Genomic DNA, 55,548 nt, shown 5'->3' with positions numbered 1-55,548 from the left:
AGATGAGCTTCGGCGGCGGCGAAGGCAGCAAGAAGGCCTGGAAGGACATCTGGGGCAGCGGGCAGGGCATCGGCGCCGTCACCGAGGTGACCAGCGCCGCCGACCTCATCGCCCGCCTGGGCCGCGAGTACCGCGAAGCCCGGGCTCGACTCTGCGCGGCTTGAGCCGCCCGGCCTTCACGCCCGACCCGTCACCTCGTCGCCTGCGGGCGTGGCGGGCGTGGCGGGTGGCGGCGGCAGGTAGCTCAGGGCGCTGGCGCGGCCCCAGAACACCCGGTACATGAAGGCCGAGTAGGCGATGATCGCCGGCAGCGTGATCGCCACGCCCACGAAGATGATCACCAGCGACTCGTGCGCGCTCGCTGCCTCCCACACGGTCATGCGGTCCAGCACGATGTACGGGTACAGGCTGTAGGCCAGGCCCACGAAGGCCAGCACGAAGATCAGCACCGTGCTCGCGAACACCACCCAGCCATAGCCGGCCGCCACCACGCGCGGGCGCGACAGCACATGCCAGGCCGCGAAGAAGGCGACGGCGCAGGCCACGGGAATGGGCAGCAGCGCGATCAGCGTGGGCATCTGGAACCACTTGTCGAAGACCGTGGGGCTCACCAGCGGCGTGGCGATGGAGATGGCGGCCAGGGCCAGGCCCATGGGCCACAGCGTGGCGCGGCCCCAGGCCACGGCCTTGCGCTGCAGGTCCTCACCCGTCTTCATGATCAGCCAGCCGGAGCCGAGCACCGCATAGGCGGTGGGCAGGGTCAGGGCGATCAGCAGGGAAAAGGCCAGGGGCCAGCCGCTGCCCTGGAAGCCGGTGAGGTAGCTCCCGAGCATCCAGCCCTGCGCCATCGCGGCGATCAGGGAGCCGGCCGCGAAGAGCGCATTCCACAGCCATTTGTGGGCGGCGCGCGCCTTCACGCGGAAGTCGAAGGACACGCCCCGCAGGATCAGGCCGAACAGCATCACCGCCACCGGCAGGTACAGCGCGGTGAGCACCAGCCCGTGCGCGAAGGGAAAGGCCACCAGCAGCACGCCGATGCCCAGCACCAGCCAGGTTTCGTTGGAGTCCCAGAAGGGGCCGATGCTGGCGACCATGAGGTCCTTCTCGTCGTCCTCGGCGAAGGGCAGCAGGATGCCCACGCCCAGGTCGTAGCCGTCGAGCACCACGTAGGCGAGCAGGGACAGGCCCATCACGCCCATGAAGATCAGCGGAAGCAGTTGGGGCCAGGTGAGGTCCATGCGATGACTCCAGGGTTTCAGGCCGGGCCGCCGACCGGCACGGCGGGACGCGCGGCCTGCGGCGAGGCGGGCAGGGGCATGGCCGGGTGCTGGGCCATGTACATCAGCACCAGCACGTAGGCGACCAGCAGGAAGAGATACACGGCCAGGTAGCCCACGAGCGTGGTGAGCACCATGCCCGCGGCGTGCGGCGCGACCATGTCGGCCGTGCGGAAGAGGCCATAGACCAGGAAAGGCTGGCGGCCGATCTCGGTGACGAACCAGCCCGCCAGCGTCGCGACCCAGCCCGAGAAGGTCATGGCCGCGAGCACGCGCAGCTGGGTGCGGGACAGGGGCAGGGGCCCGCTCCGATCGTTCTTCCGGGCGCGCCACAGCGACGCGGCTGCCCACCAGGAGACGGCCAGCATCAGCACGCCCATGCCCACCATCACGCGGAAGCTCCAGAACACCGGTGCCACGGGTGGGTGCGCACCCGGGAACTCGTTCAGGCCCTTGAGCTCGGCGTCCCAGTCGTGCGCGAGGATCAGGCTGGCCAGGCCCGGCACGGTGATGGCGTAGTCCGTGCGCTGCTCGGCCTCGTTGGGCAGGCCGAAGAGCGTGAGCGGCGCGCGGCGCTCGGTCTGCCAGATGCCTTCGATGGCGGCGATCTTGGCCGGCTGGTGCTCCAGCGTGTTCAGGCCATGCAGGTCGCCCGCGAAGATCTGCAGCGGGATGGCGCAGGCCGCGGCCACGACGCCGGTGGTCAGGGCGCGTCGCGTGCCCTGGTTGGTGGTGCCGCGCAGGATCTGCCAGGCCGACAGGCCCGCGAGCAGGAAGCTCACCGTGAGCGTCGAGGCGAGCAGCATGTGCACCAGGCGGTACGGGAACGAGGGGTTGAAGACGATGGCGAACCAGTCGTCCGCGTGCATCACGCCGTTCTCCATGCGAAAGCCCGCGGGCGTCTGCATCCAGGAGTTGAGGCTCAGGATCCAGAAGGCCGACAGCGTCGTGCCCACCGCCACCGCCAGCGTGGCGAAGAGGTGCACGCGGTCGGACACGCGGCCGCGGCCGAACAGCATGATCCCGAGGAACGCGGCTTCCAGGAAGAAGGCGGTGAGCACCTCGTAGCCCAGGAGCGGCCCGGCGATGTTGCCCACCTTCTCCATGAAGCCGGGCCAGTTGGTGCCGAACTGGAAGCTCATGACCACGCCCGAGACCACGCCCAGCGCGAAGCTCAGGGCGAAGACCTTGGTCCAGAGGTAGTAGGCCTCCTCCCAGCCCTGGGCCGCGGGCGTGCCCCGGGCGGCGGTGTAGCGCGCGCGGAAGTACACCAGGAACCAGCACAGCGCGATGGTGATGGTCGGGAACAGGATGTGGAAGCTGATGTTCGCGGCGAACTGGATGCGCGAAAGCAGCAGGGTGTCCATCACTTCAGGTCTCCTTTTTCTTGGCCGGCGAGCGGCCGGTCACGCGGTCCTTGAGTTCGAGCACGCGGGTCACCGTGCTGCCCATGCCCATGAGCTGCAGGGCCGTCTCCGGCGAGAGCTTCTGCACGTCGTCCAGCCATTTCAGCAGCCGGTCGATGAGGTCGTGCATCTGGCGCATGCGCTCCTGCGCGTGGCGGTCGGCCTCGCTCGCGGGCTCCTGCATCAGCGCATTGCGCAGCATGGAGAGCGTCGGCTCGATCTCCCTGCGCCGCCGCTCCTCGGCGAGCACGCGGAAGATCTCCCACACGTCCTGCGGCGCCTCGAAGTACTCGCGCCGGTCGCCCGGCAGGTGCTTCAGGCGCACCAGCCGCCACGCCTGCAGCTCCTTCAGGCCCATGCTCACGTTGGAGCGCGAGAACTCCAGCGTCTCGGCGATCTCGTCGGCGTTCACGGCAGCCGGCGAGATGAAGATCAGCGCGTAGATCTGGCCCACGGTCCGGTTGATGCCCCAGCGGCTGCCCATTTCGCCGAAGTGGGCGACGAACTCGCGGCTGAGGGGTGGCAGGCGGTCTTGCAGCGGCATGGGCGCGATCATAGGGGCCGCATCCGCAACTTTCAGGAATTACTGAAATGCCAGTAGGTTCCGTATGGCATCCGAGGTATAGGGCCGAGCTTGATCCGGTCGGCCACTCGCCGGCATACTGGATGCATGAACAGTGAATCGATTCAGCGGGTGCCGATCGCGGCCATCAAGGGCCGGGGCGCCGCGAGCTGGCTGCCGCACCGGTTCCATACCGAAGCGCGCGAGGTGTTCGACGATGGCTGGGAGCCGGAAGAGAGCGATCCCCATGTTCCCGCCACCACCGTGAGCTGGGAGGAACCGCGCAGCGCCATCGCGCACAACGACTCGCCCGACGTGTTCTTCGAGCGCTCGGTCAACCCCTACCGCGGCTGCGAGCACGGCTGCATCTACTGCTATGCCCGGCCGACCCACAGCTACCTGGGCCTCTCGCCTGGGCTGGACTTCGAGACGCGCCTGATCGCCAAGCGCAACATCGCGGGGGTCCTGAAGGCCGAACTGGCCCGCCCGCGCTACGAGGCGCGCACCCTCGCCGTGGGCACGGTCACCGACTGCTACCAGCCCGTTGAGCGCGAGCTGCGCCTCACGCGGGACATCATCCAGTTGCTGCACGACTGCGCGCATCCGCTCACGCTGGTCACCAAGTCCAGCGGCGTGGAGCGCGACATCGACCTGCTCGCGCCCATGGCCGGTCGCCGGCTTGCATCCGTCTTTATCACCCTCACCACGCTGGACGCGGGGCTCACGCGCAAGCTGGAGCCCCGCGCCGCCGCGCCCCACCGGCGGCTGCGCACCATCCGCGCGCTGGCCGACGCGGGCATTCCCGTGGGCGTGAGCCTGGCGCCGCAGATCCCCTTCCTCACCGAGGACCTGGAGCAGGTGCTGGAAGCCGCCTGGGAGGCCGGCGCGCGCAGCGCCTTCTATCACGTGCTGCGTCTGCCCTGGGAACTGAGCCCGCTGTTTCGTGAATGGCTGCAGGTCCACTACCCGCAGCGCGCCGAGCGCGTGATGGCCCGGGTGCAGGACATGCGGGGCGGCAAGGACTACGACAGTGACTTCGCCACCCGCATGAAGGGCAGCGGACCCTGGGCCGAGCTGATCGGGCAGCGGTTCCGCCGCGCCTGCGACCGATTGGGATTCAACCGCGAACGGCTGGTGCTCGATGCGAGCGCCTTCCGGCGGCCGCGGCTGGACGGGCAGCAGGCGCTCTTCGATTGAAAGCGGGTCGCACCGGCGGCGGTCGTCAGGCCTGTCCGGGGGGGGGGGCGGTCGAGCACGGGCAAACGGCTGCCCTGTGAGGGCTTGGCGTCGAGCTTTCCTGTCGCCGCAGCATCAGCAGCCGGAGTGGGTGACGCGCTGGATGTGTCGTGGCCTTGAAGCGTCTTAGGCGCTCCGGCTTGGATGCGTCCTTCGATCTGATGGAAATCGGCCAGGAGCGCGATGGGGTCGAGCGATCGCAGCGGCCCGTCGGCAGCATTGGCGTCAAGGGCGTCGAACACGGATGTCGGGTCCTGCAGCATGTCCGCCGCCAGACGCAGGAGCGCATGCGACTCTGGCCGCAGGCCGTCATCGCCGATCGGCAGGAACTCGTCCAGGCGTGCGAGGATGGCGGCATGTGTCATCGCCTGCCACGGGGCGATGCGCGCCAGCAGCGGATCGCGCGCCAGGTGGGCGCCGATCAGGCAGGCGCCCATCAGCACGCCGCGCGCGCCCTCGAAGGCGCTGGACGAGACCAACTGCTGCAGCTTCCAGTCGGTGAGGCCCACGCCCGCATCGTCGCCGGCACTCGCGTTCACGGCGAAGGCCCGGCCCAGCGTGGCGAGCTGGGGCGGTGAAAGACCCGTCGATCGGTCCCAGACGGCGGACACGTCGAGGTCCCTGACCAGCGCATCCACGGCGCCTGCGAGCAGGATGTCGAGGGGGCCGCTGTCGGCGGTGTCGCAGCAGGCCCGAAAGGCCTCGTCGGGCCCGAGCAACTCCGTGAGGGCCTGCAGGCACACGGCGCTGCTCTGCGCCGCACCGTCCTGCCAGTCGTGCAGGCGAAATGCCCGCGCCATGTCGCGCCGCTCGTCCCAGCCCCCCCGTGTGCGCAGCGCGGCCGACAGGCGATCGCGGTTCTCGGCGGCAGGTCGCGCCGTATCGAAGAGCAAGGGAAGCAGGGGCTGCAAGGTCACCGCGGAGTCGAGCGCATCCAGGGACAGTTCGTGCTGCGCCTGCCGCGCTGCACGCACGACCGCAGGCACTTCGTTCAACGAACAGGGGCGAGGCAGCTCTACGGCCGATGGCACATCGTCCTGGAGCAGCGTACGGACGGCTGGCCCGTACCCTGAAAACGAACAGTCCTTTGCCTGCTGTTTCGAGTCTGGCGCTGCGCGGGCCGGCGCAGCATCCTCTTCGTCGGAGGGCGGCGCGGTCGTGCGCGAGGTGATCGGCACGAAGGCTGGTGCTCGAACTTCGATTCGGTCCATGGAGAGAGCGCTGCTCCGGGCGCTGTCGGGCAGCGCGATTCGGACGCTCAGGCTGCCGAATGAAGCGGACTGCTGCGATGGATTTCCGTCGGGCGGCGATTCGGTGGTGGACTTGACGAGAGAAGGCGTGAGCGGGCTTGTAGGAGTCATCGGTGGCTGCGTTGAAGGATTCGGTCGCGGGCTGACGCCCGACCGAGGTAGCAACGCCCGAGCCGCGTCGGTTCCCCGCATGCACGCGCCAATCAGCGCATCTGATAGAGGAAGTACAGCCCCGCCGCGTACGCCACCAGCACCGCCGCCGAATCCACTCCCATGCGGGCCACGGTGCGGTCCTGCCGCTCGATCAGCCCGCCCATGTAGATGGCCGCCAGCAGCGCGCCCAGCAGGCTCGCGAACTGCGAGAACTTGCCGACCTCGTTGATGACCGGCCCGCCGCGCCAGGCCACGTCCACCGCGAACACCAGGCCCACGTTGAAGAGGTTGGTGCCGAAGATGTCGGAGATGGCCATTTCCAGCCGCTTGAGCTTCACCGCTGCCAGCACGGAGCTGAGTTCGGGCAGGGATGTGGAGATCGCGACCAGCACGGCGCCCACGAAGCTCTGGCCCAGCCCGGTCTGGCGCGCGATGGCGTCGCCTGTGCGGCTGAGCACGTAGCCGGCCACGAGGATGGCCAGCCCGCCCAGCGCCAGTTTCCAGGCCAGCGACTTGATCGACCCCGGTTGCGAATCGGCCATTTCCTGCTCGCGACGCTTGCGCCGCTCCTCGCGCTTGTGGCGCTGCGCGTCGGTCATGTTGACCACCCAGGCGTGGCGGTCCTGCGAATGCGAGATCTTCCAGATCGCGAACACGTACAGCCCGGCGAGCGACCATGACCACGCCCCCGCGCCCAGGAAGGCCACGTCACCGACCATGAAGGCCACCGCCAGGAGCGTGAGCAGCAGGATGTTCATCACCACCTGCAGCAGCACCACCGAGGAGCCCGCCACCACGGTGAGCGCCGCCTTGCCGAACACCGCATCGGCCACCGCCAGCAGTGCGATCTGCATGGCGATGCTGCCCAGGAGGTTGTTGACCGCCAGCGAGGGGCTGTCCGTCACTGCCGAACTCAGTGACACCGCCACCTCGGGCAGCGAGGTGATGCCCGCCAGCAGGACCAGGCCCACGGCCGCATGGCTGATGCCGGTGGCCGTGGCCAGTTCGTCCGCGTCGCGCGCGACGCGCGTGCCCGCGATCCAGACCACCACCGCCGCGATGGCGAAGATGGCTGCATTGATCCCGATCGATTGGTCCTGGAAGTCGAAGAAGCCCATGCTGCAGATGCATTGAAGACACGCTCGCCCAGCGCGAGCGCCTCCATGCTGGCGCGTCCGAGCCTGCGGCCGGCGCCTCGCTTTCAGTTCAAGGAGCTTGTTACCCGGCCTTCAGCGGCCCAGGACCCAGGCGAGCAGCAGCCCTGAGGCGACCAGCGCGCCGGCGGCCGCCATGCCGCTCAGGTTCGCCTTGAACTGCGCCGGTCCGGTGAGGCGCCGCAGCGGGGTGTGCCACAGCGCCAGTGCGGGGAGCAGGCCAAGGACGAGCAGCAGGGTGCCGACTCGCCAGTCCAGCAGGGCCGCCCAGCCGGGGAAGACCTGCTCGGGGCCGGCGGGCAGCAGGCGGCTGGGCAGGCGATGCAGCCAGGTGCTGGCGGCGGAGGCGGCGGCCAGTACGAGCAGCAGGGAGCCCGCGGGCTTGAGCGTGCGCCGCCAGCACAGCACGAAGAGCAGCGCGGCAACGCCCCCCGCCAGGGCCAGCGACTGCGCCAGCGCCAGGGCGAGCGACAGCGCATCCAGCTGGACGGCCGAGCGCCACAGACCGACGTTGCAGGCCAGCGCGATCCAGGCACTCACGGCGACCACCGCCCTTGCCGGGCGCGGCGCGAGCCGCGCCTCGCCGGGCATGAGCATGGTGGAGTAGCCCGTGCTTCGGAACAGCTTCAGGGACATGGCTTGCCTCATCAGTAGCGGATTGTTTCCGCTGCATGACGAGAGGGCAAGCCGGAAAAGACCGGTCGGCCCGGCATAAATGCGGCTTTTGTGGGGGGAATACGCCAGCCTGAGCCGCTGCGACCGCTCAGGCGCTGAAGAACCCCTTGAGCTTGTCCGCCCAGCCGCCTTCGCCGGGGGTGTGCTTGCTGCCGCCCTTCTTCAGCGACTCGTCCAGATCCTTGAGCAGCTTGCGCTGGTACTCGGAGAGCTTGACCGGCACTTCGACGCTGATGTGGCAGTACAGGTCGCCCGGGTAGCTGGAGCGCACGCCCTTGATGCCCTTGCCGCGCAGGCGGAACTGCTTGCCGTGCTGCGTGCCCTCGGGAATGTCGATGGCGGCCTTGCCCGAGAGGGTGGGCACCTCGATCTCGCCGCCCAGGGCCGCGCTGGTGACGCTCACCGGCACCACGCAGTGCAGGTCGTCGCCGTCGCGCTCGAAGATGTCGTGCTTCTTGAGGCGGATCTCGATGTACAGGTCGCCCGGCGGCCCGCCGTTCATGCCCGGTTCGCCGTTGCCGGCGCTGCGGATGCGCATGCCGTCGTCGATGCCCGCGGGAATCTTCACTTCCAGCGTCTTCTGCTTCTTCACGCGCCCCTGGCCGTGGCAGTTGGGGCAGGGCTCGGGGATGATGCGGCCCGTGCCCCGGCATTGCGGGCAGGTCTGCTGCACGCTGAAGAAGCCCTGGCGCATCTGCACCACGCCCTGGCCGTGGCAGGTCGAGCAGGTCTTGGCCTGGGTGCCGGGCCGCGCGCCGTTGCCGTGGCACACGTCGCAGGATTCCCAGGTGGGGATGCGGATCTGCGCGTCCTTGCCCGTGGACGCTTCCTCCAGCGTGACTTCCATGGCATAGGACAGGTCGCTGCCCCGAAAGACCTGCCGCCCCCCGGGGCGGCCCCCGCGGCCCTGGCCGAAGATGTCGCCGAAGATGTCGCCGAAGGCCTCGGCGAAGCCGCCGAAGCCCTCCGCGCCCGGACCGCCGCGCATGTTGGGGTCCACGCCGGCATGGCCGAACTGGTCGTACGCGGCCCGCTTGTCGGCGTCGGAAAGCATCTCGTAGGCCTCCTTGGCCTCCTTGAACTTCGCTTCCGCCTCCTTGGCTGCCTCACCCTGGTTGCGGTCAGGGTGGTGCTTCATCGCCAGCTTGCGATAGGCCTTCTTGATCTCGTCGTCGGTGGCGTTCTTGGGAACGCCGAGGACTTCGTAGTAGTCGCGTTTGCTTGCCATGTTTCGTGTTGAAGGGGCCAAAGGCTCGGGGCTGGGGCTGGGGAACAGGTCTTCGCCCCCCCGCCCGCAGCCCCTGGCCCCTGGTCCGGGATCAGCCCTTCTTGACTTCCTTCACCTCGGCGTCGACGACATTGTCATCGGCCGGGCGGGAGCCGCCCGAGGCGGACGCGCCTTCCGAACCGGCGCCGGGGCCTGCGCCACCAGCGGCGGCCTGCGCGGCCTGGCTGGCCTGCATGTCGGCGTACATCTTCTCGCCCAGTTTCTGGCTGGCGCCCATGAGCGCGTTGGTCTTCTCGTCGATCTGGGCCTTGTCCTCGGTGGTCAGGGCCTGCTCGACCTCCTTGAGGGCGGCCTCGATCTTTTCCTTCTCGCCGCCTTCGAGCTTGTCGCCGTACTCGCTGAGGCTCTTGCGCACGCTGTGCATCAGCGCCTCGGCCTGGTTGCGGGCCTGGACCAGTTCAAGCTTGCGCTTGTCCTCGGCCGCGTTCAGCTCGGCGTCCTTCACCATCTTCTGGATCTCGTCCTCGGACAGGCCCGAGTTGGCCTTGATGGTGATCTTGTTTTCCTTGCCGGTGCCCTTGTCCTTGGCGTTCACGTGCAGGATGCCGTTGGCGTCGATGTCGAAGGTGACCTCGATCTGGGGCAGGCCGCGCGGCGCCGGCGGGATGCCTTCCAGGTTGAACTCGCCCAGCAGCTTGTTGCCCGCAGCCAGTTCGCGCTCGCCCTGGAAGACCTTGATGGTCACGGCCGGCTGGTTGTCGTCGGCGGTGGAGAAGGTCTGCGCGAACTTGGTCGGGATGGTCGTGTTCTTGGCGATCATCTTGGTCATGACGCCGCCCAGGGTCTCGATGCCCAGCGACAGCGGCGTCACGTCCAGCAGCAGCACGTCCTTGCGCTCGCCGCCCAGCACCTGGCCCTGGATGGCCGCGCCCACGGCGACGGCTTCGTCCGGGTTGACGTCCTTGCGCGGCTCCTTGCCGAAGAACTCCTTGACCTTGTCCTGCACCTTGGGCATGCGGGTCATGCCGCCCACCAGGATCACGTCGTGGATGTCGGAGACCGAGACACCCGCGTCCTTGATGGCCGTGCGGCAGGGCGCGATGGTGCGCTCGATCAGCTCGTCCACCAGGCTTTCCAGCTTGGCGCGCGTGAGCTTGATGTTCAGGTGCTTGGGGCCCGAGGCATCGGCCGTGATGTAGGGCAGGTTGATGTCGGTCTGCGAGCTGTTGGACAGCTCGATCTTGGCCTTCTCGGCGGACTCCTTCAGGCGCTGCAGGGCGAGCACGTCCTTGGACAGGTCCACGCCCTGCTCCTTCTTGAACTCGCCGATGATGTAGTCGATGATCCGCTGGTCGAAGTCTTCGCCGCCCAGGAAGGTGTCGCCGTTGGTGGAGAGCACTTCGAACTGCTTTTCGCCCTCGACGTCCGCGATCTCGATGATGGAGATGTCGAAGGTGCCGCCGCCCAGGTCATAGACGGCGATCTTGCGGTCGCCCTTTTCCTGCTTGTCCAGGCCGAAGGCCAGTGCCGCGGCGGTGGGCTCGTTGATGATGCGCTTGACTTCCAGGCCGGCGATGCGGCCGGCGTCCTTGGTGGCCTGGCGCTGGGCGTCGTTGAAGTAGGCGGGCACCGTGATCACGGCCTCGGTGACCGGCTCGCCCAGGTAGTCCTCGGCGGTCTTCTTCATCTTGCGCAGCACCTCGGCGCTGACCTGCGGCGGCGCGAGCTTCTTGCCGCGCACTTCCACCCAGGCGTCACCGTTGTCGGCCTTGGTGATGGTGTACGGCATGAGGTTGATGTCCTTCTGGACTTCCTTTTCCTCGAACTTGCGCCCGATCAGCCGCTTGACCGCGTACAGCGTGTTCCGGGGGTTGGTGACCGCCTGGCGCTTGGCCGAGGCGCCCACGAGGATCTCGCCGTCCTCCTGGTAGGCGACGATGGACGGCGTGGTGCGCGCGCCTTCGCTGTTCTCGATGACCTTGGGGCTGTTGCCTTCCATGATCGACACGCACGAGTTGGTGGTGCCGAGGTCGATGCCGATGATCTTTCCCATGTGCTTCTCCTGAATGCTGGACGGCCCGAGCGGGGCCGGTTGATGTCTTGCTGTCTGGCGTCTAGCTGGTGCCGGCGCGGGTCTGTTTCAAGCCGCGGCTTACTGCGGCGCGGCCACCGTGACCAGGGCCGGGCGCAGCACGCGCTCGGCGATGGAGTAGCCCTTCTGCAGCACCGCCACGACCGTGTTGGCCTCCTGGCCGGGGGCGGGCACCATGGAGATCGCCTGGTGCTGGTGCGGATCGAATTTGCTGCCGGCCGCCGGGTTGATCTCCAGCACCTTGTTGCGCTCCAGCACCGTGCGCAGCTGGCGCAGGGTGGCCTCGGCGCCCTCCCGGATCTGCTCGGGGGTGGCGTCCTGGATGGCCAGGCCCGCTTCCAGGCTGTCGGCCACCGGCAGCAGGCTTTCGGCGAAGCTTTCGACGGCGAACTTGCGCGCCTTGGACATTTCTTCGTCGGCGCGGCGCCGCGTATTCAGGACTTCGGCCTGGGCGCGCAGGTGCTGCTCGGACAGTTCGGTGTTCCTGGCCTGCAAGGACTGCAGTTCGGCCTGCAGCTGGGCCAGCTGCTGCGCGGTTTCGGCCTGGTTGGCCGCTTCGGCCACTTCGCGCTCTTCGGCGCTCGCCCCTTCGGGCAGGCCCTGGGGATCGAAGGTCGGTTCGGTGCGGTGATCGGACATGGATTGAAGACGTTCGCGTGACTGCGCGTAATGAGCTCCGCTGGAGCTTGGGGGCGGGCCCCCAGCATTTCAAGCGGGCACGGGGAAAATTCCCGGCGGCCGTCGGCGCTCGACCGCCGGACCCGGAGGACGGGTCAGCGAACGCCCAGCAGCTCGACGTCGAACTTGAGCGTGGCGTTGGGCGGGATGACACCGCCGGCGCCGCGGGCGCCATAGCCCAGCGCGGGCGGGATGATGAGGGTGCGCTGCCCGCCGACCTTCATGCCGGCCACGCCTTCGTCCCAGCCGCGGATGACCATGCCTGCACCGAGCGAGAACTCGAAGGGGTCGTTGCGGTCACGGCTGGAGTCGAATTTGGCGCCCTGCTGGCCGTTCTCGTAGAGCCAGCCGGTGTAGTGCACGCGCACCTGCTGTCCGGCGCGGGCTTCGGCGCCCTGGCCGACGGTGGTGTCCTGGTACTGCAGGCCGGAGGGGGTGGTGTTCATCGGGTTTGTTTCCTGTTCTTGACCGGCCGGCCAGTGTAGCGACTTGCTACTTGCGCCGGGCCTGCCCCTGGGCCCAGCGCAGGGCGAAGGGCTGCAATTGCCCGAGCCGCCGTGCCAGCTCGCTGCCCGCGGGGGTGAGGTGGTAGCCCTCGCCGTCATGGTCCAGCAGGCCCGACTCGCGCAAGGCCTTGATCCGCGTGTTGAGCGTGTTGGGCGTGACGCCGCCCACGCTGTCCTGCAGCAGCCGGAAGGTCTGCGGATGCCCGTCGCGCAGCGCCCACAGCACCCGCAAGGCGTAGCGGGACTCGAGCAGGGCGAGCAGCTGGGGGACCGCGTTGTTCTCCTTGGCACTCATGCGTGGGGCAGTGTACGCATGGAATGCTATATAAACAATAGCGGGAGGCGCCTGCGCGGCGCTACAGATACACCTTCTTCAACAGCCGGATCAGCGTCTTCAGCTCAGCCGGGCTGAGCCGGCCCGCCGCATCGGATTCGAGTTCGGCGGCGGTTTTCTCGGCCGCTTCGGTCAGCGCAGCACCGGCCGGCGTGAGGTGCAGGCCCACGGCGCGGCGGTCGCGCGGGTGCGGCTGGCGCTGGATGAGTTCGCGCTTTTCCAGGTTGTTGACCAGGCCCACCAGGTTGGGCGGAAGAATGCCCAGGCTCGCGCACAGCTGGCGCGAGGTGATGCCCGGGTTGTGGCGGATCAGCGAAAGGACGGAAAAGTCGACCGGCCGCAGGCCGTAGGGCGACATGCGCTCGACGAAGACGTCGATCACGGCCAGGGCCGCCCGGCGGGCGTTGTAGCCGAGCAGGCCTTCCAGGTAGCGGGTGTCCACCTGCTCGACGGTGGGCACGTCCGGCGAGGATGCGGGCTGGGCGGCGCTCATGGGCGGGTGGGCGCCTGCAGCATGGCCAGGCGCATGTCCAGCTCGGGCCAGACCCAGCGCCAGAAGGCGTCGGCGGGAGCCTGCCAGCGCGGTCCGGTCGCGCCGGGGTGCCGCGCGATGCGCGACCAGGCCCAGCCGGCCAGGACCAGGGCCACGGCACGCAGGTAGTCGCCGGCCACCCAGTAGGCCGCCTGGGCGTCCTGCCGGGCGGCGTCCGCCACGCCGCGGGTCGCGCCCTGCAGGCGCTCAATGGCGGGCAGCAGCCGCGGGTCGCCGCCGCCGTCGTCCTGCAGCCGCGCGAGCACCGCATCCAGGGCGGCGCCGCCGTCGGGCAGCACCTTGCGCACCAGCAGGTCGATGGCCTGGATCTCGTTGGTGCCCTCGTAGATCATGGCCACGCGGGCGTCGCGCACGATCTGCTCGACGCCCCACTCGCGCACGTAGCCATGGCCGCCGAAGACCTGCAGGCAGTCGCTGGCACCATGGAAGCCCTGCTCGGTGAAGGCCGACTTGAGCACGGGCGTGAGCAGGCCGCACCACTGCTGCGCGGCCTCGCGCCGGTCGGCATCCGGGTGCGAGCGGGCCAGGTCCAGCTCGATGCCGGTCTGGTAGGCCAGCACGCGCCCGGCGTCCACCCAGCACTGCTGCGTCTCCAGGATGCGGCGCACGGCCGGGTGGCCCTCGATGAGGTCGGCGGCCTGCGAGGCGTCGCGCGGGCCGGGCACGCGCATCTGGCGCCGCTCGGCCGCGTAGGCGCGGGCGAGTTGCAGGGCGGCGTCGAGCAAGCCGATGCCCTGCAGCGCGACGTGCAGCCGCGCGGCGTTCATCATGACGAACATGGCGGCCAGGCCCCGGTGCGGCTGGCCGACCAGCCAGCCGGTCGCCTCGTCGAAGCGCATGACGCAGGTGGGGCTGCCGTGCAGGCCCATCTTCTCCTCGATGCGTTCGCAGCTCACCGTATTGCGCGTGCCGTCCGCCAGGCGCTTGGGCACCAGCAGCAGTGACAGGCCCTTGGGTCCGGGCGGCGCGTCGGGCAGGCGTGCGAGCACGAGGTGCACGATGTTCTCCGTGAGGTCGTGCTCGCCGCCGGAAATGAAGATCTTGGTGCCGCTGACGCGCAGGCTGCCGTCCGCCTGCGGCGTGGCACGCGTGCGCGCCAGGCCCAGGTCGCTGCCGGCGTGCGGCTCGGTCAGGCACATGGTGGCGAGCCATTCGCCGCTGGCCACCTGGGGCAGCCAGGCGGCCTTGAGTTCCTCGCTGCCGTGGTGGCGCAGGCACTCGTAGGCGCCGTGCAGCAGGCCCGGCGCCATGGTCCAGCCGTGGTTGGCCGCGCTCAGCCACTCGTAGAGCACGCCCTCCAGCACCCAGGGCAGACCCTGGCCGCCGTCCTCGGGCGCGCAGGCGAGGGCGGGCCAGCCGGCCTTGCAGAAGGCCTGGTAGGCATCGCGGAAGCCCGGCGGGGTCGTGACCGAGCCGCCCTCGAAGCGGCAGCCCGGCTGGTCGCCTGCCGCACGCAGCGGCGCCACCGCCCCCTTGACGAAGCGCGCCGCCTCCTCCAGCACCTGCTCGAAGAGCGCCGGGTCGGTGTGCTCATGGCCGGCCGCCGGGCGCAGCTGGCCCGGTGCGTCCAGCACCTCGAGGAGGAGGAAGCGGTTGTCCGCGAGGGGAGGGGCGTAGTCCATGCGGCGACGGCGATCAGGAGTCCGCGGTGAAGCCGATCTGCTTGACCAGCGGTCCCCAGCGGACGTTCTCCTCGCGCTGGCTCTTGTCCATCTCGGCGGGCGTCGACCCCTGGGCCACCAGCCCCATGAGGGCCAGCGAATCGACCACGCTCTTTTCCTTCAGCGCCGCGTTGATTGCGGCATTGGCATTGGCGATCACGTTGGCCGGCGTGCGGGCCGGGGCGTAGAAGCCGAACCACTCCTCCGTCGTCAGCTCGGGGAAGCCCTGCTCGGCGTAGGTGGCGACGTCCGGCGTGAAGGGCGTGCGCTTGGCGCCCGAGGTGGCAATGATCCGGATCTTGCCGGCGCGGTGGTTGGCCAGGGCGTCACCGGTGGGGGTCGAGGTGGAGGCGAGCTGGCCACCGATCATGTCGGCCACCGCTGGCAGTGAGCCGCGGTAGGGCACGTGCTTGAGATCCACCTTGTTGTTCAGGCCCAGCAGCGCGGCCAGGAAGTGCGGCGTGCTGCCCGCCGCCGGCGAGCCGTAGCTGGCGAGGTTGGGATTGGCCTTGGCCCAGGCCAGGTAGTCCTTCACCGTCTTCACGCTTGCGGGAACCATGGGCCCGACGGCCAGGGCGTGGGTCATCACCGCGGCGATGGACACGGGCGCGAGGTCCTTGAAGGGGTCGTAGCTCAGCTTCGAATAGATGTGCGGGTAGATCGCGGTGCAGGAGAAGGGCGTGAGCAGCAGGGTGGAGCCGTCCGGCGCGGCGTTCTTGACCACCTCGCAGGCGATGCGGCCGCCCGCGCCGGGCTTGTTCTCGACGACGGCGGCGTTCTTCGAGAACGCCGTGCCGCCCATCTTCTCGCCGATGCGGCGGCTGGTCGCGTCGGCGGTGCCGCCGGCAGGGAAGCCGTTGATGATCCTGACCTGCTCCAGGGCCTGGGCGAAGCCTGCGAGCGGGAAGGCCGAGAGGGCGGCGGCCGATGCGGCCCACTGGGTGAATTGACGACGGGTGGTCATGTGCTTCTTGTCTCCTCGTATCGAGAGGTGGTTGGGGGAATCGGAACGACTCAGCGCGGCGCCATGCGCAGCGCGCCGTCGAGGCGGATCACCTCGCCATTGAGGTGGCCGTTGGTGACGATGTGCGCCGCCAGCTGCGCGAACTCCTCGGGCTGGCCCAGGCGCGGTGGAAAGGGAATGGAGGCGGCCAGCGACTGCTGCACGGCCTCGGGCAGCTCCTTCATGAGCGGCGTTGCGAACAGGCCCGGTGCCACGGTGCACACGCGGATGCCGTGCTGCGCCAGGTCGCGTGCCATGGGCAGGGTCATGCCGACCAGACCGCCCTTGGAGGCGCTGTAGGCCTGCTGCCCCACCTGACCGTCGAAGGCCGCGACGGAGGCGGTGAACACCATCACGCCACGCTCGCCGCCATCCAGCGGGTCGAGCCGGGCGCAGGCGGCGGCGAAGAGGCGCGCGGCGTTGTAGCTGCCCACCAGGTTCACGTTGACCACCCGCACGAAATCCTCCAGCGGCGCGGGGCTGCCATCCTTCTGCACGATGCGCCTGGCGCTGCCGATGCCGGCCACGTTCATGAGGATGCGTGCCGGCCCCAGGGCCACGGCGGCGCGGTCCAGCGCCGCCTGCAGGCTGGCGGTGTCGGTGATGTCGCAGGCGCAAGCGATGGCGCGGCCGGCGCCGTGGGCGGCATTGATGGCATCCGCAACCGCCTGGGCCTGCGTCTCCTGGCGGTCGAGCACGGCCACGCGCGCGCCCAGGCGGGCGAGCTCGCGCGCCGTGGCCTCGCCCAGGCCCGAGGCGCCGCCGGTCACGAGCGCGGTCTGGTCCTGGATGTTCATGCCCGGGCTCCCCGGGGCTTGAGGGTGAAGGGGAGCTGGTCGTCGTGGAAGGCCTGCACCAGTGCGTCACGGTGCTTGAGGACGCTGCGCTGGTTGAGAGACCCCTTGTCGGTGACCTCGCCGCGGTCGATGGAGGGGGGCTCGTGCAGCAGGTGCAGGCGGGCGACGCGGTTGGCGCTGCCGGTGGCGGACTTGGCCAGCTCGTCGATCACGCCCTGGAAGTGCGCCTGTACCGGGGCGCTTTCCACCACGGCCTGGAGGCTCGCGTCGTCCGGCAGCCCGGCGAGGCGGCGCACCGCCGCGGTGGGGAAGACCAGCGCGCCCACTTCGTTGCGATTCAGTCCGGTGACGACGACGTCCTGCACGTAGGGGGCGCCGGCGGCGATGATCTTCGCGCGCAGCGGTCCCACGCTGACGAAGGTGCCGGTGGCGAGCTTGAAGTCCTCGGCGATGCGGCCGTCGAACTTGAGGCCCTTGTGCGGGTCGTTCTCGTCGATCCAGAGCACGGCGTCGCCGGTGCAGAAGAAGCCTTCCTCGTCGAAGGATTCGCGGGTGGCGGCTTCGTTGCGCCAGTAGCCCGGGGTGATGTTGGGGCCGCGGTAGCGCACCTCGGTCTTGCCGTCCACCGGCACCAGCTTCAGCTCCACCCCCGGCGTGGGCACGCCCAGGTAGCCGGATTTGACGTCGGGGCTGGTCACGAAGATGGCGAAGGGCGCCGATTCGGTCATGCCCAGGCCGGTGCCCATGACGATGCGCTCGCCGATCTCGCGCTCCTGCACCTCGTGCAGCGTGTCCCAGACCGGCTGCGCGAGCGCGGCGCCCGAGTAGAAGAACATGCGCACCCGCGACAGCAGCGTGCGGCGCAGGACCTCATCGGTCTTCATGGCATTGGCAATGGCCTCGAAGCCGGTGGGGACGTTGAAGTACACGGTCGGGGCGATCTCGCGCAGGTTGCGCAGGGTCTCGCCCATCAGCGCCGGGGTGGGCTTGCCGTCGTCGATGTAGAGCGTGCCGCCGTTGTAGATCGTCAGGCCGATGTTGTGGTTGCCGCCGAAGGTGTGGTTCCAGGGCAGCCAGTCCACCAGCACCGGCGGCTCCTCGGCCAGCACCGGCATGCTCTGGCACATCTGCTGCTGGTTGGCGCACCACATGCGGTGGGTGTTGACCACGCCCTTGGGCAGCTTGGTCGAGCCCGAGGTGAAGAGGAACTTGGTGATGGTGTCCGGGCCGGTGGCCTGCATGGCGGCATCGACCGCGGGCGTGGGCTCGGTGTCCAGCAGGGCCTGCAAGGGCGTGGAGGGGCGCTCCAGCGCGCCCTGTGCGAGCACGACCTCCACGTCGGCTGCAACCGCGGCCGCGATCGCCCGTCCGTATCGCTGCGAGTCGGCGGCGAACACCAGGCCGGGCGTGAGCGTGGCCAGGATGTGCCGCAGCTTCTCGTAGTCCTGGCTCACGGTGGAGTAGGCGGGCGAGACCGGGCAGAAGGGAATGCCCGCATAGAGGCAGCCCAGCGAGAGCAGGGCGTGCTCCAGGTCGTTCTCGCTCAGGATCACCACCGGCCGCTCGGCCGACAGGCCCCGATCCAGCAGGGCCTGGCCGATGCGGCGCGCGCTGTCCAGCGCCTGCGCGTAGCTGATGTGCCGCCAATCTCCGGTGCCGCCGCCCGGCAGCCGCTCGCGGCGCGCCATGAAGCTGCGCTCGGGCGCGGTGTTCGCCCAATGCACCAGCTTGTCGGTCATGCGCCGGGGGTAGGACTGCAGGTCCTGGTCGGCACGGACGTAGCGCACGCCTTGCGCGCCCTCGCGCACGACCACGCGGGTGACGCCGAAGCGCAGCGGACGGTACCGGGGAGTGGCCTGCGTTTGCATCATTCGGCCCGCTTGACCTTGTCGGCGCGCTTCTCCAGGAAGGCGCGCACGCGCTCCTTGGCCTCGGGCGCGCTCTGCGCGATGGCGGCCATGAGCGCCTCGGTGAAGAAGCCCTGGTCGGCCGGCTGCTCGGCGATGCGCGGCAGTGCGTGCATGAGGGCGTAGTTGGTCAGCGGGGCGTTCTGTGCCACGCGCTCGGCCAGCTCCAGCGCCTTGTCGAAGGCCGTGCCCTGCGGAACCAGGTACTGCGCGAAGCCGGCGCGCTCGCCGTCCTGGGCGTTGTAGACGCGGCCGGTGAGCATCATGTCGGTCATGCGCGCCGCGCCGATGAGGCGCGGGATGCGCACGCTGCCGCCGCCGCCCACGAAGATGCCGCGCGAGCCCTCGGGCAGCGCGTAGAAGGTGGACTCGTCGGCCACGCGGACGTGGCAGGCCGAGGCCAGCTCCAGGCCGCCGCCCACCACGGCGCCATGCAGCGCAGCGATGACCGGCACCGGGCCGTACTGCACGCAGTCCAGCGCCTTGTGCCACATGCGCGAATGCAGCAGGCCGGCGCCGGCGTCGCGCTCCTGCAGCTCGGACAGGTCCAGGCCGGCGCAGAAGTGTTCGCCCTCGCCGTCGAGCACGGCGGCGCGCACGCTGCCGGGCAGTCGCTCGAAGGTGTCGCGGATGGCCAGTACCAGGGCGTCGGAGATGGCGTTGCGCTTGCTGGGGCGGGTGAGGCGGACGATGGCGATGGCGCCGCGGACCTCGAGCTGGATGTCTTGCGTGGTCATATGAGGGTTTTGCCGGTGGCGGCGATTATTGTTATGTACGATAACCAAATCAAGTCCCGCGACGGCTGGGATTTACCCTAGGAACGCACCCATGGACCACCGCAACCTGATCGCCATCGACATCCACACCCACGCCGAAGTGAGCTGCTGGAATCCCTTCGACAACTACGGCGAGGAGTACGACCGCGCCGCCGACAAGTACTTCAAGAGCGCGCGCCGGCCGACCATCGCCGAGACCATCGCGTACTACCGCGAGCGCAAGCTCGGGCTCGTCATGTTCACCGTGGACAGCGAGTCCAAGCTCGGGCGCCGCCGTATCCCCAACGAGGAGATCGCCGAGGCGGCCAAGCAGAACGCGGACATGATGATGTGCTTCGCCTCCATCGACCCGCACAAGGGGAAGATGGGTGCGCGCGAGGCCGAGCGCCTGATCGCCGAACACGGGGTCAAGGGCTTCAAGTTCCACCCCACCGTGCAGGGTTACCACCCCTACGACAAGATGGCCTGGCCGATCTACGAGGTGATCAACGCGCACAAGATGCCGGCGATCTTCCACACCGGCCACAGCGGCATCGGCTCGGGCATGCGCTGCGGCGGCGGGCTGCGGCTGGAGTACAGCAACCCGATCCACCTGGACGACGTCGCCATCGATTTCCCCGACATGCAGATCATCATGGCCCACCCGAGCTGGCCGTGGCAGGACGAGGCGCTGTCGGTCGCGACGCACAAGCCCAACGTCTGGATCGACTTGTCCGGCTGGAGCCCCAAGTACTTCCCCAAGCAGCTGGTGCAGTACGCGAACACGCTGCTGAAGGACCGCGTGCTCTTCGGAAGCGACTACCCCCTCATCACGCCCGAGCGCTGGATGAAGGACTTCGAGGAGGCGGGCTTCAAGCCGGAGGTGATGCCCGGAATCCTGAAGGGGAACGCGGTGCGTCTTCTCGGCCTCGATTGAGCCTGCGCGGCGGCCTCGTTCGCGCTGCGTTTCGCGCCTGCCGCAGCGGGGCATGAACGGGTGTCGTTGCGGCGAAACGGCACGCGTGTAAAGGCCTCTTCACGGGAACCTTCGGCCCTTCTCTTTTGTCTCTCGTTCACCTACATTGATGACAGGTGCCGACTGACAGAGGTGGCGCGAGGGCAAAACGCCTGCTGCGCTAAAGTGGGACGCACCAGTGATCGCCGCAGTCCCGGTGGTCGCCGAGAGTAGGTTGAAGGAGGTTCCATGGACGTGATCCGCAACTTCCTGGCGCGTTATGAACAGACGCGCGAGGAGGAGATGTCGCTCGAGGAATACCTGGATCTGTGCAAGCGCGATCCCCTCGTCTATGCAACGGCCGCCGAACGGATGCTGGCCGCCATCGGCGAGCCCGAGGTCATCGACACCCGGCATGACCCGCGCCTGTCCCGCATCTTCGCGAACAAGATGGTGCGCATCTATCCGGCATTCAAGGATTTCTACGGGCTCGAGGAGCCCATCGAGCAGGTGGTCTCGCACTTCCGCCATGCTGCGCAGGGCCTGGAGGAGAAAAAGCAGATCCTCTACCTGCTGGGCCCCGTGGGTGGAGGCAAGTCCTCCATCGCCGAGCGCCTGAAGCAGTTGATGGAGCAGGTGCCGTTCTACGCCATCAAGGGCTCGCCGGTGAACGAGTCGCCGCTGGGTCTTTTCAGCAACGACGAGGACGGGCCGCTGCTCGAGCAGCAGTACGGTGTCGCGCGCCGCTACACGCAGAAGATCATGTCGCCCTGGGCCGTCAAGCGCCTGGAGGAATACGGCGGCGACGTGCGCAAGTTCCGCGTGGTCAAGCGCTATCCGTCCATCCTCAAGCAGATCGCCATCGCCAAGACCGAGCCGGGCGACGAGAACAACCAGGACATCTCCTCGCTGGTCGGCAAGATCGACATCCGCAAACTGGAGCAGTACGCCCAGGACGATCCGGACGCCTACAGCTACTCCGGCGGCCTGTGCCTGGCCAACCAGGGGCTGCTGGAGTTCGTGGAGATGTTCAAGGCGCCCATCAAGGTGCTGCACCCGCTGCTGACGGCCACGCAGGAAGGCAACTTCAAGGGCACCGAGGGCTTCGGCGCGATTCCGTTCGACGGCATCGTGATGGCGCACTCGAACGAGAGCGAGTGGAAGGCGTTCCGCAACAACAAGAACAACGAGGCTTTCCTGGACCGCATCTACATCGTGAAGGTGCCGTACTGCCTGCGTGCTTCCGAAGAGATCAAGATCTACGAGAAGCTGCTTCGCAACTCCTCGCTCAAGGACGCGGTGTGCGCGCCCGGGACGCTCAAGATGATGGCGCAGTTCGCCATCCTCACGCGCCTGAAGGAGCCCGAGAACTCCAGCATCTTCTCCAAGATGCAGATCTACGACGGCGACAACCTCAAGGACACCGACCCCAAGGCCAAGAGCTACCAGGAGTACCGCGACTACGCGGGCGTGGACGAGGGCATGACGGGCATCTCCACGCGCTTCGCGTTCAAGATCCTGTCCAAGGTCTTCAACTTCGACTCCAACGAAGTCGCGGCCAATCCGGTGCACCTGATGTACGTGCTGGAGCAGCAGATCGAGCGCGAGCAGTTCCCGGCCGAGACCGAGCAGAAGTACCTCTCCTTCATCAAGGAGCACCTGTCGGCGCGCTACGCGGAGTTCATCGGCAAGGAGATCCAGACCGCCTACCTGGAGTCCTACTCCGAGTACGGCCAGAACATCTTCGACCGCTACGTCACCTACGCCGACTTCTGGATCCAGGACCAGGAGTACCGGGACACCGATACCGGCGAGATCTTCGACCGTGCGGCGCTCAACGCCGAACTCGAGAAGATCGAGAAGCCCGCGGGCCTGTCCAATCCCAAGGATTTCCGCAACGAGATCGTCAACTTCGTGCTGCGCGCGCGGGCCAACAACGCCGGCAAGAATCCCCTGTGGACCAGCTACGAGAAGCTGCGCACGGTGATCGAGAAGAAGATGTTCTCCAACACGGAGGACCTGCTGCCGGTCATCAGCTTCAATGCCAAGGCCAGCGCCGACGAGCAGAAGAAGCACGAGGACTTCGTCAACCGCATGGTCGAGAAGGGCTACACGCACCGCCAGGTGCGCCTGCTGTGCGAGTGGTACCTGCGGGTGCGCAAGAGCTCATGACCGGACCCACCCCGATGCGCCATGGGCGCACTCCTTCCAGGGGCGCCGCCCGCGATCCGGCACGCCGGCTCGCGGGGTGGCCCAGAATGAACTCGCCATGTCCAAGCAGACCGAACGTGCCCAGCTTCACCAGGTGATCGACCGGCGGCTGTCGGGTAAGAACAAGTCCATCGGCAACCGCGAACGGTTCCTGCGCCGCTACCGCGAGCAGATACGGGACGCCGTGCGCAAGGCGGTCGGCGACCGCAGCATCCACAACATCGAGGAGGGTGCGGACATCACCCTTCCCAAGCGCGACGTCTCCGAGCCCGTGTTCCACCACGGGCAGGGCGGCAACCGCGAGATGGTCCACCCCGGCAACCAGGAGTACCTGCGCGGCGACCGCATCCCGCGTCCGCGCGGCGGGGGCGGTGGCAGCGGCAGCGGCGAAGCCTCGCCCGACGGCAGCGGCGAGGACGACTTCACCTTCCGCATCACGCGGGAGGAGTTCATGAACTACTTCTTCGACGACCTGGCCTTGCCGCGGCTCATCCGTACGCAGCTGCTGGCCGATGCGCCGGAGTGGAAGAGCCGGCGCGCGGGCTTCGTCTCCGAGGGCAACCCCACCAGCCTGCACGTGGTGCGGTCCATGCGCGTGGCGCTCGGGCGGCGCATCGCCATGGGCGGCGAAGCGCGCCTGGACCTGCGCCGCGCCGAGGAGCACCTGCGCGCGCTGGAAGAGCGCCCCGACACGCCGGCGGCCGAGCTCGAGCAGGTGCGCAGCGAGGTGGAGGAACTGCGCCGGCGCCTGGGCCGCGTGCCTTTCCTGGACCCCTTCGACCTGCGCTTCCGCCACCGCGTGCGCGAGCCGCTTCCCACCAGCAAGGCGGTGATGTTCTGCCTGATGGACGTCTCCGGCTCCATGGACGAGTCGCGCAAGGACCTGGCCAAGCGCTTCTTCATCCTGCTGTACCTGTTCCTCTCGCGGCACTACAAGCAGACCGACGTGGTCTTCATCCGCCACCACACGCAGGCGGCCGAGGTACCGGAGGACGAGTTCTTCCACGCCACCGAAAGCGGCGGTACGGTGGTCTCCAGCGCGCTCACGCTCATGCACCAGGTCATCCGTGAGCGCTACATGGGCAGCGAATGGAACATCTACGGCGCGCAGGCTTCGGACGGCGACAACTGGCAGCAGGACTCGTCCAAGTGCCGGGACATCCTGGAGAACAAGCTGCTGCCGCTGGTGCGCTACTTCGCCTACGTGCAGGTGGCCGACGAGGACCAGAACCTCTGGGAGGAGTACACCCGGGTGCGTGACGCCAACGTTCACTTCGCCATGCAGAAGATCGTGACGCCGGCCCAGATATTCCCGGTGTTCCGCGACCTCTTCAAGAAGACTCCCGCTGGAGCGACATTGCCATGAACGCTGTCCTGGACTCGTCCCGGCTCCCGCGCGCCGAGCGCCTGCCCAACGCCTCGGACTGGACTTTCGATCTCATCGAAACCTACTTCCAGGCGATCCGCCGCACGGCCGAGCACTACAAGCTGGACACCTACCCCACGCAGCTGGAGCTCATCTCGGCCGAGCAGATGCTGGACGCCTACGCCTCCGTGGGCATGCCGGTGAACTACCGCCACTGGTCCTTCGGCAAGCAGTTCATCTCCAGCGAGAAGAGCTACCGCCGCGGCCACATGGGCCTGGCCTACGAGATCGTGATCAATTCCGATCCGTGCATCGCCTACCTCATGGAGGAGAACACCATGCCCATGCAGGCGCTGGTGATGGCGCATGCCTGCTTCGGGCACAACTCCTTCTTCAAGGGCAATTACCTGTTCCGCATGTGGACGGACGCCAGCTCGATCATCGATTACCTGGTGTACGCCAAGGACTACATCTCCGAGTGCGAGGAACGGCACGGCATCGACGCCGTCGAGGAGGTGCTGGACGCCTGCCACGCCCTCATGAACCACGGGGTGGACCGCTACCGCCGGCCGCAGAAGATCTCCATGGTCAAGGAGGAGCAGCGCCGCAAGGAGCGCGAGGCCTACCTGCAGCAGCAGGTGAACGACCTCTGGCGCACCCTGCCGCCGGCCCCCGGCAAGCAGCAGCGCAAGGAGCTGCGCCGCTTTCCGGAAGAGCCGCAGGAGAACCTGCTGTACTTCATCGAAAAGCACGCGCCGCTGCTGGAGCCCTGGCAGCGGGAGATCGTGCGCATCGTGCGCAAGGTGGCGCAGTATTTCTACCCGCAGCGGCAGACGCAGGTCATGAACGAGGGCTGGGCCACCTTCTGGCACTACACCCTGCTCAACACCATGTACGACGCCGGCCAGCTCGCCGACGGCTTCATGATCGAATGCCTGGCCTCGCACACCAACGTGGTCTTCCAGCCGCCGGTCACCGACCGGCGCTACTCGGGCATCAACCCCTACGCGCTCGGCTTTGCCATGTTCACGGACCTGCGGCGCATCTGCGAGAAGCCCACCGCCGAGGACCGCGAGTGGTTCCCCGACATCGCCGGCAGCGACTGGGTCAAGACGCTGGACCACGCCATGCGGCACTTCAAGGACGAGAGCTTCGTCGGCCAGTTCCTCTCGCCCAACCTCATGCGCGAGTTCCGGCTGTTCTCCATCGTGGACGATTCGGCCAGGAAGGACCTCGAAGTCGCCGCCATCCACGACGAATCCGGCTACCGGCACGTGCGCGAGGCGCTCGCGCGGCAATACGACCTGAACTTCCGCGAGCCCAGCATCCAGGTCTGGAACGTCAACCTGCGTGGCGACCGCTCGCTCACCCTGCGCCACTTCCGCCAGAACGACCGCCCGCTGGACAACAGCGCCGAGGAAGTCGTCAAGCACGTGGCGCGCCTGTGGGGTTTCCGCGTGCGTCTGGAGAGCGTGGACAACCACGAGCGCGTGTTGCAGCACTGGGAAGTCGCGCCGACGCCGCACGGCTGATCTCCCGCTGCAGCGGGGCCGTCGCGCGTCGAGCGCTGAACGCATCCACGAAGGCCCCCGCGCGAGGCCTTTCTGTCGTGGGCGAGGGCGGCCTGCGTACGGTTGGCAAACTTTCTACTCGTCAGCCAACTTCCATTCCGCATGCGCCCTGCGTCTGACGGCTGTAGTCGGCGGCCGCCGACCAGTCGCGCTAACCCCCAAGCACAACACTAGAGGCTGGTCACACAGCACGAGCAGTGCACGCACACAGGGAGGTCCGCTTTGCCCATCGATCATCACGCGCCCATGGGCGCACACATCTGAGGAGTGCGCGCATGCAGGTCGTGATCCTCGCCGGCGGCTACGGCACCCGCATCAGCGAAGAAAGCGCCATTCGACCCAAGCCCATGGTCGAAATCGGCGGCCGGCCCATCCTGTGGCACATCATGAAGATCTACCTGGCCCACGGCCTGAACGACTTCGTGATCTGCTGCGGCTACAAGGGCCACGTCATCAAGCAGTTCTTTCGCGACTACGCGCTTGATGGCGCGGACGTGCGCTTCGACATGCGCGAGAACACGACCACGCTGCTGCGCACCTCCAACGAGCCCTGGCGCGTCACGCTGGTGGACACGGGCCTGGAGACCATGACCGGCGGGCGCCTGAAGCGCGCCGCGCCCTACCTCAATGAAGGGCCGTTCTGCTGCACCTACGGCGACGGTGTGGGCGACGTGGACATCACGCGCCTGATCGCCTTCCACCGCGAGCAGGGCGTGAACGCCACGGTGACCGCGGTGCAGCCGCCTGGCCGCTTCGGCGCCTTCACGCTGCCGTCCAGCGGCAACCGCATCGCCAGCTTCAAGGAAAAGCCCGGTGGCGACGGCGCCTGGATCAACGGCGGCTTCTTCGTGCTGGATCGCAGTGTCCTGGACCTGGTCGATGGTGACCAGTCCGTCTGGGAGCGCGAGCCCATGGAGAAGCTCGCCGCCTCGGGCCAGCTCGCGGCTTTCCGCCACGAGGGCTTCTGGCAGCCCATGGACACGCTGCGCGACAAGCAGACCCTGGAAGGGCTGTGGAACGCCGGCCGTGCCCCCTGGAAAGTCTGGTGATAGGGAGGCCCGCATGATCTTCACGCCCGTCTATCTTTCCGGCGCGACGCTGGTCGAACCCGAGCGGCGCCAGGACGCGCGCGGCTGGTTCGCCCGCGTGTACTGCGAGCGCGAGTTCGCCGCCCGCGGCCTGCCCACGCGCATGGTGCAGACCAACCTGTCGCTCACGCGCCGCGCCGGCACCGTCCGGGGCATGCACTTCCAGCACGCGCCCAACGCCGAGGACAAGCTGGTGCGCTGCGCGCGCGGCGCCATCTGGGACTGCATCGTCGATCTGCGGCCGCAGTCCCCCACCTATTGCCAGTGGTTCGGCGCCGAGCTGAGCGAGGACAACGGCCGCATGCTGCTGGTGCCCAAGGGCTTCGCGCACGGCTTCGTGTCGCTCACCGACGATGCCGCCGTCACCTACCAGGTCTCGGCCTTCTACGCCCCCGAATCCGAAGGCGGCGCCCGCTGGGACGACCCGGCCTTCGGCATCGAGTGGCCGGTGCCGGTGATCGACATGTCCGACAAGGACCGCAACTGGCCGGACTACCAGCGGGAGGCCCAGTGATCCTGGTCGACAAGGCATTGGAACGACGCGCCCAGGAAGGGCGCCCCATCCGCATCGGCCTGGTCGGCGCGGGCTTCATGGCGCGTGGCATCGTGCTGCAGGTCGCGCTCTCGGTGCCCGGCATGCGGGTGGCCGCCATCGCCAACCGCACGCTGGAGACCGCGGCGCGCGCCTACCGGGAGGCGGATATCGCCGGGGTGCGCACGGTGGATTCGGTGGCGGCGCTGGAGCAGTGCGTCGCTGCCGGCACGCCGGCCATCACCGACGACCCGCTGCTCCTGTGCCGGGCCGAGGGCATCGACGCCATCGTCGAAGTCACCGGCACCATCGAGCGGGCCGCTGCCGTCGCGCTGGAGGCGATCCGCCACGGCAAGCACGTCATCCTGATGAACGCGGAGGTGGACGGGACCATCGGCCCCATCCTCAAGACCTACGCCGACCGCGCCGGCGTGGTGCTCACCAGCGCCGACGGCGACCAGCCCGGCGTCATGATGAACCTGTACCGCTTCGTCAAGGGCATCGGCGTCAGGCCGGTCCTGTGCGGCAACATCAAGGGCCTGCACGACCCCTACCGCAATCCCACCACGCAGGCGGGCTTCGCCAAGCAGTGGGGACAGAACCCGGCGATGGTGACCTCCTTCGCGGATGGCACCAAGATCTCCTTCGAGAACGCCATCGTCGCCAACGGCACCGGCATGCGCGTGGCGCGGCGCGGCATGCACGGCCCCACGGTGCCTGCCGGAACCCCCATCCAGCAGGCGGTGGAGCTGTACCCGCTCGAGGACCTGCTCGAAGGCCCGGGCATCGTGGACTACGTGGTCGGCGCCATGCCCGGCCCGGGGGTCTATGTGCTGGGCACGCACGACCATCCGCAGCAGCGCCACTACCTGGACCTGTACAAGCTCGGCAAGGGGCCGCTCTACTGCTTCTACACGCCCTACCACCTGTGCCACTTCGAGGCGCCCAACACGGTGGCGCGCGCGGTGCTGTTCGGCGATGCGGCGCTCGCACCGCTGGCGGGGCCCCTGGTGGAGGTGGTCGCCACCGCCAAGACGGCGCTGGAAGCCGGCGCGGTGCTGGACGGCCTGGGCGAGTACATGACCTACGGCCTGGCCGAGAACGCGGACACCGCGCGTCGCCAAAACCTGCTGCCCATCGGCCTGGCCGAGGGCTGCCGCCTCAAGCGCGCCGTCGCGCGCGACGAGGTGCTCAGCTTCGACGACGTCGAGCTGCCGCCCGGGCGCCTGTGCGACCAGCTCTGGCGCGAGCAGATCGAGCGCTTCTTCCCGCAGTACGCACACCACCAAGAATCGAGGACTTCATGAAACTGCTCGTCACCGGCGTCGAGGGCTACATCGGCTGCCTGCTCGCTCCCTACCTGATGGCACGAGGGCACGAGGTGGTCGGCCTGGACACCGGCTATTACCGTGACGGGTGGCTGTTCAGCGACCGCAGCCTGGTGCCCCAGTTCCCGCGCCTGATCATCCGTGACATCCGGCAGGTCACGCCGGAAGACCTGCAGGGCGTGGACGCGGTGCTGCACCTGGCGGAGCTGTCCAACGACCCCTTGGGCGAGAACGTGCCGGAGCTCACCTACGAGATCAACCACAAGGCCTCGGTCCGCCTGGCCGAGATGGCCCGCGCCTCGGGCATCTCGCGCTTCATCTATACCTCTTCGTGCAGCGTCTATGGCGTGGCCGACGGCGGCGCGCCCATGACCGAGACCTCGGCCACCAACCCGCAGACGGCCTATGCCAAATGCAAGACGCTGGTCGAGCGCGACGTGGGGGCCATGGCGGGCGATCATTTCTCGCCCACCTTCCTGCGCAATGCGACCGCCTACGGCGCCTCGCCGCGCATGCGCTTCGACATCGTGCTGAACAACCTGTGCGGCATCGCCGCCACCAGCGGCAAGATCGCCATGACCAGCGACGGCACGCCCTGGCGCCCGCTGGTGCACGTGCTGGACATCTGCGAGGCCCTTGCCTGCGCGGTGGAGGCGCCGCGCGATGCCATCCACAACCAGGTCTTCAACGTCGGCCATGACGCCGACAACTACCAGGTGCGCGAAATCGCGGAGATCGTGGCCGAGGTCTTCCCCAGCTGCGAGCTGAGCTTCGGAGCCTCCGGTGCGGACAACCGCAGCTACCGCGTGAGCTTCGCCAAGATCCACGCGCAGCTGCCCGGCTTCCGCTGTGCCTGGGACGCGCGGCGCGGCGCCCGCCAGCTGCACGAGGTGTTCAGCCGCATCCAGCTCGACGAGTCCGGCTTCAATGCCCGCCCCTTCACCCGCCTGAAGCAGCTGCGCTACCTGTCCAGCACCGGCCAGATCGACGACCGCTTCTTCTGGACCCACTGACCGACGACGGAGACCACGTGGAGCCCAGTTCGCGTCCGGACGACGAGCGCCGTCGCCCGCGCATCGTGTTTGCCCTCATGTCCGCGGTGGCGCCCGTCGCCGCGGTCGATGAGCTCGCGATGGCGCTGGCGCCGCACACCGTGCTCGTCCATCACGACTTCTCGCAGCAGCCCGACTTTCCCCTGTCGGCGCCCAACGTGGTCTTCGTGCCGGAGCCGATGCGCACGGGCTGGGCGGTGTTCGGCTTCGTGGAGGGCATCTTCCACACGCTGCGCCACGCCTGCCGCGAACTTGAGTTCGACTACCTGCAGCTGCTCAGCCCGAGCTGCCTGCCGATCAAGTCGATGGCGCACTTCGAGGCCCACGTGGGCGGGCCCGAGGAGGCGCACTTCGACTGCATCGACCTGCTGGCCGACCGGGATGCCCTCATGTCGGTGGGCTACCGCGCCTTCACGCCCGAAGCCAGCCTGCGCCACCGGGTCGCGCGGCGCCTGAGCATGGAGTACTTCGGGCCCGAGCACGACCGGCGTGACGAGGCCGGCATCTGGCTGCGAAGCGGCGGCCGCGCAGGCGTGCTGCCCTTGGCCGCCCGGGGCCTGGTGCACGCCCTGAGCCATCCGGCCATTGGCCGCCATCCCTTCGGCGAGGACCTGCGCCCCTACTACGGCTCGGCCTGGTTCGGCGCGCGCCGCCGCGTCGTGGAGGCGCTGGTGGATGAATTCGCGAAGCCGCAGCTGCGCGATTACTTCAGCCGACTGCGCATCGCCGAGGAGTTCCTGCTGCCCACGCTGCTGATGCAGGCGGCGGGCCGCAGCAGGGGCCCGAGCAACCATTACGTGCACCGCTTCGATGAAGCCCACGCGGGGCTCCTGCAGGAGCAGGATCTGAACCTGCTGCGCGAGCAGCCGGCCTTTTTCGCGCGCAAGTTCCCGGTGGACGTGGAGGCGCCCGTGCGTCGCCGCGTGATCCAGGCGCTGTGCCAGGACGACGCGCGTGCTGCGGCACCGCCTGCCTCGACGCGCGCCGCTTCGCCGCGGCCGCTCGATGTCCACCCCGGCGAGCGCGCGCTGCACGCCGCCACCCTGGGCGTCAAGCGCGCCTGAGGCGTCTCAGCGGGTTGCGCCCCGCGGCGCCGGCCCCTGCAGCCAGGCGACGAAGAGCGCCAGGGCTGCCGCCAGGAACACCATGCCGCCCGGCACCCACATGATCAGGCCGCCCAGCTGCTGGTCTTCCACGGCGCTGAAGCCCCAGGCCGGGGCGGTCTGCGCGTACAGCGGGTACCAGGCCTGGCGCGAGAACGTCATCAGCGCCCCCAGGGCCGAGGTGTGCAGCAGCGTGGTGAAGAGGTAGAACACCGCCACCCCCTGGCGTTGCCGGCCGCCATGGCTCTGGAACAGCGCCCACCAGAAGACCAGCGAGGCGATGAGAAAGCTGGCGTGCTGCAGGTCGTGCACCCAGGCGCGGCGCAGGGCCGCCTGGAACAGGACGGGCGCATGCCAGGCCCACAGCACCAGCGCGTGCACCCACCAGGCCGTCGCGGGCCGGGTCAGCACGCGCATGGCCCAGGCCAGGCCCAGTCCGCGTGCCAGGCCGGCCGCGCCCGGTCGCCATGCCGCGGGCAGGCCCCAGACCAGCGGTCCCAGGGGCCGCGAGAGCACCAGCAGCGGCGCGACCACCAGCAGCACCACTTCGTGCTGCACCATGTGGACCCAGAAGAGTTCTTCGCCCACGGCGTCGAGCGGCGAGAGGATGGACAGGCCCAGTGCGATCCAGCCGGCCAGGAAGCAGGCGGCCTGCGTACGGCTCATCCCCGCGCCGATGCCGGCATTGCGCCACAGGCGGGCGATGCCGGCGATCACCAGCAGGCCGGGAAGCCACCAGAGCGCCCAGAGCCAGGCCTCCTGGCTCCAGGCCTGCCACCAGTGATGCGGCGCGAGGCCGGGGACTTCGTGCCCATAAGCAGCCCCGCTGGCGATGGCCAGCGCGGCGGCGCGCAAGGCGCGCAAGCTCAGGCGGCGCCCCACATCTCCTGCGCCGTCTCGATCACCAGCCGCAGCTTGGTGCGCTGCGCTTCGACGGCAATGTTGTTGCCGTGCACGGTGCTGGAGAAGCCGCACTGCGGCGACAGCGCCAGCTGCTCCATGGGCGCGTACTTCGCGGCCTCGTCGATGCGGCGCTTGAGGGCGTCCTTGTCCTCCAGCTCGCCGAACTTGGTGGTCACCAGGCCCAGCACCACGGTCTTGCCGGGCTTGAGGTAGCGCAGCGGCCGGAAGTCGCCGGAGCGCTCGTCGTCGTACTCGAGGAAGAAGGCGTCGATGTTCATCTCCGACAGCAGCGCCTCGGCCACCGGCTCGTAGTTGCCGGCCGCCGCGTGCGTGCTCTTGAAGTTGCCGCGGCACAGGTGCATGGCCAGCAGCATGCCCTCGGGCTTGCGGGCCACGACCTTGTTGATGAACTGCGCGTAGCGGTGCGGCAGCTCGTTGGGATCATCGCCGCGCTGGCGGGCCGCCTCGCGCATCTTCTCGTCGCACAGGTAGGCCAGGTTGGTGTCGTCCATCTGCACGTAGCGGCAGCCGGCGTCGTAGAGCGACTTCAGCTCGTCGCCATAGGCCTGGGCCACGTCGTCGTAGAAGGCCGGGTCCAGCTCGGGATAGGCCTCCTTGCTGATGCCGGCGCGCCCGCCCCGGAAGTGCAGCATGGTCGGCGAGGGAATGGTCACCTTGGGCGTGCAGCCGGCGGCCACCTGCGACTTGAGGTATTCGAAGTCGGCCTTCTGGATGTCCTTGGCATGCCGCACCTTGCCCGTGACGCGGATCACCGGCGGGGCCAGTTCCTCGGTGCCGTCGGCCTTCCGGATGGTGACCGGGATGTCGGTCTTGACGCCGCCCAGCTGCTCCAGGAAGTCGATGTGGAAATAGGTGCGGCGGAATTCCCCGTCCGTGATGCTTTTCAGGCCCACGTCCTGCTGGAACTTCACGATCTCCGCGATCGCCTTGTCCTCGACCTCGCGCAGCTGCTCGGGCGAGATCTCGCCCCGGGCCTTGCGCTCGCGCGCGTCGAGCAGGTACTTGGGGCGAAGGAAGCTGCCGACATGGTCGTAGCGGGCGGGCAGGTGCATCATGGTTTGTCGTCCTCGGTTGTTGTGGTTGAAGGGCATCCGTTTGCCCTGAGCGTGTATCCACCGTGGCCGAAGCCGCGAAGAAAGACATGCCGGGTCAAACACATCCGTTCGCCCTGAGCCTGTCGAAGGGCTCGCGTGGTGGTCTCGCGCAGGGGCTTCGACAGGCCTGTCCTGAGCATAGTCGAAGGGCTCAGCCCGAACGGTTTGGGATGTGGTGCTTGCTCCAGGAAGCGCCTTAGAGATCCAGCACCAGCACCTTGCTCTTGGCCCGCGAGCAGCAGGGCGTGAACTGGTCGTTGGCAGCCTTCTCCTCGTCGGTGAAGTAGAGGTCGCGATGGTCGCATTCGCCCTCGAGCACGCGCGTGATGCAGGTCCCGCACACGCCCTGTTCGCAGGACACCAGGATCTCCACCCCCTGCTCGTGCAGGGCCTCGGTCACGCTCTTGTCGGCGGGGATGGTGTAGGCCTTGCCCGTGCTGGCCAGGCGCACCTCGAAGGCCTGGTCGCCGGTGGTGTCCTGCGGCGCGGCGCCGAAGTACTCCAGGTGGATTCGGTCGGCCGGCCAGCCGCGCTCCTTGGCCGTCTTGACGACGAAGTCGATGAAACCGGTCGGGCCGCAGACGTACAGGCGGGCGCCGGCCGGCTGCGCCGCCAGGACCGCGGGCAGGTCCAGCTTCTGGGCCGCGTCGCCGTCGTCGTAGTGCAGGTGGGCGCGCTCGCCGAAGGCGGCGACCTCGTCCCGGAAAGCCGTCCGCGCCGGGGAGCGTGTGCAGTAGTGCAGCTCGAAGCTGCCGCCCGAGGTGCCCAGGCGCTGGGCCATGCACAGCAGGGGCGTGATGCCGATGCCGCCGGCCAGCAGCAGGGTGTGGGGGGCGTGTTCCAGCGCGAAGTGGTTGCGCGGCTCGCTGATGGTGACGAGGTCGCCTTCCTTGATGTGCTCGTGCATGGCGACGCTGCCGCCGCGGGACGCCGGGTCGCGCAGCACGGCGATGCGGTAGCGGTGCGTCTCGCCCTGGTCGTTGCACAGCGAGTACTGCCGGATCAGGTTGCCCGGCAGGTGGATGTCGATATGGGAGCCGGCGCTGAAGGCGGGCAGGGGGGCGCCGTCCTCGCGGCCGAGTTCGAAGCTGTCGATCCCTTCGGCCTGCATCTGCCGGCGCAGGACTTTCACTTGCATGGTGGTCATGGATTCATCAGGCGGCTTGTTTCATCGAAGGCTGATTTTGCTGCTGCTCCTGGGCGATCAGCCGGTCGATGATGCGCCGGGACTGCACGCCACCGGCGTCGATGTTGAGCATCAGCAGGCGCCGGTCCGGGTATTTGAGCAGATTGCGCTGCTGCGCCTCCAGCACGGCGGTGTCCTCGGCGAACACCTTGCCCTGTCCCTCGCGGATCTGGGCCGTGAGGTTGCGGTCCTTGACGTTGAAGTTGCGCGCCATGCCCCAGAAGTACCACATGGAGGTTTCGGTCTCGGGCGTGATGAAGTCCACCACGATGCTGGAGGCCTTGTACTTCGGGTCGGCGTCGTAGCCGCCATGGCCAGCCAGGGCCACGCCGACCTCGATCATGATGTGCGTGGGCGGGTAGAAGTGGCACACCTGCCAGCGGTCCACCGGCTGGTCGTCGGGCAGGCCGTTGCCGCGCAGGTTGGCGCGCCAGAAGGGCGGGGCCATGACGCCATCCATGAAGCGGCTGGTGATGACGTGTTCGCCCTCCGAGCGGGTGCTCACCGGGGTCTCGTCGATTTCCTTCTGGCCGATGCTGGTGGTGTGCACGTAGGTCTCGTGCGTGAGGTCCATCAGGTTGTCGATCATCAGGCGGTAGTCGCAGTTGACGTGGTAGAGGCCGCCGCCGTAGGCCCAGTCCGGGTTCTCGGCCCACTCCAGGTGGTGGATCTTCGCCGGGTCGGCCTGGGCCGCGTCGCCGGGCCAGACCCAGATGAAGCCGTAGCGCTCGACCACCGGGTAGGACTTGATGGCCGGAAAGCCTCCCACGCGCTGGCCGGGCATGGAGACGGTCTTGCCATCGCAGCCCATCACCAGGCCGTGGTAGCCGCACACCAGCTTGCCCTCGCACACCTGGCCCAGGGACAGTTGCGCGCCGCGGTGCGGGCAGAAGTCCTCCAGCGCGGCGACCCGACCCTCCTCGGCGCGGTAGAAGACGATCTGCTCGCCGCAGACCATGCGGCCCAGGGGCTTGCTGTCGATTTCGTCGGGGGTGCAGGCGACGTACCAGGCGTTCTTGGGAAACATGATGTCGGTCCAGTCGAGAGTCGGGGAATGCGCCGGATTATCCGCGGCGGCATACGCGCTGTATACATGGAGCTAGGGAATTCCCTAGGTTTGACCGAATTTGAGGGGCTTGAACGTCTTTTTGGGCTTTGTGTGCGGCTATATTGCATACATGTCAGCCCAGCTTGAACGCGCCGATCCCCGTGCTGCGGATGGCGAGCCCTCTGGCTCGCAAGCCGTCAAGGCCCTCCTGCGACTGCGGGAGCTGGTGCTGGCCGGCGAGCTGGCGCCGGGTGCGCGGATCGCCGAACTGGCCATCGTCGAACGCCTGGGCATGTCGCGCACGCCGATCCGCGCGGCCCTCATGCGCCTGGAACAGGAGGGGCTGCTCGAATCGCTTCCGAACGGCGGCTACGCGGTGCGGACCTTCTCGGAACGCGACGTGATCGACGCCATCGAGCTGCGCGGCACCGTCGAAGGGCTGGCCGCGCGCATGGCCGCCGAGCGCGGCGTGCCGTCGGTGGTGCTGGCCGAGGCGCGCGCCTGCATCGAAGGCATCGACACGCTGCTGCGCGGTGCGGTGCTGGACGACGAAGCCTTCCACCGCTACGTGGCGCTCAATGCCCGCTTCCATCAGCTGCTGGCGGAGATGGCCGGCAGCGGCACCCTGGCGCGCGAGCTCGAGCGCGTGGTGCGCCTGCCCTTCGCCTCGCCCTCGGCCTTCGTGGTCCTGCAGGCCGACTCGCCCCAGGCGCGCGACATGCTCGTGGTCGCCCAGGACCAGCACCGGCAGGTGCTGGAGGCGATCGAGCAGCGCGCGGGCAGCCGCGCCGAGGCCATCATGCGAGAGCACTCGCGCCTGGCCCAGCGCAACCTGCGCGACGCCGTGCGCAGCCACAACCTGGACCAGATGCCCGGCGTGCGTCTGATCCGCAAGAACGCCTGATGCCGATCGGTCGATCCGTGCAAGGCATCCGTTCGGACTTGGAGCACAATCCGCTCCCGTTGCAGTGGGCCTTGCGCCTGTGGCGGGGCCTGCGGGACCGCTTTTCCCACAACCTGGAGACACCATGAAGAAGCAATCCCTCGTGAAAGCATCGGCCGCCGCGGCCTTCGCGCTGCTGGCCGGCTCGGCCGCTGCGCAGGAGGTGGTCCTGAAGTTCCACCACATCTGGCCCACGGCCGCCATGGCGCCGCAGAAGGTGATCGGCCCCTGGTGCGACAAGATCGCCGCCGAGTCCAACAACCGCATGCGCTGCCAGCTGCTGCCCGCCATGTCCGGCGGCGGCACCCCGCCCCAGCTGGTGGACCGCGTGAAGGACGGCGTCGATGACCTGGTGGTCACGCTGCCTGGCTACACCGCGGGCCGTTTCCCCAAGATGGAAGTGTTCGAGCTGCCCTTCATGGTGAGCTCGGCCGAGCAGGGCGCGCAGGCGTCCTGGGACTTCTACCAGAAGCACGCCAAGGACGAATTCCCCGGCACCAAGATCCTGGCCACCTGGGTGCATGACCCCGGCTTCGTCCACACCTCCTCCAAGCCGGTCAACAAGCTCGAGGACTTCCGCGGCCTGAAGATGCGCGCGCCCACGCGCCAGACCAACAAGCTGCTCGGCAAGCTGGGCGCCACGCCCGTGGGCATGCCGGTGACCGGCGTGGCCGACGCCCTGTCCAAGGGCACCATCGACGGCTATGTGCTGCCCTGGGAGGTGATCCCCGCCTTCAAGCTGCACGAGATGAGCAAGTACCACACCGAGACGGACCCGGGCCATCCCGCGCTCTACACCGCCGGCTTCATCTTTGCGATGAACCAGGCCAAGTACGACAGCCTGCCCGCGGACCTGAAGAAGGTGATCGACAACAACTCGGGCGCGCAGCTGTCGCGCCAGATCGGCAAGGTCTGGGACGAGAGCCGTCCGATGGCGCGCAAGCTGGCGGTGGACCGCGGCAACAACTTCATCCAGCTCTCGCCGGCCGAGACCGACCGCTGGCAGAAGGCCAGCGCCAGCCTCAACGAGGAATGGGTCAAGGACCTGGAGCGCCGCAACCTGCCCGGCAAGGAGATGCTCAAGGACGCGCAGGACCTGCTGGCCAAGTACAAGGGTGAAGGCAACGCCAAGAAGTAAGGTGGTGCAGGCGCAAAGGCGCTGACCGCATGCCGGCCGCAGGGCCGGCTTTTTCATGTCCGCGAGGAGTTTCGAGAAGATGTTCAGAGCATTGAGGGCCTTGACGCTGTGGTTCGCCCTGCTGGGCGCGGCCGCGGCCCTGGCCGTTGCCGTGATGGTGACCTGGAGCGTGGTGGGGCGGGCCATCTGGCTGGAGCCGATCCAGGGCGACGTGGAGCTCACGCAGATGGGGATCGCGCTGTCCATCTCGCTGTGCATTCCCTGGTGCCAGCTCAAGGGTGCCAACATCATCGTGGACTTCTTCACCCAGAAGCTTGCCACGCCGACGATCCGCCGGCTCGACGGATTCGGTGCGCTGATGCTCGCCATCATGTATGCGCTGCTGGCCTGGCGCACCAGCGTGGGCGCGGTGTCGGTGATGGAGGCCTACGAGTCGACCATGATCCTGGGCCTGCCGATGTGGTGGTCGTATGCCGCGCTGGCACCCGGCCTCGGCCTGGCGTGCCTGGTGGCACTGGTCCAGGCCTGGATGCATTTCGCGCAGCTCGATCCGACGCGGCTGGAAGGGAGCGCCGCATGAGCCCCACCGCCATCGGCCTCGTCATGTTCGCCAGCATGCTGGCGCTCATGGTCATTCGCGTGCCCATCGCCGCGGCGATGTTCATTCCCGGCGCCATCGGCTATTTCGCGCTCACCGGCGCGGACCCGCTGCTGAACCTGCTCAAGGGCAGCGCCGTGGCGCGCCTGACGGTGTATGAGCTCAGCGTGATCCCGCTCTTCCTCCTGATGGGGCAGTTCGCGACCCAGGGGGGGCTCAGCCGTGACCTGTTCCGCGCGGCGTCGGCCTTCATCGGGCACATCCGCGGCGGCCTGGCCATGGCCGCGATCATGAGCGCCGCCGCCTTCGGCGCGGTGTGCGGTTCGTCGGTGGCCACCTCGGCCACCATCACGCAGGTGGCCTACCCCGAGATGAAGCGGCACGGCTACCACGGTCGTCTGTCCACCGCCTCCCTGGCCACGGGCGGCGCGCTGGGCATCCTGATTCCGCCCTCGGTTCCGCTGGTGGTCTATGCCATCCTCACCGAGCAGAACATCGCCAAGCTCTTCGCCGCCGCCATGATCCCGGGCCTCCTGGCCATGGCGGGCTACATCGTGGTCGTGGCGCTGTACTGCCGGGTTCGGCCCGAGTTCGCCACCCCCAGCCAGGCGCAGGCATGGAGCGAGCGCTCGCGGGCGCTGGTGTCCATCTGGCCGATCGTGGCGATCTTCCTGATCGTCTTCGGCGGCATCTACGGCGGCATCTTCTCGCCCACCGAAGGCGCAGCCATCGGCGCGCTGCTCACTTTCGTGGCTGGCGCGCTGCGGCGCGAGCTGGGCCGCAAGGCGATGGTCACGGCGCTGGTCGCCACCGCCGAGACCACCGCCATGGTGTTCCTCATCTTCCTGGGCGCGGACATGATGAACACCACGCTCGCGCTCACGGAGATGCCGGCCCGCGTGGCCGACTGGGTCACGGCGCTGCCCGTTTCACCCCTGGTGGTGGTCTCGGCCGTGCTGCTGCTCTACGTGGTCCTGGGCTGCGTGATGGACGAACTGTCCATGCTGCTGCTGACCATTCCCGTGATCTTCCCGGCCGTCATGAGCCTGGACCTGTGGGGCCTGCCCCCCGACCTCAAGGCGATCTGGTTCGGTATCCTCGTCCTCATGACGGTGGGCATCGGGCTGATCGCCCCGCCCGTGGGCCTGAACGTGTACGTGGTCAACAACCTCGCACCGGACGTGCCCATGGTGGAGACCTACAAGGGTGTCTTTCCCTTCCTGGCCTGGGACGTGTTGCGGGTCATCCTGCTGCTGTTCTTCCCCTCCATTTCGCTGTACCTGATCCAGGTGTTCTTCTGAGGTAGACAACACATGACACAACGCCGCGACTTCCTTCTCCACGCCGCCGCGCTCGGTGGTGCCATCCTGCTGCCGGTTATGGCCGGCGCCCAGGGCAGCTTTCCGAGCAAGACGGTGCGCATCGTCGTGCCGCTCGCACCCGGCGGCGCGGCCGACCTCACGGCGCGCACCATCGCGCAGGCCATCTCCGGCCCGCTGGGGCAGTCCGTCATCGTGGAGAACAAGCCGGGCGCCGGCGGCGTCATCGCGGGCGAGTACGTCGCCCGCGCCGAGCCGGACGGGCACACGATGCTGCTGGTCTCCAGCGGCACGGCCGTGAGCGAAGCCCTGTTCAAGAAGCTGCCCTTCGACACGCTCAAGGATTTCGCCCCGGTCTCCGAGCTGGCCACTTTCAACCTGGCGCTGGTCGTGGCCGACAACAGCCGCTTCAAGAACCTGAACGAGCTGCTGGCCTACGCGCGCGAAAACCCGGGCAAGCTGAACATCGGCACCCCGCAGCTCGGGACCACCCAGCACCTGGCGGCGGAGCTGTTCAAGTCCACGGCCGGCATCGATGCGCAGATCGTCCCCTTCAACGGCACGCCGGCCCTGATCAATGCGCTGCGCGGCCAGCAGGTGGACGTGGGCCTGGACATCGTCGGTCCGCTCATGGGCCAGATCAGCGGCAAGGCGCTGCGTCCGCTGGCGCTGCTGGGGGACAAGACCGAGGCCAAGTTGCCCGGCGTGCCGCTGGCGCGCGAAACCGGTGGCCCGCTGGCCAACTTCAACGCCGCCTCCTGGAATGGCCTGGCCGTTCCCGCCAAGACGCCGCAGGCCGCCATCGACCGGTTGAACAAAGCCATCAACGAGGCCCTGAACCAGCCCGAGGTGAAGCAGAAGCTGACCGAGCTCACGCTGCACCCGGGCGGCAGCACCCCGCAGCAGCTCGGCCAGCGCCTGGCCAGCGACATCAAGCGCTGGGGCGGCGTGATCGAGCGGGCCAACATCCCGAAGCAGTAAGGGGGCGCGGCATGGACATCCGCCACATCGGCCTCGTCGGCTACGGCGAGGTCGGCAAGATCTTCGCCGCTGGCCTGTGCGGCCAGGCGGGTGTGGCGTCGGTCGGCGCCTGGGACCTCAAGCTCGCGGCCGGGGCGGCGCAGCGCGAGGTCGAGCGTGCGCACGCCGCCGCCGCCGGGGTCCAGGCCTGCGAGTCGCTGCAGTCGCTGTGCGAGCGCAGCGATCTGGTCATCTCGGCCGTCACCGCGTCCAACACCCTGGCCGTGGCGCAGGAGGCAGCGGCCTTCCTGCGTCCGGGCACGGTGTTCCTGGATTTGAACTCCGCCTCGCCCGGCACCAAGCAGCAGGCCGCCGCGGCAGTGGAGGCGAAGGGGGCGCACTACGTGGAAGCCGGTGTGATGACCTCCGTGCCGCCTTATGGCATCCGCGTGCCCATGCTGCTGGGAGGCGCGAAGGCGCTAGACCTGGCGCCCGTGCTGGCCGCCTGGGGACTGGACACCAAGCCCGTGTCCACGGAGCTGGGCGTGGCCAGCGCGATCAAGATGTGCCGCAGCGTGATGATCAAGGGCCTGGAGGCCCTGGTCATCGAGAGCTACACGACGGCACGGGCCTACGGCGTGGAAGACCACGTGCTCCCCACGCTGGCCGAGACCTTCCCCTCCATCGACTGGCCCAGGCAGGGCGCCTACTTCTTCAGCCGCGTGGTCCAGCACGGCCAGCGCCGCGCGGAGGAGATGCGCGAGTCCGCGAACACCGTGCGTGAAGCGGGCTTCGAGCCGCTGATGACGGCGGCCATCGCCGACAAGCAGCAGTGGGTGGCGGACCTGGCGGCGGCGGGCGTGTTCCAGGGGCTGGACAAGGATGCCGCCTGGCAGGCGTACGCGGACCGGCTCATCGCGCGCAAGGCGCGGGATTGAGCGTTCAGTCCCGCTTCTGCCTGAACCGCCACCAGGGCAACTGCGCGCTCAGGCTCAGCACCTTCCCGCTCCCCGCGGCCTCGTAGCCGGGCAGGGTGGAAAGGCGCGCCTGCCAAGCCGGCGCAGCGAGGATGTCCCGCAGCAGGCGCATCGGCGGCTCGTCCAGCGCGGACTTGAGGCACACGAGGAAGTAGTCCTCGCTCACGAGCGGCACGAAACCGAGCCCCTGTCCCTGCGCCGCGGCCTCGATGCCCAGGCCCGCATCGGCGTTGCCGGAAGCGACCGACAGGGCGACGGCCGTGTGCGAGGGCTCCACCCGGTCCCAGCCCGTCACCGCCTGCGGCGAGAGCCCGGCGTCCAGCAGCATCTGCTCCGCGAGCAGGCGCGTGCCCGTGCCCAGCGCACGGTTCACGTAGCGCAGCCCCAGGCGGGCGACCTGCTCCAGCGATTCGATCTTCAGCGGATTGCCCGCCGCCACCACCAGCCCCTGACGCCGGCGTGCGAAGCCGATGATCTTGTGCAGGCCGGGCTTGAGCAGCGGCTGGTAGTGGCGCTGCGCCAGGGTGCCGGCGGCCGGCGAGGGCGGCGTGTGGAAGCCCGCCAGCGTGCAGCGGCCCTCGTTCAGCGCGGCGATGGCATCGACGCTGCCGGTGAAGCGGATGTCCAGGTGCAGCCCGCAGCCGGCGGCGTGCTCGCGCAGGGCGGCGATGCCCTCGTCGTGGCTGGCATAGAGGGTGAGGACCTGGTGGGTGTCGTCGAAGACGACGGCGAAGGCGCGCTCCAGGTCGGCGTGCAGGGCCTCGATCTGCGGCGCGAGCCGGGCCTGCGCCTGGCGCTCTGCCCAGAGCAGCTTTTCGCCGAAGGGCGTGAGGCGCGCCGGCTGTCCCTTCTCCCAGACTACCAACCCACGCTGCAGCTCGGCCTCCCAGCGCCGCAGCTCGCCCCAGACATGGCGGTAGGACTGTCCGAGTTCGCGCGCCGCGCCGGAGATGGAGCCCTGCTGGCGCACCGCCTGCAGCAGCTCGATGAGCGGGTTGCGGATGTTGCGCCCGCCCGGCCGGGAGGCGAGCGCATAGGACAGTTCGACTTTGTGCACGGCTGGGAAGTATGCGCGCGGCTGCCGGGCTGCCGCTCAAGGTGCCTATGCAGGGCCGTTCATAACGGAAGCTACTGAGGCGGTGCAGGCCCCGGCCCGCCTAGCATCGCCGCATCATGAGCAGTTTCTGGGACAGCGCCGCCGCCGCGTGGGACCTCGTCATGGCCGGCGATGCGGCCCTGTGGTCGATCGTCGCGCGCTCGCTGGCGGTGAGCGCCAGCGCCTGCGTGCTGGCCTGCGGCCTGGGCCTGGCCCTGGGCGCCTGGCTCGGCGTGGCGCGCTTTTCGGGGCGCGGCGCGGCGTTGGCCATCCTCAACACCTTCCTGGCCGTGCCCTCGGTGGTCGTCGGGCTGGTGATCTACCTGCTGCTGTCTCGTTCGGGGCCGCTGGGCTTTCTCGGCTGGCTCTTCAGCTTCAAGGCCATGGTGCTGGCGCAGGCGGTGCTGGTGCTGCCGGTGGCAGCGGCCCTGAGCCGGCAGGTGGTGGAGGACATCGAGCGCAGCCAGGGCGAGCAGCTTCGTTCGCTGGGGGCAGGAGCGGTGCTCCGCGCGGTGCTGCTGGCGTGGCATGAGCGCTTCGCGCTGCTCACGGTGGTGATCGCCTGCTTCGGCCGCGCCATCTCCGAGGTGGGCGCGGTGATGATCGTCGGCGGCAACATCGAGGGCTTCACGCGGGTGATGACCACCGCCATCGCGCTGGAGACCAGCAAGGGCGACCTGCCGCTGGCGCTGGCGCTGGGCCTGGTGCTGCTGTCGGTGGTGCTGGCGCTGAACGTGCTGGTGGCCGGGCTGCGCCGCTGGCGCCTCGCGCGGGGCGACCGCGCCGGGCCCCCGCCCGTGCGCGCGGCCGAGGGGGTGGCATGAGGGTGATCGAGAACGAGGCGGCTGCGCTCGCATCGGCCGGTCGCGATGTGCCGCTGGTGCTGGTGTCGCTGCTGGCCGCGCAGGTTCGCTTCGGCGCCGTGACGCCGCTTGTGGACATCGACCTGCAGGTGCGCCGCGGCGAGCGCATCGCGCTGATCGGCGCCAACGGGAGTGGCAAGAGCACCTTGCTGCGCCTGCTGCACGGCCTGGTGCGCCCGACGCTCGGGCGGCGCGAACTTCATGCCTCGGTGCGCCAGGCCATGGTGTTCCAGCGGCCCTTCATGCTGCGCGCGAGCGCCCTGAACAACGTCGCGCTCGGCCTGTGGCTGCGGGGCGTGCGCTGGGCCGAGGCGCGCGAGCGCTCGGCGCAGGCCCTGGAGCGGGTGGGTTTGGGGGCCGTGGCGCAGCGCCACGCGCCGGCGCTCTCCGGTGGGCAGCAGCAGCGGCTGGCCCTGGCGCGGGCCTGGAGCCTGGGCCCCGAGCTGCTGTTCCTGGACGAGCCCACGGCCAGCCTGGACCCCCATGCCAAGCGCGAGGTGGAGTCGCTCATCGCCTCCTTCGCGGGCGCCGGCATGACGCTGGTCTTCGCCAGCCACAACCTGGGCCAGGTCAAGCGCCTGGCCACCCGCGTGGTCTACCTGGAGCAGGGGCGCATCCTCGCGGACCTGCCGGTGGACCGCTTCTTCGATCGTGCGTTCCTCGCCGCCGTCTCGCACGAGGCCGACCTGTTCGTCAAGGGAGAGACCGCATGAAGTTCCTCGCCACCCTCACGCTCGCCCTCGCGGTTTCGGTGCCCGCCTGGGCGCAGTCGCCCATCGTGATGGCGTCCACCACGTCCACCGAGCAGTCGGGGCTCTTCGGCCATCTGCTGCCCGCCTTCAAGCAAGCGACCGGCATCGAGGTGAAGGTGGTGGCCGTGGGCACGGGGCAGGCCATCGACACCGCGCGGCGCGGCGATGCTGACGTGCTGTTCGTGCACGACCAGGTGGCCGAGGAGAAATTCGTCGCCGACGGTTTCGCCACCCGCCGCCACCCGGTCATGTACAACGACTTCGTGCTGGTCGGCCCCAAGTCGGACCCGGCCCAGGTGCAGGGCAAGGATATCGTGGCGGCACTGAAGAAGGTGGTCGCGGCCAAGGCGCCCTTCGTCTCGCGCGGCGACAAGAGCGGCACGCACGCGGCCGAACTGCGCTATTGGCAGCTGGCGGGCGTCGCGAGGGGCAGCCGCTACCGGGAATGCGGATGCGGCATGGGCCCGGCGCTGAACATCGCGGCCTCGACCGGTGCCTACGTGCTGGCGGACCGGGCCACCTGGCTGAGTTTCAAGAACCCCGCGGACCTCACGGTGCTGGTCGAGGGGGACAAGCGCTTGTTCAACCAATACGGCGTGATGGCCGTGAACCCGGCGAAGCACCCGCACGTGGAGTCCGCCGAGGCGAACAGGTTCGTGGAGTGGGTGACTTCGCCGGCCGGGCAGCAGGCCATCGCCGCCTACAAGATCAAGGGCCAGCAGCTGTTCTTTCCGAACGCGAATCAGTAGGCACCCGCGCTCCTATCCGACCAGCGCGGCGGCCTTGACCTGGGCCCACACGCGCAGGCCGGCCGCCAGGCCGAGCTGGTGCGTGGCGCGTGCAGTGATGCGGGCCAGCAGCGCCGCACCGCCTTCGGCCACCTGGCCGCAGCGCAAGTGGACGAGCACCTGGGCGGCCTGGTACGCGACAGGCTCGATGCGCTCGACCACGGCCGGCAGCAGGTTCTGCACACTCGTGCCCTCAGGCGCCGAAAGCGCGATGCTCACGTCGCGTGCCAGCACGCGCACGCGCACGGCCTGTCCGGGCGGGCGGCCGGGGTCCGGCAGCCACAGCTGCCCGCCGCCGAAGCGGATGCAGGCCAGGTGCCAGGCCGCATCGACCGATTCCACCTGGCCATGGAGGAGCACGCCGGCATCTTCGCGCAGGGCGTCCGAGGCGTGCTCCAGCACCCGTGCCACCGGCCCGCAGGCGTGCACGCGGCCGTCCTCCACCAGCGCCAGCGTGTCGGCCAGGCGCGCCACTTCGTCGCTGGAGTGGCTCACGTAGAGCATGGGGATGCGGGCCTGGTCGCGCAGGCGCTCCAGCCAGGGCAGGACCTCCTGCCGGCGGGCGGCATCCAGGGCCGAGAGGGGTTCGTCCAGCAGGAGGAGGCGCGGCTGCGTGGCCAGGGCGCGTGCGATCGCCACGCGCTGGCGCTCGCCACCGGAGAGCGACTCGATCCGGCGTGGCAGCAGCGGGCCGATGCCCAGGAGGTCCACGGCCTCGTCCAGCGCCTGCGCCGAGCCGCCGCGTCGTCGCATTCCGTACGTGAGGTTGCGCTGCACGTCCAGGTGCGGGAAAAGGCTGGACTCCTGGAAGACGTAGCCCAGGGGGCGCTGCCAGGTCGGCATGAAGTGCCCTCGGGTGCTGTCCTGCCAGCACTGCCCGGCGATCTCGACATGCGCCTCCCGGGCGCGCTCCAGCCCGGCGACGCAGCGCAGCACCGTGGTCTTGCCGCAGCCCGAAGGGCCGAAGAGCGCGGTGATGCCGGTGGCCGGCAGGTCCAGCGCGATGTCCAGCCGAAAGCCACCGGCCCGCTCGAGTTTCAGGTGCACGCGCTGGCCGCTCACGGCATCACCCGCGGTGCCCGCCGCCTGAACAGGGACACCGCCACCAGCACCGCAAAGGAGAAAACCACCATGGTCGCCGACAGGCCATGCGCCTGGCCATAGTCCAGCGCCTCGACGTGGCCGTAGATCTGGGTGGAGACCACGCGGGTCTCCTGCGGGATGTTGCCGCCGATCATGAGCACCACGCCGAACTCGCCGACGGTGTGCGCAAAGCTCAGGATGGCGGCCGTGACCAGCCCCGGCCGCGCCAGCGGCAGGGCCACGGTGAAGAACGCGTCCAGCGGTCGTGCGCCCAGGCTCGCCGCCACTTCCATGGGGCGCGTTCCGCTGGCCTCGAAGGCATGCTGAAGCGGCTGGACCGCGAAGGGCAGCGAATAGATCACCGAGGCGACCACGAGGCCGCCGAAGGTGAAGGGCAGCAGCCCCAGTCCCAGGGCCTGCGTGAGCTGGCCGCCCCAGCCCTGGGGGCCCAGCACCAGCAGCAGGTAGAAGCCCAGCACGGTGGGTGGCAGGACCAGCGGCAAGGCGACCACGGCACCGACCAGCGCCGCCCAGCGCCCCTTCGCATGCGCGAGCCACCACGCCAGGGGCGTGGCCAGAACCAGCAGCAGCGCGGTGCTGACGCTGGCGAGCTGGAAGGTCAGCCAGATGGCCTGCAGGTCGCTGGTGGAAAGGAACATGCGCGGCGTCGGGTCAGAAGGCGTAGCCCTGCGCGCCGATGATGGCGCGGGCCTCGTCGCTGCGCAGGAAGCGCATGAGCGCCTGCGCGGCGGGGTTGTCGCGCCCGGCTTCGAGGACGACCGCATCCTGGCGCAAGGGTTCGTGCAGCGCCTCGGGGACCACCCAGTGCGAGCCGCCTGCGGGCGCGGCGCCGGCCCGCAACTGGGACAGCGCCACGAAGCCGACCGGCACATTGCCGCTGGCCACGAACTGAAAGGCCTGCCCGATGCTCTCGCCCTGCACCAGCCGGGGCCTGAGGCGCTCCAGCACCCCCAGGCGCTCCATGACCTGCACGGATGCGGCGCCGTACGGGGCCAGCCGCGGGTCCGCGAGTGCCAGGCGCTCGATCCGGCCGCTGCGAAGGACCTCGCCCTGCCCGTCCACGAGGCCCGCCTGCCGGCTCCAGAGCACCAGCCGGCCGAGGGCATAGGTGAAGCGGGTTCCCGGCACGGCGCGGCCCTCGCGTTCGAGGCGCGCCGGCGTTTCGTCGTCGGCCGACAGCAGCACGTGGAAGGGAGCCCCGTTGCGGATCTGGGCGTAGAAGCGGCCGGTGGAGCCGATCGCCACCACGGCCCTGTGGCCGGTGGCCTGCTCGAACGCAGGGGCGATCTTCTGCATGGTGCCGGCGAAGTTGGCGGCCACGGCCACGGACACTTCGGCGCCTCGGGCCGCGCCGGTGCCCAGCAGGACCCACGCGAAGGCGAGGAAGGCAAGGCGGCGGCGCATCGGGCGAGTATGCCGCGAGCGGCCCGCAGGCCGCGGCTTCAGCGCTGGGGCGGCGAGGGCCGCCGGGGCCGGGAGGCCCGCAGGATGCGCTCCACGGTGGCCCGGGTCTGGGGCGCGGAGAAAGGCTTGACGATGAAGCCGTCGGCGCGCTGGCGCAGCGCACCCTGCAGGCTGCTGCGGTCGGCCGCGCCGGTGATCAGGACGAAGGGAAGGTCGGCGCCGAAGGGCTCGGCCCGCACCTTTTCCATGAGGCCCAGGCCGTCGAGCCGGGGCATGACCAGGTCCGTGCAGCACAGGGCGGGGCGCAGGCCCGCCTGCAGCATCTCCCAGGCGGCCTGGCCGTCTTCGGCTTCCACGATCTCCACGCCGGGGATGTTCGCGAGCAGGCCGCCGAGCGCCAGGCGGGCAAGGGCGTCGTCGTCGACGACCAGCAAGGGGACTCGAGGGGTATGGGACATGGCCAGCCCGCGAAGTATGCGCTGCCCAGCCTGCTCCGCAATGGGCCGAAACACGGCCGGCCCCGCCGCTTTTCCGTGGATCAGGCGCGTGTCCGCGCCGTCCGGCGGGGGATTGCTGGCGCCGGCGTGGCGACCTTGTCCAGGCCGAGCCCGGCCAGGTAGGTGTCGATCGCGGCCCCGCCGGCGCGCTCCAGGTCGAAGGCGCCGGGGTCGAGCATCCAGTTCTGGATCAGTCCGTCCACCAGCGCGTGCAGTCCGCGCGCCGCCTCGACGGGGTCGGGCAGGGCACGGCCGCGCGCGGCGGCGGCGCGGCGCAGCACCTGCTCCAGGTCGCCGAGGCAACCGTTGCGGACCGCCAGGTGCCGCGCCCGCACCGAGCCGAGCGCCTCCACGTACTCGACCTTATGGGTGGCGACCTCGAAAACACGGCGCGTGCGCGGGTCGTGGGCAGCGCTGTGCAGGACCTGGAGCAATGCGCCGCGCATGGCCGCGAGCGGGTCCGGCGCCGGTTCGTCCGCCGAATCGTGCAGCGCATGCTCCAGCGGCAGGCTCACGCGTTCCATCATGGCGTTGAAGAGGTCGGCCTTGTCCTTGAAGTGCCAGTAGATGGCCCCGCGGCTGGCCCCGGCCTCGGCCGCGATGTCGGCCAGCGAACTGGCCGACACGCCCTTGCGCTGGAACACGCACTCGGCCGCGTCCAGCAGGGCGTTGCGGGTTTCGAGGGCTTCCTCCTTGGTGCGGCGGGGCATGGCCCGAATATACATTCACCCGTGTAGGTATACTGCGCCGCTTTGGACTTTCTCTCCAGGGCGACTCCATGGCCGCGTCGATGCCGAACCTCCGATTCCTCCTGCTTGTCTGGGCCGCGGCGCTGATCGCCGGCTGCGGCCGTCAGGAGGCGCCGCCGCCGGCCGCCGCGGCCGCGCCGCCGCCGCCCGAGGTGGGGGTGGTGACCGTCGCGCTCGGTGCCGTCGGATTGGAGACGGAACTGCCCGGGCGCCTCGAGGCCTCCCGCGTCGCGCAGGTGCGGGCCCGGGCGGCCGGCATCGTGCAGGAGCGCCTCTTCCGCGAAGGCTCGGATGTGAGGGCCGGCCAGCCCTTGTTCCGGATCGACCCGGCGCCGTACCGCGCGGCGCTTGCCAGCGCCGAGGCCTCGCTCGCACGGGCCGAGGCCAACCTGGCCAATGCCAGCAGCCTGGCCGATCGCTACAAGCCGCTGGTCGAAGCCAACGCGATCAGCAAACAGGAATACGCCAATGCGGTGGCTGCGCAGAAGCAGGCGCAGGCCGAAGTGGCGGTGGGTCGCGCCGCGGTGGAGACCGCACGCATCAACGTGGGCTATGCCCTGGTGACGGCGCCCATCTCAGGCCGCATCGGCCGGGCGCTGGTGACAGAAGGCGCGCTGGTGGGGCAGGGCGAGCCGACGCCGCTGGCGCTGATCCAGCAGGTGCAGCCGCTGTATGCCAACTTCACCCAGTCGGCCACCGAGGCGCTGGCCTTGCGGCGGGCGCTGGAGCAGGGGCGACTGAAGCGGGCGGAGCAGGGCGGCGCCGTCGTGCGCGTGCTGCTGGAAGACGGCACCGAGCATCCGCAGCCGGGCCGCCTGCTGTTCTCGGACCTGACGGTCGATCCCGCGACGGGGCAGGTGACGCTGCGCGCGGAGGTGCCCAATCCGAACGGTAGCCTGCTGCCAGGGCTCTACGTGCGCGGGCGGCTGGTCCAGGCGCAGGCGCAGAACGCCGTCCTGCTGCCGCAGCAGGCGGTCACGCGCGGCAGCCAGGGCGACACCGTGATGGTGGTCGGCTCGGACGGCCAGGTGGCGCAGCGGCCGGTGAAGATCGGCGGATCGCAGGGCGGCCAGTGGGTGGTCCTGGAGGGGCTCAAGGCCGGCGAGCAGGTGATCGTCGAGGGCTTCCAGAAGATGCGTCCGGGTGCGCCGGTCAAGCCGGTGCCGGTGAACGGCGCCGGCGCCCCTCCGGTGGCGCCGGCCTCCGCACCCGCGGCCCCGCGCTCCTGAGGACGCCAGCATGGCTCGCTTCTTCATCGACCGGCCCGTCTTCGCCTGGGTCATCGCGCTGTTTCTCATCGTGGTGGGCAGCGTGGCGATCACGCAGCTGCCGATCGCGCAGTACCCGCCGGTGGCGCCGCCCTCCATCGTGATTTCCGCCAGCTACCCGGGCGCCTCCGCGCAGACGCTGGAGCAGAGCGTGATCAGCGTGATCGAGCAGGAGATGAACGGCTCGCCGGGGCTGATCTACATGGAGTCGGTGGCGCAGGCCAACGGCAGCGGCCAGATCACCCTGAGCTTCGAGCCGGGCACCAACCCGGACCTGGCCCAGGTGGACGTGCAGAACCGGCTGTCGCGCGCCAGTCCGCGCCTGCCGCAGGCGGTGACGCAGCAGGGGGTGCGCGTGGACAAGGCGCGCTCGAACTTCCTGCTGTTCATCATCCTGTCCTCGGACAACCCGGCGATCACGCCCGTGGAACTGGGCGACTACGCCTCGCGCGCGGTGCTGCCGGAAATCCAGCGCCTGCCCGGCGTGGGCCAGGCGCAGCTGTTCGGCACCGAGCAGGCCATGCGCGTCTGGATCGAGCCGCAAAAGCTCGCGGCCTACGGCCTCTCCTCAGCGGACGTGACGGCCGCCATCCGCGCGCAGAACGCGCAGGTGTCCTCCGGCGCCATCGGCGATCTGCCCAATGTGGCCGGCCAGAGCATCGCGGCGACCGTGGTGGTGGAAGGCCAGCTCCGCTCGGCCGAGCAGTTCCGCGACATCGTGCTGCGCGCAAACCCGGACGGCTCGGCCGTGCGGCTGGGGGATGTGGCCCGCGTGGAACTCAACGCGCAGAACTTCGCGACTTCGGCGCGGCTGAACGGCAATCCCTCCACCGGCATCGGCGTGCAGCTCGCGCCCACCGGCAATGCGCTGGCCACGGCCGACGCGGTGCGCCAGCGCATGGCCGAACTGGCGCCGTACTTCCCGCAGGGCGTCAAATGGAATATTCCCTACGACAGCTCGCGCTTCGTGAAGATCTCGATCCAGCAGGTGGTGGTGACGCTGCTGGAGGCAGTGGCGCTGGTGTTCCTGGTGATGTTCCTGTTCCTGCAGAACTGGCGCTACACGATCATTCCGACGCTGGTGGTTCCGGTGGCCCTGCTGGGCACCTTCGCCACGCTGCTGGCGCTGGGCTTTTCCATCAACGTGCTCACCATGTTCGGCATGGTGCTGGTGATCGGCATCGTGGTGGACGACGCGATCGTGGTGGTGGAGAACGTCGAACGCATCATGAGCGAGGAGGGCCTGCCGCCGCGCGAGGCGACGCGCAAGGCCATGGGGCAGATCCAGGGCGCGATCGTCGGCGTGACGGTCGTGCTGATCTCCGTGTTCGTGCCGCTGGCTTTCTTCGCCGGATCGACCGGCAACATCTACCGGCAGTTCGCCACGGTCATGGTGTCGTCCATCGCCTTCTCGGCCTTCATGGCGCTGTCGCTCACGCCGGCGCTGTGCGCCACGCTGCTCAAGCCGGTGGCGGCGGGCCACCACCACGAAAAGCGTGGCTTCTTCGGCGCCTTCAACCGCCTGTTCGCGCGCACGGCCAAGGGTTATGAAGGGCTGGTCGCACGCATGCTGCGGCGCGCGCCGCGCTGGCTGCTGCTGTATGCGGTGATCGCCGGCGTCGCGGCCTTCATCTACACGCGCCTTCCCACCTCCTTCCTGCCCGCCGAGGACCAGGGCAACATGCTGGTGAACGTGCAGCTGCCCCCGGGCGCGACGGTGGAGCGCACGCGCCGCGTCATGGAGCAGGTGGAGGCGTTCATCCTCAAGCAGCCCGAGGTGCAGAGCATGGTGGGCGTGCTTGGCTTCTCCTTCTCGGGCCAGGGGCAGAACGCGGCACTGGCCTTCGTGACGCTCAAGCCCTGGGACGAGCGCGAAGGCGAAGGCCAGTCGGCGCAGGCACTGGCCGGCCGTGCCTTCGGCGCGCTCTCGGGTGTGCGCGACGCGATCATCTTTCCCCTGAGCCCGCCGCCCATTCCGGAGCTGGGCACGGCCTCGGGCTTCAGCTTCCGGCTACAGGACCGGGGCGGCGCGGGTCGTGAGGCGCTGGTCGGCGCGCGCGACCAGCTGTTGGGCCTGGCGGCCAAGAGCCCCGTGCTGGCCCAGGTCCGGCCCGACGGCCTGGAAGACGCGCCGCAGCTGCAGGTGGACATCGACCGCGACAAGGCCCAGGCGCTGGGCGTGTCCTTCGATGCGATCAACGCCGTGCTGTCCACCGCGCTGGGCTCCAGCTACGTCAACGACTTCCCGAACCGGGGCCGGCTGCAACGCGTGATCGTGCAGGCCGACGCACCCGCCCGCATGCAGCCGGAAGACCTGCTGCAGCTCAATGCCGTCAACCGCCAGGGCCGGCCGGTGCCGCTGTCGGCCTTTGCCAGCACGCGCTGGGTGACGGGGGCCATGCAGACGGTGCGCTACAACGGCTATCCGGCGATGCGCATCTCCGGCGCTCCGGCCCCGGGCTACAGCACGGGCGCGGCGATGGCGGAGATGGAGCGCCTGGCAGGACAGCTGCCGCCCGGCTTCGCGTTCGAGTGGACGGGGCAGTCGCGGGAAGAAAAACTCGCCGGCGCGCAGGCGCTGATCCTCTACGGTTTTGCCATCCTGGCCGTGTTCCTGTGCCTGGCGGCGCTGTACGAGAGCTGGTCCATTCCCTTGGCGGTGATCCTGGTGGTTCCGCTGGGTGTGCTGGGTGTTCTGGTCGCGACCTGGCTGCGCGGCTATGCCAACGACGTGTACTTCCAGGTGGGCCTGGTGACCATCATCGGGCTATCGGCCAAGAACGCCATCCTGATCATCGAGTTCGCCAAGGACCTGCAGGCCCAGGGCAGGAGCCTGGTCGAGTCGGCGCTGGCTGCAGCGCACCTGCGCTTTCGGCCGATCGTCATGACCTCCATGGCCTTCGGCCTGGGCGTGGTGCCGCTGGCCATCGCCACCGGCGCGGGTTCGGCCAGCCAGCGTGCGATCGGCACGGCGGTGGTGGGCGGCATGCTGACCGGGACCGCACTGGCGGTTTTCTTCGTGCCGGTGTTCTTCGTGGTGGTGCGCAGCATCTTCAAGGGCAGCGAGCGGCAGCGCCGCCTGCATGCCCACGAGCTGGAGCATGAGGTGCCGCGCGGCGCGACGGCGGGGGATTCGGTATGAGCAGGAGACTTCTCGCCGTCTGGCTGCCGATGGCGGCAGCGATCTCGGCGTGTTCGATGATGCCGGCCTACGAGCGGCCGGCGCTGCCGGTGCCCGACCGCTTCCCTCATGCACGGGCGGTGGCCGTGACCGAGGCGGCGCCGAACCTGGACTGGTCCGCGTACTTCGCCGACCCGCAGCTTCGCGGCCTGATTGCCACGGCCTTGGGCAACAACCGCGATCTGCGGGCCGCAGCGCTGGCGATCGAGCAGGCGCGGGCGCAGTTCCGCATCCGCGAGGCCGAGCGCCTGCCCGCGGTCGGCCTCGGTGCGAACGCGAGCCGGGCGCGCAACGCCGCGGGCGACCCAACGACGACCTATTCCTCGGGCCTGCTCGTCTCGTCCTGGGAGATCGACTTCTTCGGCCGCCTGGCCAGCCTCTCCGAGGCGGCCCGCGCGCAGTTCCTGGCCACGCGCGAGGCGCGCAACGCGACCCAGGTGGCGCTGGTCGGATCGGTGGCCACGGCTTGGCTGAATCTGATCGGAGATGAGGAGTTGCTGGCACTCGCCCGCCAGACGTTGGCGACGCGCGAGGAGTCGCTGCGGCTGGTGCAGCTTCGCTTCGACAACGGAGCGTCCTCCGGGCTGGAGCTGCGGCAGGCGCAGTCGCTCGCCGAGGGCGCGCGCGTGGTGCTGGCCCAGGCGCAGCGCCAGCGGCTGCTGGACCAGCACACCCTGGACCTTCTCCTGGGTCAGGCGCTTCCGGCGGACTTCCGCGCCGCCGCAACGCTGGACGCGGTGGCTCTGCCCGAGCTGCCTGCCGACCTGCCCTCGCGCGTGCTGGTCAAGCGGCCCGACGTGCGCCAGGCCGAACTGCAACTGGTGGCCGCCAACGCCAGCATCGGCGCGGCGCGGGCGGCATTTTTCCCGCGCATCTCGCTCACCGCGGGCCTGGGATCGGCGAGCAGCGAGCTGGGCAGCCTGTTCCAGGGCGGCACCTGGGCCTTCACCGCGGCGCCGCAATTGCTGCAGACGGTCTTCGATGCCGGGCGCAACGAGGCCGGTCTGCGGGTCGCGCAAGCCTCGCGCGAGATCGCCGTGGCCCAGTACGAGCGTGCCGTGCAGTCGGCCTTCCGCGAGGTTGCCGACGGACTGGCCAGTCGTTCCCTTCTGGCCGAGCAGTTGCAGGCCCAGCGCCGGCTCGCCGAGGCGGAAGCCGCGCGGCTGCAGCTGTCCCAACTGCGCTATGACGCGGGTGTCGCCAGCAACCTGGAACTGCTCGACGCGCAACGCTCGGCCTTCGCGGCCCGACAGGCGCTGATCCAGACCCGCCTGCAGGCGCTCCTGAACCAGGTGGCGCTGTACCGTGCACTCGGCGGCGGCTGGACCGAGGTGGGCGGGTAGCAGTGCCTGCCCAGCCAGAGGCACTTTCCTGGCCCGGCGGACTCCGAAAGGCATGTCATCCCCACGCCGCCTGCTGCCGGCGCTGCTCCTGACGGGCAGCGCTTTTTCGTCCGTGCTGGCCCAGTCGCCCGCGCCGTCGCTGCCGGATGCGCTGTCGAACGCGCGGGCGCAGGGCTGTTCCGGCCGGCAGGGCGTGGAGCAGCCGTTTCGGCAGGTGCCTGCGCTGGCGGATGCGGCCCGGCGAATCGCGCAGGGTGCGTCGCTTGAATCGGCGCTCAGCCAGGCCAAGTACCGGGCCACGCGCTCCTTCCAGATCAGCCTGCGCGGTTACGGCAGCGCCGCGGCGGCCGTGCAGGCGGTGCGCAGCCGATGGTGCGAGGCCCTGACCAATCCCGAGCTGAGCGACGTGGGTGTGTACCGGCGCGGTGATGCGACCTGGATCGTGCTGGCCGACCCGTTCAGCCCGCCCGAGCCGGGGAAGGCCGAGGAGGTGGCGCGGCAGGTGCTGGAACTGGTGAACCGCGCGCGGGGCCAGCCGAGGCAGTGCGGCGACAAGCCGTTCGGCGCAGCGCCGGCCCTCACGCTCGCCCCGGCATTGCACCGGGCTGCCGAACTGCACTCGCGTGACATGGCGCGCAACTCCTTCATGGCCCACCAAGGCAGCGACGGCAGCACCGTGAGCGACCGGGTGGACCGGGCAGGCTACGACTGGCGCACCGTCGGCGAGAACGTGGCCGCCGGCCCGGAGACCGCCGAGCAGGTGGTGCAGGGCTGGCTCCAGAGCCCGGACCACTGCGCCAACATCATGCAGCCGGCCTTCACCGAGATGGGCGTGGCCTGGGCGACTGACCGGCAAAGCCAGGCCGGCATCTACTGGACACAGGTCCTCGCGCGGCCGCGTTCGTGAGCCGGCGGGAGTGCCCCGCCCTCATTGCGGAGTCGGCTCCGACGACGGTTGTCGGAGCAGGCTGGCGGGCCGAGGTCACGCAGTGCGATCAGCCGCGCACCCGTTTCCTCCAGCAAGTGAATTCAATGCGGCTGGAAAAACAATCCTGCGGTGCAATAGGAATGACGATAAATTTGACCCTTCCAGTAATTCACCGGAATACGATGGCAACTTACCTCGAACTCAAAGCGCAGGCCGAACAACTGATGGCTGAAGCCGAGGCCATGCGCCTGAAGGAAATCGAAGACGCGATCGCAGACATCAAGTCGAAGATGAAGGCCTACGGGATCACTGCGCGTGACCTCGGCCTGCAGGGCGGCTCAGGTGGGCCTGGGCCTGGTCCTGGCCGGCGCAGCGCGCGTGCGGCCAAGGTCGTGAAGTACCGCAGCCCCTCGGGCGAAACCTGGTCGGGCGGCCGTGGCCGCAAGCCGGGCTGGGTGGTCCGTGCACTCAAGGAAGGGCGAAATCTGGAGGAGTTCGCGGTTTGAAGCTGGGCGCAGGTCGATGCCAGCTCACCGGCGTGCAGGAACTCAAGCCGAAGCTGGACCAGTTCGGCCAGGAGGTGGTCCACGCTCAATCGGGCCATGTTCAGGACACCGCGGGAAGGCGATGAGCGGGTGCTTGCCCCAGGCGAGCGGGTAGCACTGCGCTGGAACTCGACAACGGCGCGAATCTGCGTGGCGTTCGGCGTCGCCACTCAAGGGGCGAAGCTGGCGATCAGGATCCAGCGGCGGGGGAGTAACAGTCCGTACCTGAACTGGTCCAGGGTAGATGGCTGCCATAATCGCGCCCTTCATCAGGGCACTGCCTTCCAGGCAATCGCCGGTTGAAGACGGCAATCTCAGCGGGTTCTTGTGGATAGCGAGATTTCCGGTATAGAATGCAAGGCTTCGCTGATCGCAGGCTGCTGGGGGTACCTGGGCAGCTGGTGGAGGTG

Annotated in this window: 52 protein-coding genes (1 of these 52 only partly in view); 26 read left to right on the top strand and 26 right to left on the bottom strand. The window is 69.2% G+C overall.

The window, feature by feature from the left end; translation table 11 throughout:
* On the top strand, positions 1-164 hold the end of the coding sequence (locus EZ242_RS20460; RefSeq protein WP_135287070.1) for an NAD(P)H-dependent flavin oxidoreductase. Its footprint begins 799 nt before the window's first position; only the last 164 of its 963 coding nucleotides appear in the window; its start codon lies beyond the left edge, outside the window; its stop codon occupies positions 162-164.
* 12 nt (positions 165-176) lie between these two features.
* Here EZ242_RS20460 and EZ242_RS20455 read toward each other — a convergent pair whose 3' ends face one another.
* From EZ242_RS20455 to EZ242_RS20445, 3 genes are read right to left on the bottom strand one after another with little or no spacing between them, the layout of a single operon-like run.
* The gene (locus EZ242_RS20455) at positions 177-1,238 is read right to left on the bottom strand and encodes a cytochrome d ubiquinol oxidase subunit II (RefSeq protein ID WP_135287069.1); all 1,062 of its coding nucleotides are present in this window, start codon (positions 1,236-1,238) and stop codon (positions 177-179) included.
* A 17-nt stretch (positions 1,239-1,255) separates the two neighbouring features.
* Positions 1,256-2,644 (bottom strand): cytochrome ubiquinol oxidase subunit I, encoded by a 1,389-nt coding sequence (locus EZ242_RS20450; RefSeq protein ID WP_135287068.1) that lies wholly within the window; start codon positions 2,642-2,644, stop codon positions 1,256-1,258.
* 4 nt (positions 2,645-2,648) lie between these two features.
* Positions 2,649-3,227: a GbsR/MarR family transcriptional regulator gene (locus tag EZ242_RS20445; RefSeq protein WP_135287067.1), complete on the bottom strand. Its 579-nt coding sequence runs from the start codon at positions 3,225-3,227 to the stop codon at positions 2,649-2,651.
* Between the two features lie 126 nt (positions 3,228-3,353).
* On the opposite strand from EZ242_RS20445, the gene EZ242_RS20440 reads away from it, so the two are divergent.
* Positions 3,354-4,442 (top strand): PA0069 family radical SAM protein, encoded by a 1,089-nt coding sequence (locus tag EZ242_RS20440; protein WP_135287066.1) that lies wholly within the window; start codon positions 3,354-3,356, stop codon positions 4,440-4,442.
* 1,492 nt (positions 4,443-5,934) lie between these two features.
* Here the strand turns inward: EZ242_RS20440 and EZ242_RS20435 are convergent.
* From EZ242_RS20435 to EZ242_RS20375, 13 genes are all read right to left on the bottom strand, one after another.
* Positions 5,935-7,002: a sodium:calcium antiporter gene (locus EZ242_RS20435; protein WP_135287065.1), complete on the bottom strand. Its 1,068-nt coding sequence runs from the start codon at positions 7,000-7,002 to the stop codon at positions 5,935-5,937.
* Between the two features lie 111 nt (positions 7,003-7,113).
* Positions 7,114-7,674, bottom strand: a complete 561-nt coding sequence (locus EZ242_RS20430) for a hypothetical protein (protein ID WP_135287064.1) — start codon at positions 7,672-7,674, stop codon at positions 7,114-7,116.
* Positions 7,675-7,801: 127 nt separating this feature from the next.
* Positions 7,802-8,941 carry a molecular chaperone DnaJ gene (gene dnaJ / locus EZ242_RS20425; protein WP_135287063.1) on the bottom strand — a complete coding sequence of 380 codons (1,140 nt, stop codon included), beginning with the start codon at positions 8,939-8,941 and terminating at the stop codon, positions 7,802-7,804.
* A 91-nt stretch (positions 8,942-9,032) separates the two neighbouring features.
* On the bottom strand, positions 9,033-10,994 hold the full coding sequence (gene dnaK / locus EZ242_RS20420) for a molecular chaperone DnaK (RefSeq protein ID WP_135287062.1): 1,962 nt from the start codon (positions 10,992-10,994) through the stop codon (positions 9,033-9,035).
* Between the two features lie 99 nt (positions 10,995-11,093).
* The gene (grpE, locus tag EZ242_RS20415) at positions 11,094-11,672 is read right to left on the bottom strand and encodes a nucleotide exchange factor GrpE (protein ID WP_135287061.1); all 579 of its coding nucleotides are present in this window, start codon (positions 11,670-11,672) and stop codon (positions 11,094-11,096) included.
* Positions 11,673-11,806: 134 nt separating this feature from the next.
* Complete coding sequence (locus tag EZ242_RS20410) at positions 11,807-12,157, bottom strand: FKBP-type peptidyl-prolyl cis-trans isomerase (protein ID WP_135287060.1); 351 nt, start codon at positions 12,155-12,157, stop codon at positions 11,807-11,809.
* 46 nt (positions 12,158-12,203) lie between these two features.
* Positions 12,204-12,512 carry a winged helix-turn-helix transcriptional regulator gene (locus tag EZ242_RS20405; protein WP_135287059.1) on the bottom strand — a complete coding sequence of 103 codons (309 nt, stop codon included), beginning with the start codon at positions 12,510-12,512 and terminating at the stop codon, positions 12,204-12,206.
* 61 nt (positions 12,513-12,573) lie between these two features.
* Positions 12,574-13,044 carry a MarR family winged helix-turn-helix transcriptional regulator gene (locus tag EZ242_RS20400; RefSeq protein ID WP_135287058.1) on the bottom strand — a complete coding sequence of 157 codons (471 nt, stop codon included), beginning with the start codon at positions 13,042-13,044 and terminating at the stop codon, positions 12,574-12,576.
* Positions 13,041-14,726 (bottom strand): acyl-CoA dehydrogenase family protein, encoded by a 1,686-nt coding sequence (locus EZ242_RS20395; RefSeq protein ID WP_135287057.1) that lies wholly within the window; start codon positions 14,724-14,726, stop codon positions 13,041-13,043. Before EZ242_RS20395 ends, EZ242_RS20400 begins: the two co-directional genes overlap by 4 nt.
* A 13-nt stretch (positions 14,727-14,739) precedes the next feature.
* Positions 14,740-15,729 (bottom strand): Bug family tripartite tricarboxylate transporter substrate binding protein, encoded by a 990-nt coding sequence (locus EZ242_RS20390; protein WP_135287056.1) that lies wholly within the window; start codon positions 15,727-15,729, stop codon positions 14,740-14,742.
* Positions 15,730-15,779: 50 nt separating this feature from the next.
* Positions 15,780-16,565: an SDR family NAD(P)-dependent oxidoreductase gene (locus EZ242_RS20385; RefSeq protein WP_135287055.1), complete on the bottom strand. Its 786-nt coding sequence runs from the start codon at positions 16,563-16,565 to the stop codon at positions 15,780-15,782.
* Entirely contained in the window at positions 16,562-18,436 is a 1,875-nt protein-coding gene (locus tag EZ242_RS20380) for a feruloyl-CoA synthase (protein WP_420821262.1), read from the bottom strand. Before EZ242_RS20380 ends, EZ242_RS20385 begins: the two co-directional genes overlap by 4 nt.
* Positions 18,433-19,209, bottom strand: a complete 777-nt coding sequence (locus EZ242_RS20375; RefSeq protein ID WP_135287054.1) for a crotonase/enoyl-CoA hydratase family protein — start codon at positions 19,207-19,209, stop codon at positions 18,433-18,435. The genes EZ242_RS20380 and EZ242_RS20375 overlap by 4 nt, the downstream gene beginning before the upstream one ends.
* A 91-nt stretch (positions 19,210-19,300) precedes the next feature.
* Here EZ242_RS20375 and EZ242_RS20370 point away from each other — a divergent pair, with 91 nt between their 5' ends.
* From EZ242_RS20370 to EZ242_RS20330, 9 genes are all read left to right on the top strand, one after another.
* Positions 19,301-20,164, top strand: coding sequence for an amidohydrolase family protein (locus EZ242_RS20370; RefSeq protein WP_135287053.1), 864 nt, complete (start codon positions 19,301-19,303; stop codon positions 20,162-20,164).
* Between the two features lie 267 nt (positions 20,165-20,431).
* A complete protein-coding gene (locus EZ242_RS20365; RefSeq protein WP_135287052.1) occupies positions 20,432-22,354 on the top strand; it encodes a PrkA family serine protein kinase in 1,923 nt (640 codons plus the stop codon).
* A gap of 97 nt (positions 22,355-22,451) precedes the next feature.
* Positions 22,452-23,759, top strand: coding sequence for a YeaH/YhbH family protein (locus EZ242_RS20360; protein ID WP_135287051.1), 1,308 nt, complete (start codon positions 22,452-22,454; stop codon positions 23,757-23,759).
* Positions 23,756-25,291, top strand: a complete 1,536-nt coding sequence (locus tag EZ242_RS20355; protein WP_135287050.1) for a SpoVR family protein — start codon at positions 23,756-23,758, stop codon at positions 25,289-25,291. Before EZ242_RS20360 ends, EZ242_RS20355 begins: the two co-directional genes overlap by 4 nt.
* A 314-nt stretch (positions 25,292-25,605) precedes the next feature.
* Complete coding sequence (gene rfbF, locus EZ242_RS20350) at positions 25,606-26,379, top strand: glucose-1-phosphate cytidylyltransferase (protein WP_135287049.1); 774 nt, start codon at positions 25,606-25,608, stop codon at positions 26,377-26,379.
* Between the two features lie 13 nt (positions 26,380-26,392).
* Complete coding sequence (gene rfbC / locus EZ242_RS20345; RefSeq protein ID WP_135287048.1) at positions 26,393-26,932, top strand: dTDP-4-dehydrorhamnose 3,5-epimerase; 540 nt, start codon at positions 26,393-26,395, stop codon at positions 26,930-26,932.
* Entirely contained in the window at positions 26,929-28,257 is a 1,329-nt protein-coding gene (locus EZ242_RS20340; RefSeq protein WP_135287047.1) for an NAD(P)H-dependent oxidoreductase, read from the top strand. The genes rfbC and EZ242_RS20340 overlap by 4 nt, the downstream gene beginning before the upstream one ends.
* Entirely contained in the window at positions 28,254-29,291 is a 1,038-nt protein-coding gene (locus EZ242_RS20335) for an NAD-dependent epimerase/dehydratase family protein (RefSeq protein ID WP_135287046.1), read from the top strand. The genes EZ242_RS20340 and EZ242_RS20335 overlap by 4 nt, the downstream gene beginning before the upstream one ends.
* A 17-nt stretch (positions 29,292-29,308) precedes the next feature.
* Positions 29,309-30,394, top strand: coding sequence for a core-2/I-branching beta-1,6-N-acetylglucosaminyltransferase family protein (locus tag EZ242_RS20330; RefSeq protein ID WP_135287045.1), 1,086 nt, complete (start codon positions 29,309-29,311; stop codon positions 30,392-30,394).
* A 6-nt stretch (positions 30,395-30,400) separates the two neighbouring features.
* Here the strand turns inward: EZ242_RS20330 and EZ242_RS20325 are convergent, their stop codons facing one another.
* The 4 genes from EZ242_RS20325 to EZ242_RS20310 form a co-directional block, all read right to left on the bottom strand.
* Positions 30,401-31,288, bottom strand: coding sequence for a cytochrome c oxidase assembly protein (locus EZ242_RS20325; protein ID WP_167784901.1), 888 nt, complete (start codon positions 31,286-31,288; stop codon positions 30,401-30,403).
* Positions 31,289-31,299: 11 nt separating this feature from the next.
* A complete protein-coding gene (locus EZ242_RS20320) occupies positions 31,300-32,412 on the bottom strand; it encodes a 5-methyltetrahydropteroyltriglutamate--homocysteine S-methyltransferase (protein ID WP_135287043.1) in 1,113 nt (370 codons plus the stop codon).
* A gap of 235 nt (positions 32,413-32,647) precedes the next feature.
* Entirely contained in the window at positions 32,648-33,598 is a 951-nt protein-coding gene (locus EZ242_RS20315; protein WP_135287042.1) for a PDR/VanB family oxidoreductase, read from the bottom strand.
* A 7-nt stretch (positions 33,599-33,605) separates the two neighbouring features.
* Positions 33,606-34,664 (bottom strand): aromatic ring-hydroxylating dioxygenase subunit alpha, encoded by a 1,059-nt coding sequence (locus EZ242_RS20310; RefSeq protein WP_135287041.1) that lies wholly within the window; start codon positions 34,662-34,664, stop codon positions 33,606-33,608.
* Positions 34,665-34,815: 151 nt separating this feature from the next.
* Here EZ242_RS20310 and EZ242_RS20305 point away from each other — a divergent pair, with 151 nt between their 5' ends.
* The 6 genes from EZ242_RS20305 to EZ242_RS20280 all read left to right on the top strand — a co-directional run bounded on the left by EZ242_RS20305 (position 34,816) and on the right by EZ242_RS20280 (position 40,581).
* Positions 34,816-35,589 (top strand): GntR family transcriptional regulator, encoded by a 774-nt coding sequence (locus EZ242_RS20305; protein ID WP_135287040.1) that lies wholly within the window; start codon positions 34,816-34,818, stop codon positions 35,587-35,589.
* A 124-nt stretch (positions 35,590-35,713) separates the two neighbouring features.
* On the top strand, positions 35,714-36,766 hold the full coding sequence (locus EZ242_RS20300; protein ID WP_135287039.1) for a TRAP transporter substrate-binding protein: 1,053 nt from the start codon (positions 35,714-35,716) through the stop codon (positions 36,764-36,766).
* A gap of 100 nt (positions 36,767-36,866) precedes the next feature.
* Entirely contained in the window at positions 36,867-37,346 is a 480-nt protein-coding gene (locus EZ242_RS20295; protein ID WP_240787181.1) for a TRAP transporter small permease, read from the top strand.
* Complete coding sequence (locus tag EZ242_RS20290) at positions 37,343-38,665, top strand: TRAP transporter large permease (protein ID WP_135287037.1); 1,323 nt, start codon at positions 37,343-37,345, stop codon at positions 38,663-38,665. Before EZ242_RS20295 ends, EZ242_RS20290 begins: the two co-directional genes overlap by 4 nt.
* A 12-nt stretch (positions 38,666-38,677) precedes the next feature.
* The gene (locus EZ242_RS20285; protein ID WP_135287036.1) at positions 38,678-39,664 is read left to right on the top strand and encodes a Bug family tripartite tricarboxylate transporter substrate binding protein; all 987 of its coding nucleotides are present in this window, start codon (positions 38,678-38,680) and stop codon (positions 39,662-39,664) included.
* A gap of 11 nt (positions 39,665-39,675) precedes the next feature.
* Positions 39,676-40,581: an NAD(P)-dependent oxidoreductase gene (locus EZ242_RS20280; protein ID WP_135287035.1), complete on the top strand. Its 906-nt coding sequence runs from the start codon at positions 39,676-39,678 to the stop codon at positions 40,579-40,581.
* Between the two features lie 4 nt (positions 40,582-40,585).
* Here EZ242_RS20280 and EZ242_RS20275 read toward each other — a convergent pair whose 3' ends face one another.
* Positions 40,586-41,677, bottom strand: a complete 1,092-nt coding sequence (locus EZ242_RS20275) for a substrate-binding domain-containing protein (RefSeq protein WP_135287034.1) — start codon at positions 41,675-41,677, stop codon at positions 40,586-40,588.
* 116 nt (positions 41,678-41,793) lie between these two features.
* Here EZ242_RS20275 and EZ242_RS20270 point away from each other — a divergent pair, with 116 nt between their 5' ends.
* Genes EZ242_RS20270 through EZ242_RS20260 form a run of 3 tightly spaced genes read left to right on the top strand, consistent with a single transcriptional unit; the run spans position 41,794 to position 44,080 of the window.
* Entirely contained in the window at positions 41,794-42,540 is a 747-nt protein-coding gene (locus EZ242_RS20270) for an ABC transporter permease (protein WP_135287033.1), read from the top strand.
* A complete protein-coding gene (locus tag EZ242_RS20265) occupies positions 42,537-43,292 on the top strand; it encodes an ABC transporter ATP-binding protein (protein WP_135287031.1) in 756 nt (251 codons plus the stop codon). The genes EZ242_RS20270 and EZ242_RS20265 overlap by 4 nt, the downstream gene beginning before the upstream one ends.
* Complete coding sequence (locus tag EZ242_RS20260; RefSeq protein ID WP_135287030.1) at positions 43,289-44,080, top strand: ABC transporter substrate-binding protein; 792 nt, start codon at positions 43,289-43,291, stop codon at positions 44,078-44,080. Before EZ242_RS20265 ends, EZ242_RS20260 begins: the two co-directional genes overlap by 4 nt.
* A gap of 12 nt (positions 44,081-44,092) precedes the next feature.
* Here EZ242_RS20260 and modC read toward each other — a convergent pair whose 3' ends face one another.
* From modC to EZ242_RS20235, 5 genes are all read right to left on the bottom strand, one after another.
* Positions 44,093-45,181, bottom strand: coding sequence for a molybdenum ABC transporter ATP-binding protein (gene modC / locus EZ242_RS20255; protein ID WP_240787180.1), 1,089 nt, complete (start codon positions 45,179-45,181; stop codon positions 44,093-44,095).
* Positions 45,178-45,861: a molybdate ABC transporter permease subunit gene (modB, locus tag EZ242_RS20250; RefSeq protein WP_135287029.1), complete on the bottom strand. Its 684-nt coding sequence runs from the start codon at positions 45,859-45,861 to the stop codon at positions 45,178-45,180. The genes modC and modB overlap by 4 nt, the downstream gene beginning before the upstream one ends.
* Before the next feature lie 13 nt (positions 45,862-45,874).
* The gene (gene modA, locus EZ242_RS20245) at positions 45,875-46,627 is read right to left on the bottom strand and encodes a molybdate ABC transporter substrate-binding protein (protein ID WP_135287028.1); all 753 of its coding nucleotides are present in this window, start codon (positions 46,625-46,627) and stop codon (positions 45,875-45,877) included.
* Positions 46,628-46,665: 38 nt separating this feature from the next.
* Entirely contained in the window at positions 46,666-47,061 is a 396-nt protein-coding gene (locus tag EZ242_RS20240; protein WP_167784899.1) for a response regulator, read from the bottom strand.
* Positions 47,062-47,165: 104 nt separating this feature from the next.
* Positions 47,166-47,834 carry a TetR family transcriptional regulator gene (locus tag EZ242_RS20235; protein WP_135287026.1) on the bottom strand — a complete coding sequence of 223 codons (669 nt, stop codon included), beginning with the start codon at positions 47,832-47,834 and terminating at the stop codon, positions 47,166-47,168.
* 80 nt (positions 47,835-47,914) lie between these two features.
* Here EZ242_RS20235 and EZ242_RS20230 point away from each other — a divergent pair, with 80 nt between their 5' ends.
* The 6 genes from EZ242_RS20230 to EZ242_RS22565 all read left to right on the top strand — a co-directional run bounded on the left by EZ242_RS20230 (position 47,915) and on the right by EZ242_RS22565 (position 55,224).
* Positions 47,915-49,102, top strand: a complete 1,188-nt coding sequence (locus EZ242_RS20230; protein ID WP_240787179.1) for an efflux RND transporter periplasmic adaptor subunit — start codon at positions 47,915-47,917, stop codon at positions 49,100-49,102.
* A gap of 10 nt (positions 49,103-49,112) precedes the next feature.
* Positions 49,113-52,283, top strand: coding sequence for an efflux RND transporter permease subunit (locus EZ242_RS20225; protein WP_135287024.1), 3,171 nt, complete (start codon positions 49,113-49,115; stop codon positions 52,281-52,283).
* Entirely contained in the window at positions 52,280-53,665 is a 1,386-nt protein-coding gene (locus EZ242_RS20220; RefSeq protein ID WP_135287023.1) for an efflux transporter outer membrane subunit, read from the top strand. The genes EZ242_RS20225 and EZ242_RS20220 overlap by 4 nt, the downstream gene beginning before the upstream one ends.
* A 52-nt stretch (positions 53,666-53,717) precedes the next feature.
* Positions 53,718-54,572 (top strand): CAP domain-containing protein, encoded by an 855-nt coding sequence (locus EZ242_RS20215; RefSeq protein ID WP_135287022.1) that lies wholly within the window; start codon positions 53,718-53,720, stop codon positions 54,570-54,572.
* Positions 54,573-54,775: 203 nt separating this feature from the next.
* Complete coding sequence (locus tag EZ242_RS20210) at positions 54,776-55,099, top strand: H-NS histone family protein (RefSeq protein ID WP_135287021.1); 324 nt, start codon at positions 54,776-54,778, stop codon at positions 55,097-55,099.
* Positions 55,096-55,224 (top strand): hypothetical protein, encoded by a 129-nt coding sequence (locus EZ242_RS22565; RefSeq protein ID WP_276606545.1) that lies wholly within the window; start codon positions 55,096-55,098, stop codon positions 55,222-55,224. Before EZ242_RS20210 ends, EZ242_RS22565 begins: the two co-directional genes overlap by 4 nt.
* The last annotated feature ends 324 nt before the right edge of the window (positions 55,225-55,548 follow it).

Source organism: Ramlibacter rhizophilus, from assembly GCF_004681965.1.
GTDB lineage: Bacteria > Pseudomonadota > Gammaproteobacteria > Burkholderiales > Burkholderiaceae_C > Ramlibacter > Ramlibacter rhizophilus.
The sequence above is the reverse complement of the archived record's forward strand: the minus strand, read 5'-3'. Positions and strand labels throughout refer to the sequence as shown.

Bases quoted from the DNA above. Each gene is read 5' to 3' on its own strand.
- EZ242_RS20455 (WP_135287069.1), bottom strand. From the start codon at position 1,238: ATGGACCTCACCTGGCCCCAACTGCTTCCGCTGATCTTCATGGGCGTG.
- EZ242_RS20450 (WP_135287068.1), bottom strand. From the start codon at position 2,644: ATGGACACCCTGCTGCTTTCGCGCATCCAGTTCGCCGCGAACATCAGC.
- EZ242_RS20445 (WP_135287067.1), bottom strand. From the start codon at position 3,227: ATGCCGCTGCAAGACCGCCTGCCACCCCTCAGCCGCGAGTTCGTCGCC.
- EZ242_RS20440 (WP_135287066.1), top strand. From the start codon at position 3,354: ATGAACAGTGAATCGATTCAGCGGGTGCCGATCGCGGCCATCAAGGGC.
- EZ242_RS20435 (WP_135287065.1), bottom strand. From the start codon at position 7,002: ATGGGCTTCTTCGACTTCCAGGACCAATCGATCGGGATCAATGCAGCC.
- EZ242_RS20430 (WP_135287064.1), bottom strand. From the start codon at position 7,674: ATGTCCCTGAAGCTGTTCCGAAGCACGGGCTACTCCACCATGCTCATG.
- dnaJ (WP_135287063.1), bottom strand. From the start codon at position 8,941: ATGGCAAGCAAACGCGACTACTACGAAGTCCTCGGCGTTCCCAAGAAC.
- dnaK (WP_135287062.1), bottom strand. From the start codon at position 10,994: ATGGGAAAGATCATCGGCATCGACCTCGGCACCACCAACTCGTGCGTG.
- grpE (WP_135287061.1), bottom strand. From the start codon at position 11,672: ATGTCCGATCACCGCACCGAACCGACCTTCGATCCCCAGGGCCTGCCC.
- EZ242_RS20410 (WP_135287060.1), bottom strand. From the start codon at position 12,157: ATGAACACCACCCCCTCCGGCCTGCAGTACCAGGACACCACCGTCGGC.
- EZ242_RS20405 (WP_135287059.1), bottom strand. From the start codon at position 12,512: ATGAGTGCCAAGGAGAACAACGCGGTCCCCCAGCTGCTCGCCCTGCTC.
- EZ242_RS20400 (WP_135287058.1), bottom strand. From the start codon at position 13,044: ATGAGCGCCGCCCAGCCCGCATCCTCGCCGGACGTGCCCACCGTCGAG.
- EZ242_RS20395 (WP_135287057.1), bottom strand. From the start codon at position 14,726: ATGGACTACGCCCCTCCCCTCGCGGACAACCGCTTCCTCCTCCTCGAG.
- EZ242_RS20390 (WP_135287056.1), bottom strand. From the start codon at position 15,729: ATGACCACCCGTCGTCAATTCACCCAGTGGGCCGCATCGGCCGCCGCC.
- EZ242_RS20385 (WP_135287055.1), bottom strand. From the start codon at position 16,565: ATGAACATCCAGGACCAGACCGCGCTCGTGACCGGCGGCGCCTCGGGC.
- EZ242_RS20380 (WP_420821262.1), bottom strand. From the start codon at position 18,436: ATGATGCAAACGCAGGCCACTCCCCGGTACCGTCCGCTGCGCTTCGGC.
- EZ242_RS20375 (WP_135287054.1), bottom strand. From the start codon at position 19,209: ATGACCACGCAAGACATCCAGCTCGAGGTCCGCGGCGCCATCGCCATC.
- EZ242_RS20370 (WP_135287053.1), top strand. From the start codon at position 19,301: ATGGACCACCGCAACCTGATCGCCATCGACATCCACACCCACGCCGAA.
- EZ242_RS20365 (WP_135287052.1), top strand. From the start codon at position 20,432: ATGGACGTGATCCGCAACTTCCTGGCGCGTTATGAACAGACGCGCGAG.
- EZ242_RS20360 (WP_135287051.1), top strand. From the start codon at position 22,452: ATGTCCAAGCAGACCGAACGTGCCCAGCTTCACCAGGTGATCGACCGG.
- EZ242_RS20355 (WP_135287050.1), top strand. From the start codon at position 23,756: ATGAACGCTGTCCTGGACTCGTCCCGGCTCCCGCGCGCCGAGCGCCTG.
- rfbF (WP_135287049.1), top strand. From the start codon at position 25,606: ATGCAGGTCGTGATCCTCGCCGGCGGCTACGGCACCCGCATCAGCGAA.
- rfbC (WP_135287048.1), top strand. From the start codon at position 26,393: ATGATCTTCACGCCCGTCTATCTTTCCGGCGCGACGCTGGTCGAACCC.
- EZ242_RS20335 (WP_135287046.1), top strand. From the start codon at position 28,254: ATGAAACTGCTCGTCACCGGCGTCGAGGGCTACATCGGCTGCCTGCTC.
- EZ242_RS20320 (WP_135287043.1), bottom strand. From the start codon at position 32,412: ATGATGCACCTGCCCGCCCGCTACGACCATGTCGGCAGCTTCCTTCGC.
- EZ242_RS20315 (WP_135287042.1), bottom strand. From the start codon at position 33,598: ATGACCACCATGCAAGTGAAAGTCCTGCGCCGGCAGATGCAGGCCGAA.
- EZ242_RS20310 (WP_135287041.1), bottom strand. From the start codon at position 34,664: ATGTTTCCCAAGAACGCCTGGTACGTCGCCTGCACCCCCGACGAAATC.
- EZ242_RS20305 (WP_135287040.1), top strand. From the start codon at position 34,816: ATGTCAGCCCAGCTTGAACGCGCCGATCCCCGTGCTGCGGATGGCGAG.
- EZ242_RS20300 (WP_135287039.1), top strand. From the start codon at position 35,714: ATGAAGAAGCAATCCCTCGTGAAAGCATCGGCCGCCGCGGCCTTCGCG.
- EZ242_RS20290 (WP_135287037.1), top strand. From the start codon at position 37,343: ATGAGCCCCACCGCCATCGGCCTCGTCATGTTCGCCAGCATGCTGGCG.
- EZ242_RS20285 (WP_135287036.1), top strand. From the start codon at position 38,678: ATGACACAACGCCGCGACTTCCTTCTCCACGCCGCCGCGCTCGGTGGT.
- EZ242_RS20280 (WP_135287035.1), top strand. From the start codon at position 39,676: ATGGACATCCGCCACATCGGCCTCGTCGGCTACGGCGAGGTCGGCAAG.
- EZ242_RS20270 (WP_135287033.1), top strand. From the start codon at position 41,794: ATGAGCAGTTTCTGGGACAGCGCCGCCGCCGCGTGGGACCTCGTCATG.
- EZ242_RS20265 (WP_135287031.1), top strand. From the start codon at position 42,537: ATGAGGGTGATCGAGAACGAGGCGGCTGCGCTCGCATCGGCCGGTCGC.
- EZ242_RS20260 (WP_135287030.1), top strand. From the start codon at position 43,289: ATGAAGTTCCTCGCCACCCTCACGCTCGCCCTCGCGGTTTCGGTGCCC.
- modB (WP_135287029.1), bottom strand. From the start codon at position 45,861: ATGTTCCTTTCCACCAGCGACCTGCAGGCCATCTGGCTGACCTTCCAG.
- modA (WP_135287028.1), bottom strand. From the start codon at position 46,627: ATGCGCCGCCGCCTTGCCTTCCTCGCCTTCGCGTGGGTCCTGCTGGGC.
- EZ242_RS20235 (WP_135287026.1), bottom strand. From the start codon at position 47,834: ATGCCCCGCCGCACCAAGGAGGAAGCCCTCGAAACCCGCAACGCCCTG.
- EZ242_RS20230 (WP_240787179.1), top strand. From the start codon at position 47,915: ATGCCGAACCTCCGATTCCTCCTGCTTGTCTGGGCCGCGGCGCTGATC.
- EZ242_RS20225 (WP_135287024.1), top strand. From the start codon at position 49,113: ATGGCTCGCTTCTTCATCGACCGGCCCGTCTTCGCCTGGGTCATCGCG.
- EZ242_RS20220 (WP_135287023.1), top strand. From the start codon at position 52,280: ATGAGCAGGAGACTTCTCGCCGTCTGGCTGCCGATGGCGGCAGCGATC.
- EZ242_RS20215 (WP_135287022.1), top strand. From the start codon at position 53,718: ATGTCATCCCCACGCCGCCTGCTGCCGGCGCTGCTCCTGACGGGCAGC.
- EZ242_RS20210 (WP_135287021.1), top strand. From the start codon at position 54,776: ATGGCAACTTACCTCGAACTCAAAGCGCAGGCCGAACAACTGATGGCT.